Source organism: Micromonospora sp. NPDC005172, from assembly GCF_040608555.1.
In the GTDB taxonomy this organism is placed as follows: Bacteria; Actinomycetota; Actinomycetes; order Mycobacteriales; family Micromonosporaceae; genus Micromonospora.
In genome coordinates this window covers 114,446-168,483 of the sequence record NZ_JBEXIL010000012.1, presented here as the reverse complement: position 1 = coordinate 168,483, position 54,038 = coordinate 114,446, and the positions used below count along the sequence as shown (strand labels likewise).

58 protein-coding genes and 1 tRNA gene (1 of these 59 cut by a window edge) are annotated in these 54,038 nt (G+C 70.2%); 32 read left to right on the top strand and 27 right to left on the bottom strand.

All coding sequences use genetic code 11. The features are described 5' to 3' along the window. Positions 1–132 precede the first annotated feature (132 nt). The 3 genes from ABZV06_RS11455 to ABZV06_RS11445 form a co-directional block, all read right to left on the bottom strand. On the bottom strand, positions 133–1,308 hold the full coding sequence (locus tag ABZV06_RS11455; RefSeq protein WP_355232926.1) for a cysteine desulfurase family protein: 1,176 nt from the start codon (positions 1,306–1,308) through the stop codon (positions 133–135). A 107-nt stretch (positions 1,309–1,415) separates the two neighbouring features. Further along, the gene (locus ABZV06_RS11450) at positions 1,416–2,081 is read right to left on the bottom strand and encodes a class F sortase (RefSeq protein ID WP_355232925.1); all 666 of its coding nucleotides are present in this window, start codon (positions 2,079–2,081) and stop codon (positions 1,416–1,418) included. Continuing rightward, on the bottom strand, positions 2,078–2,908 hold the full coding sequence (locus tag ABZV06_RS11445) for a DUF4397 domain-containing protein (RefSeq protein WP_355620566.1): 831 nt from the start codon (positions 2,906–2,908) through the stop codon (positions 2,078–2,080). The genes ABZV06_RS11450 and ABZV06_RS11445 overlap by 4 nt, the downstream gene beginning before the upstream one ends. A 230-nt stretch (positions 2,909–3,138) precedes the next feature. Here ABZV06_RS11445 and ABZV06_RS11440 point away from each other — a divergent pair, with 230 nt between their 5' ends. After that, positions 3,139–3,741, top strand: a complete 603-nt coding sequence (locus ABZV06_RS11440; protein ID WP_355232923.1) for a sigma-70 family RNA polymerase sigma factor — start codon at positions 3,139–3,141, stop codon at positions 3,739–3,741. Then, complete coding sequence (locus ABZV06_RS11435; RefSeq protein ID WP_355233088.1) at positions 3,695–4,495, top strand: anti-sigma factor; 801 nt, start codon at positions 3,695–3,697, stop codon at positions 4,493–4,495. The genes ABZV06_RS11440 and ABZV06_RS11435 overlap by 47 nt, the downstream gene beginning before the upstream one ends. 94 nt (positions 4,496–4,589) lie before the next feature. On the opposite strand, the gene ABZV06_RS11430 is transcribed toward ABZV06_RS11435, so the two are convergent. The 4 genes from ABZV06_RS11430 to ABZV06_RS11415 form a co-directional block, all read right to left on the bottom strand. Beyond that, positions 4,590–5,549 carry an electron transfer flavoprotein subunit alpha/FixB family protein gene (locus ABZV06_RS11430; RefSeq protein ID WP_355232922.1) on the bottom strand — a complete coding sequence of 320 codons (960 nt, stop codon included), beginning with the start codon at positions 5,547–5,549 and terminating at the stop codon, positions 4,590–4,592. Between the two features lie 14 nt (positions 5,550–5,563). Beyond that, entirely contained in the window at positions 5,564–6,343 is a 780-nt protein-coding gene (locus ABZV06_RS11425) for an electron transfer flavoprotein subunit beta/FixA family protein (RefSeq protein WP_344357351.1), read from the bottom strand. A 187-nt stretch (positions 6,344–6,530) separates the two neighbouring features. Beyond that, positions 6,531–6,944: a hypothetical protein gene (locus ABZV06_RS11420; protein WP_355620563.1), complete on the bottom strand. Its 414-nt coding sequence runs from the start codon at positions 6,942–6,944 to the stop codon at positions 6,531–6,533. Next, complete coding sequence (locus ABZV06_RS11415) at positions 6,941–7,738, bottom strand: GNAT family N-acetyltransferase (RefSeq protein WP_355620560.1); 798 nt, start codon at positions 7,736–7,738, stop codon at positions 6,941–6,943. The genes ABZV06_RS11420 and ABZV06_RS11415 overlap by 4 nt, the downstream gene beginning before the upstream one ends. A gap of 42 nt (positions 7,739–7,780) precedes the next feature. Here ABZV06_RS11415 and ABZV06_RS11410 point away from each other — a divergent pair, with 42 nt between their 5' ends. The 3 genes from ABZV06_RS11410 to ABZV06_RS11400 are packed head-to-tail and all read left to right on the top strand — an operon-like array spanning position 7,781 to position 8,919. Beyond that, positions 7,781–8,173, top strand: a complete 393-nt coding sequence (locus tag ABZV06_RS11410; RefSeq protein WP_355232919.1) for a DUF202 domain-containing protein — start codon at positions 7,781–7,783, stop codon at positions 8,171–8,173. Next, on the top strand, positions 8,170–8,475 hold the full coding sequence (locus ABZV06_RS11405; RefSeq protein ID WP_355620557.1) for a DUF202 domain-containing protein: 306 nt from the start codon (positions 8,170–8,172) through the stop codon (positions 8,473–8,475). The genes ABZV06_RS11410 and ABZV06_RS11405 overlap by 4 nt, the downstream gene beginning before the upstream one ends. A 27-nt stretch (positions 8,476–8,502) precedes the next feature. After that, positions 8,503–8,919, top strand: a complete 417-nt coding sequence (locus ABZV06_RS11400; RefSeq protein WP_355620554.1) for a PLD nuclease N-terminal domain-containing protein — start codon at positions 8,503–8,505, stop codon at positions 8,917–8,919. Between the two features lie 48 nt (positions 8,920–8,967). On the opposite strand, the gene ABZV06_RS11395 is transcribed toward ABZV06_RS11400, so the two are convergent. Together ABZV06_RS11395 and ABZV06_RS11390 are read right to left on the bottom strand one after the other, a co-directional pair. Beyond that, a complete protein-coding gene (locus tag ABZV06_RS11395) occupies positions 8,968–10,590 on the bottom strand; it encodes an acetolactate synthase (protein WP_355232916.1) in 1,623 nt (540 codons plus the stop codon). A 93-nt stretch (positions 10,591–10,683) separates the two neighbouring features. Continuing rightward, on the bottom strand, positions 10,684–11,457 hold the full coding sequence (locus tag ABZV06_RS11390) for an enoyl-CoA hydratase-related protein (protein WP_355232915.1): 774 nt from the start codon (positions 11,455–11,457) through the stop codon (positions 10,684–10,686). Between the two features lie 98 nt (positions 11,458–11,555). Here ABZV06_RS11390 and ABZV06_RS11385 point away from each other — a divergent pair, with 98 nt between their 5' ends. The 3 genes from ABZV06_RS11385 (at position 11,556) to ABZV06_RS11375 (ending at position 13,106) form a co-directional block, all read left to right on the top strand. Further along, positions 11,556–12,035, top strand: coding sequence for a DUF6232 family protein (locus ABZV06_RS11385; protein WP_355620551.1), 480 nt, complete (start codon positions 11,556–11,558; stop codon positions 12,033–12,035). Between the two features lie 220 nt (positions 12,036–12,255). Beyond that, on the top strand, positions 12,256–12,738 hold the full coding sequence (locus ABZV06_RS11380; protein WP_355620548.1) for a DUF6232 family protein: 483 nt from the start codon (positions 12,256–12,258) through the stop codon (positions 12,736–12,738). Continuing rightward, complete coding sequence (locus tag ABZV06_RS11375) at positions 12,735–13,106, top strand: hypothetical protein (RefSeq protein WP_355232912.1); 372 nt, start codon at positions 12,735–12,737, stop codon at positions 13,104–13,106. The genes ABZV06_RS11380 and ABZV06_RS11375 overlap by 4 nt, the downstream gene beginning before the upstream one ends. A gap of 14 nt (positions 13,107–13,120) precedes the next feature. Here ABZV06_RS11375 and ABZV06_RS11370 read toward each other — a convergent pair whose 3' ends face one another. Then, positions 13,121–14,683 carry an alpha/beta fold hydrolase gene (locus tag ABZV06_RS11370; RefSeq protein ID WP_355620545.1) on the bottom strand — a complete coding sequence of 521 codons (1,563 nt, stop codon included), beginning with the start codon at positions 14,681–14,683 and terminating at the stop codon, positions 13,121–13,123. A gap of 91 nt (positions 14,684–14,774) precedes the next feature. Between ABZV06_RS11370 and ABZV06_RS11365 the strand changes: the two genes are divergently transcribed. After that, positions 14,775–15,503 carry a hypothetical protein gene (locus tag ABZV06_RS11365; RefSeq protein ID WP_355232910.1) on the top strand — a complete coding sequence of 243 codons (729 nt, stop codon included), beginning with the start codon at positions 14,775–14,777 and terminating at the stop codon, positions 15,501–15,503. Between the two features lie 320 nt (positions 15,504–15,823). Here the strand turns inward: ABZV06_RS11365 and ABZV06_RS11360 are convergent, their stop codons facing one another. Both ABZV06_RS11360 and ABZV06_RS11355 read right to left on the bottom strand, forming a co-directional pair. Next, positions 15,824–16,015: a DUF397 domain-containing protein gene (locus tag ABZV06_RS11360; protein ID WP_355232909.1), complete on the bottom strand. Its 192-nt coding sequence runs from the start codon at positions 16,013–16,015 to the stop codon at positions 15,824–15,826. Positions 16,016–16,017: 2 nt separating this feature from the next. Beyond that, on the bottom strand, positions 16,018–16,878 hold the full coding sequence (locus ABZV06_RS11355; protein WP_355232908.1) for a helix-turn-helix transcriptional regulator: 861 nt from the start codon (positions 16,876–16,878) through the stop codon (positions 16,018–16,020). Between the two features lie 591 nt (positions 16,879–17,469). Here ABZV06_RS11355 and ABZV06_RS11350 point away from each other — a divergent pair. From ABZV06_RS11350 to ABZV06_RS11335, 4 genes are all read left to right on the top strand, one after another. Further along, positions 17,470–17,805, top strand: a complete 336-nt coding sequence (locus tag ABZV06_RS11350) for a hypothetical protein (RefSeq protein WP_355233087.1) — start codon at positions 17,470–17,472, stop codon at positions 17,803–17,805. Between the two features lie 131 nt (positions 17,806–17,936). After that, positions 17,937–18,182 (top strand): DUF397 domain-containing protein, encoded by a 246-nt coding sequence (locus tag ABZV06_RS11345; RefSeq protein ID WP_355232907.1) that lies wholly within the window; start codon positions 17,937–17,939, stop codon positions 18,180–18,182. A gap of 63 nt (positions 18,183–18,245) precedes the next feature. Further along, positions 18,246–18,686 (top strand): hypothetical protein, encoded by a 441-nt coding sequence (locus tag ABZV06_RS11340; protein ID WP_355620542.1) that lies wholly within the window; start codon positions 18,246–18,248, stop codon positions 18,684–18,686. Between the two features lie 22 nt (positions 18,687–18,708). Next, positions 18,709–19,614: a cupin domain-containing protein gene (locus tag ABZV06_RS11335; RefSeq protein WP_355232905.1), complete on the top strand. Its 906-nt coding sequence runs from the start codon at positions 18,709–18,711 to the stop codon at positions 19,612–19,614. Between the two features lie 92 nt (positions 19,615–19,706). On the opposite strand, the gene ABZV06_RS11330 is transcribed toward ABZV06_RS11335, so the two are convergent. Then, entirely contained in the window at positions 19,707–20,603 is an 897-nt protein-coding gene (locus tag ABZV06_RS11330; protein WP_355620584.1) for a ribokinase, read from the bottom strand. Between the two features lie 10 nt (positions 20,604–20,613). Further along, positions 20,614–21,456, bottom strand: coding sequence for an ABC transporter ATP-binding protein (locus ABZV06_RS11325; RefSeq protein ID WP_355232904.1), 843 nt, complete (start codon positions 21,454–21,456; stop codon positions 20,614–20,616). A gap of 131 nt (positions 21,457–21,587) precedes the next feature. Here ABZV06_RS11325 and ABZV06_RS11320 point away from each other — a divergent pair, with 131 nt between their 5' ends. Further along, complete coding sequence (locus tag ABZV06_RS11320) at positions 21,588–22,598, top strand: ABC transporter ATP-binding protein (protein WP_355232903.1); 1,011 nt, start codon at positions 21,588–21,590, stop codon at positions 22,596–22,598. Continuing rightward, the gene (locus ABZV06_RS11315; protein ID WP_355620539.1) at positions 22,595–23,608 is read left to right on the top strand and encodes an ABC transporter permease subunit; all 1,014 of its coding nucleotides are present in this window, start codon (positions 22,595–22,597) and stop codon (positions 23,606–23,608) included. Before ABZV06_RS11320 ends, ABZV06_RS11315 begins: the two co-directional genes overlap by 4 nt. Before the next feature lie 84 nt (positions 23,609–23,692). On the opposite strand, the gene ABZV06_RS11310 is transcribed toward ABZV06_RS11315, so the two are convergent. Beyond that, positions 23,693–24,868, bottom strand: a complete 1,176-nt coding sequence (locus tag ABZV06_RS11310; RefSeq protein WP_355232901.1) for an ROK family transcriptional regulator — start codon at positions 24,866–24,868, stop codon at positions 23,693–23,695. A gap of 165 nt (positions 24,869–25,033) precedes the next feature. Between ABZV06_RS11310 and ABZV06_RS11305 the strand changes: the two genes are divergently transcribed. From ABZV06_RS11305 to ABZV06_RS11290, 4 genes are all read left to right on the top strand, one after another. After that, positions 25,034–26,488, top strand: coding sequence for a glycoside hydrolase family 3 N-terminal domain-containing protein (locus ABZV06_RS11305; RefSeq protein ID WP_355232900.1), 1,455 nt, complete (start codon positions 25,034–25,036; stop codon positions 26,486–26,488). A 109-nt stretch (positions 26,489–26,597) separates the two neighbouring features. Then, a complete protein-coding gene (locus ABZV06_RS11300; protein WP_355233085.1) occupies positions 26,598–27,215 on the top strand; it encodes a hypothetical protein in 618 nt (205 codons plus the stop codon). Continuing rightward, entirely contained in the window at positions 27,212–27,706 is a 495-nt protein-coding gene (locus ABZV06_RS11295; RefSeq protein WP_355232899.1) for a DCC1-like thiol-disulfide oxidoreductase family protein, read from the top strand. The genes ABZV06_RS11300 and ABZV06_RS11295 overlap by 4 nt, the downstream gene beginning before the upstream one ends. Next, a complete protein-coding gene (locus tag ABZV06_RS11290) occupies positions 27,669–28,367 on the top strand; it encodes a TetR family transcriptional regulator (RefSeq protein WP_355232898.1) in 699 nt (232 codons plus the stop codon). The genes ABZV06_RS11295 and ABZV06_RS11290 overlap by 38 nt, the downstream gene beginning before the upstream one ends. Before the next feature lie 234 nt (positions 28,368–28,601). Here the strand turns inward: ABZV06_RS11290 and ABZV06_RS11285 are convergent, their stop codons facing one another. After that, positions 28,602–29,264: a GNAT family N-acetyltransferase gene (locus ABZV06_RS11285; protein ID WP_355620536.1), complete on the bottom strand. Its 663-nt coding sequence runs from the start codon at positions 29,262–29,264 to the stop codon at positions 28,602–28,604. A gap of 174 nt (positions 29,265–29,438) precedes the next feature. Here ABZV06_RS11285 and ABZV06_RS11280 point away from each other — a divergent pair, with 174 nt between their 5' ends. Both ABZV06_RS11280 and ABZV06_RS11275 read left to right on the top strand, forming a co-directional pair. Beyond that, a complete protein-coding gene (locus ABZV06_RS11280; protein ID WP_355232897.1) occupies positions 29,439–29,627 on the top strand; it encodes a DNA repair protein in 189 nt (62 codons plus the stop codon). Between the two features lie 121 nt (positions 29,628–29,748). After that, positions 29,749–30,267, top strand: coding sequence for a hypothetical protein (locus ABZV06_RS11275; RefSeq protein WP_355232896.1), 519 nt, complete (start codon positions 29,749–29,751; stop codon positions 30,265–30,267). Positions 30,268–30,276: 9 nt separating this feature from the next. Here the strand turns inward: ABZV06_RS11275 and ABZV06_RS11270 are convergent, their stop codons facing one another. Continuing rightward, positions 30,277–30,792 (bottom strand): hypothetical protein, encoded by a 516-nt coding sequence (locus ABZV06_RS11270; RefSeq protein ID WP_355620533.1) that lies wholly within the window; start codon positions 30,790–30,792, stop codon positions 30,277–30,279. A 90-nt stretch (positions 30,793–30,882) separates the two neighbouring features. After that, positions 30,883–31,635 carry a Clp protease N-terminal domain-containing protein gene (locus ABZV06_RS11265; RefSeq protein ID WP_355620530.1) on the bottom strand — a complete coding sequence of 251 codons (753 nt, stop codon included), beginning with the start codon at positions 31,633–31,635 and terminating at the stop codon, positions 30,883–30,885. 134 nt (positions 31,636–31,769) lie between these two features. On the opposite strand from ABZV06_RS11265, the gene ABZV06_RS11260 reads away from it, so the two are divergent. Next, positions 31,770–32,585 (top strand): DUF72 domain-containing protein, encoded by an 816-nt coding sequence (locus ABZV06_RS11260; RefSeq protein ID WP_355620581.1) that lies wholly within the window; start codon positions 31,770–31,772, stop codon positions 32,583–32,585. A gap of 57 nt (positions 32,586–32,642) precedes the next feature. Here the strand turns inward: ABZV06_RS11260 and ABZV06_RS11255 are convergent, their stop codons facing one another. Beyond that, complete coding sequence (locus tag ABZV06_RS11255) at positions 32,643–33,293, bottom strand: glycoside hydrolase family 15 protein (protein WP_355620578.1); 651 nt, start codon at positions 33,291–33,293, stop codon at positions 32,643–32,645. Between the two features lie 197 nt (positions 33,294–33,490). Here ABZV06_RS11255 and ABZV06_RS11250 point away from each other — a divergent pair, with 197 nt between their 5' ends. After that, positions 33,491–33,916 carry a VOC family protein gene (locus tag ABZV06_RS11250; protein ID WP_355232893.1) on the top strand — a complete coding sequence of 142 codons (426 nt, stop codon included), beginning with the start codon at positions 33,491–33,493 and terminating at the stop codon, positions 33,914–33,916. Here the strand turns inward: ABZV06_RS11250 and ABZV06_RS11245 are convergent. Beyond that, positions 33,899–35,140, bottom strand: a complete 1,242-nt coding sequence (locus tag ABZV06_RS11245) for an FUSC family protein (protein WP_355232892.1) — start codon at positions 35,138–35,140, stop codon at positions 33,899–33,901. The two genes, ABZV06_RS11250 and ABZV06_RS11245, sit on opposite strands and share 18 nt — an antisense overlap. Positions 35,141–35,260: 120 nt before the next feature. Between ABZV06_RS11245 and ABZV06_RS11240 the strand changes: the two genes are divergently transcribed. Beyond that, positions 35,261–35,710, top strand: coding sequence for a hypothetical protein (locus ABZV06_RS11240; protein ID WP_355620527.1), 450 nt, complete (start codon positions 35,261–35,263; stop codon positions 35,708–35,710). Positions 35,711–35,802: 92 nt separating this feature from the next. Here ABZV06_RS11240 and ABZV06_RS11235 read toward each other — a convergent pair whose 3' ends face one another. Both ABZV06_RS11235 and ABZV06_RS11230 read right to left on the bottom strand, forming a co-directional pair. Then, positions 35,803–36,372 carry a kinase gene (locus ABZV06_RS11235; RefSeq protein ID WP_355233081.1) on the bottom strand — a complete coding sequence of 190 codons (570 nt, stop codon included), beginning with the start codon at positions 36,370–36,372 and terminating at the stop codon, positions 35,803–35,805. A gap of 108 nt (positions 36,373–36,480) precedes the next feature. Further along, on the bottom strand, positions 36,481–38,136 hold the full coding sequence (locus ABZV06_RS11230; protein ID WP_355620524.1) for a glycoside hydrolase family 44 protein: 1,656 nt from the start codon (positions 38,134–38,136) through the stop codon (positions 36,481–36,483). 236 nt (positions 38,137–38,372) lie between these two features. On the opposite strand from ABZV06_RS11230, the gene ABZV06_RS11225 reads away from it, so the two are divergent. Continuing rightward, on the top strand, positions 38,373–40,652 hold the full coding sequence (locus ABZV06_RS11225; RefSeq protein WP_355620521.1) for a DEAD/DEAH box helicase: 2,280 nt from the start codon (positions 38,373–38,375) through the stop codon (positions 40,650–40,652). A 90-nt stretch (positions 40,653–40,742) separates the two neighbouring features. Here ABZV06_RS11225 and ABZV06_RS11220 read toward each other — a convergent pair. Together ABZV06_RS11220 and ABZV06_RS11215 are read right to left on the bottom strand one after the other, a co-directional pair. Further along, positions 40,743–40,818 (bottom strand) — tRNA-Lys (locus ABZV06_RS11220). A gap of 67 nt (positions 40,819–40,885) precedes the next feature. Continuing rightward, positions 40,886–41,182, bottom strand: coding sequence for a DUF6582 domain-containing protein (locus ABZV06_RS11215; protein WP_355620518.1), 297 nt, complete (start codon positions 41,180–41,182; stop codon positions 40,886–40,888). A 237-nt stretch (positions 41,183–41,419) separates the two neighbouring features. Between ABZV06_RS11215 and ABZV06_RS11210 the strand changes: the two genes are divergently transcribed. Then, the gene (locus tag ABZV06_RS11210; protein WP_355620515.1) at positions 41,420–42,529 is read left to right on the top strand and encodes a DUF1996 domain-containing protein; all 1,110 of its coding nucleotides are present in this window, start codon (positions 41,420–41,422) and stop codon (positions 42,527–42,529) included. A 45-nt stretch (positions 42,530–42,574) separates the two neighbouring features. Here the strand turns inward: ABZV06_RS11210 and ABZV06_RS11205 are convergent, their stop codons facing one another. The 3 genes from ABZV06_RS11205 to ABZV06_RS11195 all read right to left on the bottom strand — a co-directional run bounded on the left by ABZV06_RS11205 (position 42,575) and on the right by ABZV06_RS11195 (position 49,322). After that, a complete protein-coding gene (locus ABZV06_RS11205) occupies positions 42,575–45,265 on the bottom strand; it encodes an RICIN domain-containing protein (RefSeq protein ID WP_355232881.1) in 2,691 nt (896 codons plus the stop codon). A gap of 403 nt (positions 45,266–45,668) precedes the next feature. Then, positions 45,669–48,653 carry a glycoside hydrolase family 3 C-terminal domain-containing protein gene (locus tag ABZV06_RS11200; protein ID WP_355620512.1) on the bottom strand — a complete coding sequence of 995 codons (2,985 nt, stop codon included), beginning with the start codon at positions 48,651–48,653 and terminating at the stop codon, positions 45,669–45,671. Between the two features lie 198 nt (positions 48,654–48,851). Beyond that, positions 48,852–49,322, bottom strand: coding sequence for a S26 family signal peptidase (locus ABZV06_RS11195; RefSeq protein WP_355620509.1), 471 nt, complete (start codon positions 49,320–49,322; stop codon positions 48,852–48,854). A 161-nt stretch (positions 49,323–49,483) separates the two neighbouring features. Between ABZV06_RS11195 and ABZV06_RS11190 the strand changes: the two genes are divergently transcribed. From ABZV06_RS11190 to ABZV06_RS11165, 6 genes are all read left to right on the top strand, one after another. Then, positions 49,484–50,029, top strand: a complete 546-nt coding sequence (locus ABZV06_RS11190; RefSeq protein ID WP_355620506.1) for a MauE/DoxX family redox-associated membrane protein — start codon at positions 49,484–49,486, stop codon at positions 50,027–50,029. A 66-nt stretch (positions 50,030–50,095) separates the two neighbouring features. Beyond that, complete coding sequence (locus ABZV06_RS11185; RefSeq protein WP_355620503.1) at positions 50,096–50,620, top strand: TlpA disulfide reductase family protein; 525 nt, start codon at positions 50,096–50,098, stop codon at positions 50,618–50,620. Next, positions 50,617–52,431, top strand: a complete 1,815-nt coding sequence (locus ABZV06_RS11180) for an ABC transporter ATP-binding protein (protein WP_355620500.1) — start codon at positions 50,617–50,619, stop codon at positions 52,429–52,431. The genes ABZV06_RS11185 and ABZV06_RS11180 overlap by 4 nt, the downstream gene beginning before the upstream one ends. Then, positions 52,428–53,198, top strand: a complete 771-nt coding sequence (locus tag ABZV06_RS11175) for a BTAD domain-containing putative transcriptional regulator (protein ID WP_355620497.1) — start codon at positions 52,428–52,430, stop codon at positions 53,196–53,198. The genes ABZV06_RS11180 and ABZV06_RS11175 overlap by 4 nt, the downstream gene beginning before the upstream one ends. Before the next feature lie 198 nt (positions 53,199–53,396). Then, positions 53,397–53,615 (top strand): hypothetical protein, encoded by a 219-nt coding sequence (locus ABZV06_RS11170; RefSeq protein WP_355620494.1) that lies wholly within the window; start codon positions 53,397–53,399, stop codon positions 53,613–53,615. An 88-nt stretch (positions 53,616–53,703) separates the two neighbouring features. After that, positions 53,704–54,038 carry the start of an ABC transporter permease gene (locus ABZV06_RS11165; RefSeq protein ID WP_355620491.1) on the top strand. Its footprint extends 2,518 nt past the window's final position, so 335 of the gene's 2,853 nt are visible here — the first part of the coding sequence; it begins with the start codon at positions 53,704–53,706; its stop codon lies off the right edge, out of view.

Sequence of the window (54,038 nt, the reverse complement as noted above, 5' to 3'; positions counted from 1 at the left end):
ATCATGAAGTTATTGCCCCGACACGCCGATCAGCAGGGCAATAACTTCATGATCGACGGGGACAGACCCCCGGGACCACGCCGGGGACGGGAGGGACGGGAGGGACGGGAGGGGACGGGAGGGGGCGGGGGGTTAGCGGGGGGTTCGGTGGGCGGCGGCTCGGCGGGCTCTTTCCACGGCTGCTGGGAGAGCTGCGACGAGGGCGTCGATGTCGGCCTGGGTGCTGGTGTGGCCGAGGGTGAACCGCAGCGAGGAACGGGCGCGGTCGTCGTCGGCGCCCATCGCCAACAGCACGTGCGACGGCTGGGCGACTCCGGCCGAGCAGGCCGAACCCGTCGAGCAGGCGATGCCGTGGGCGTCGAGCAGCAGCAGCAGGGCGTCGCCCTCACAGCCCGGGAAGGAGAAGTGCGCGTTGCCGGGGAGCCGGTCGGTCGGGTCACCGTTGTAGATCACCTCGGGCACTGCCCTGCGGACGCGCTCGATCAGGTCGTCGCGCAGGGCGGCCACCCGGGCCGCGTACTCCTGCTGGCCCTTGACCGCCGTCTCGACGGCGACCGCGAAGGCGACGATGCCGGCGGTGTCCAGCGTGCCGGAGCGGACGTCGCGCTCCTGGCCGCCGCCGTGCAGCAGCGGTACGGCGGCCACGTCCCGGCCGAGCAGCAGGGCGCCCACCCCGATCGGACCGCCCAGCTTGTGCCCGGTGACGGTGAGCGCGGCGGCCCCGCTGGCGGCGAAGTCGACCGGCACCTGGCCGACGGCCTGGATGGCGTCGGTGTGGAACGGCACTCCGTGCTCGGCGGCGACGGCGGCCAGTTCGGCGACCGGCTGCAGGGTGCCGACCTCGTTGTTGGCCCACATCGCGGTGACCAGGGCCACCTGGTCGGCGTGCGCGTCGAGTTCGGCGCGCAGGTCGTCCGGGTCGAGCCGGCCGGTGGAGTCCACCGGTAGCCAGCCGACCTCGGCGCTCTCGTGCTCGACCAGCCAGTCGACCGAGTCGAGCACGGCGTGGTGCTCGACGGCGCTGGAGATGACCCGTCGACGGTCGGGGCCGGCGGACCGACGGGCCCAGAAGATGCCCTTGACCGCCAGGTTGTCGCTCTCCGTGCCACCACCGGTGAAGATCACTTCGGAGGGCCGGGCGCCCAGCACCGCAGCCACCCGCTCGCGCGACTCCTCGACCCGGCGGCGGGCACGACGACCGGCCGCGTGCAGGGAGGACGCGTTGCCGACCTCGCGGGCGGTAGCGACGTACGCCTCCAGTGCCTCGTCGAGCATGGGAGTGGTAGCCGCGTGATCCAGGTAAGCCATCACCCTTCAGCGTACGGCCGATGCCTGGGGAGGCGAATGCCGGAGGGGACTCCACGCTATGTGCCGGGGTGGGACGGCCACCCCGGCACGAAGCGGACGCTGCCCCCTCAGGCGGGCACCGCAGTGACGACGATGTTGTCGCGGTACTTGCGGGCCTTGGCGTCGAACGGACCACCGCAGGTGATCAGGGTCAGCCGGGGCTTGCCGTCCCGGGCGAAGTACCGGTCCAACGGGATCCTGGTCTTGGCGTACTCCTCCCGGGCGACGACCTGGTAGCGCCGGGCCTTGCCGTCGCTGCCGGTAGCGGTCAGGGTGTCGCCCCGGTCCAGTTCGCGCAGCCGGAAGAACGCCCCCTTGCCCTGCGTGGCGCTGTCCACGTGCCCGGCGATGACCACCGATCCGGCATCGGCATCCAGGCCGGGGCCGTAGCGGTACCAGCCGACCTGGTCGACGCTGGGGGGCACCTCGAACTCGTTGGTGCGCGCGTTGATGCCGACCGCGTTGACCGTGGCGGTGACACCGATCTCCGAGATGACCAGCCGCACCGGCGGGACGATCTCCGCCCCGGCGGGCAGGTCACCGGCGATCACCGGAACCGGAGGGACCGCAGCGGTCGGCGCTGCGATGGACGGCGAGGCGCTGGCCAGCGCGGTCGCCTCCTGGGCGCCGACGTTTCCGGCCGGCTGGGAGTTGCACGCCACCAGGGTGGCGACGGTGAGCGCGGCAACGCCGGCGGCCAGGGCCGCCAGCGCGCCGCGGTCGCGCACCGTCACCTGCGGCCGGTCCGCGCGGTCGCCATCCGCGCCCCACCGGCAACGAGCAGGAGTACGCCGGCACCGGTGAGCACGTACCACCAGGTGCCCACGCCGGTACCCGCCTGGCCACCGTCACCGCTCGGCACGCCGCCCGGCGCGGAGTGCAGGCCGGTGATCGTCTGGGTCACCACGTCGAGGCTCTTGCCCTCGGCGGAGCCGATCGCGTAGACGATCGTGGCGGTGCCCTCGGCGAGGTTGAGGTCCGCCGGGCCGATGGCCACGGTGTCGGTGCCGGCCAGCACCACGTCCGCCTTCACCTTGCCCGCGTCGACGTCGCCCTTGGCCTCCTTCGGGTTGGTCAGGCCCTTGAAGACCGGGGTGCCGCCGGCCCGTACGTCGACCGCCGGGGCGGCCGCGGTGTGCCGGACGATCAGCCGCGCCTTGCCGGCGTCGACTGTGGAGACATCGTTCACGAACGGCGTGATCTTCGGCTTGCCGGCGGCGTCGAGGTGCGCGGCGAGGCTGATGTTCGCCCCGCCCGGCACCTTGGCGTCGTCGACCTTGAGGATCGCGCTGCCGACCGGCTCGCCGGGCTTGGTGAGGGCGATGTCGTACTCGCCCTCCTTCAGGCTCAGCGGGCCGGCCACGTCGCCGGGCTTGAAGTTGTCCAGCGTCTTCTTGCCGTTGACGTAGACGTCGACAGGGGTGTCCGGGATGCCGTGGACGACGGAGACCTTCGACGTGGCGGCGTACGCGGGGGTGGCGGTGAACGCGCCGACACCGGCGAAGGCCAGCGCGGCGACGGCTCCGCCCGCGGCGACCCGACGGAAGTACGAGAGCTGCATGACTGCCTCCTGGTGATTGATGCTGATTCGTCAGGCCTGGCTTGCAGAACGGGTTACGCCGGCTCCGCGACGGGTGGATGCGCTCTCGACGCGATTTCTTTTCTTCGCCCCGACCGCATCCGGAGCACCGGAGGCGGACGAAGAGCAGGTGAGATGACTTTGACCGGGAAAGTGGGGCGAGGGCTGTGGCAGCTACAGTCGGGCATGCCCCATCGAAGGTGGGCCGCCCCGTGACGGCGCTGCCCCCGCAACCCGACCCACCGACGGACGACCTCGCGGTCCGCTTCGGTGCCGGTGACGAGACGGCGCTGCGTGAGGCGTACGACCGCTACGGCCGGGCCGTCCATCACCTGGCGACCTCGATGCTGGCCAACCGGGCCGACGCCGAGGACGTGACCCAGGCGACATTCGTGGGCGCATGGCTGGGCCGGGACACCTTCGACCCGGCCAAGGGCTCGTTGGTCGGCTGGCTGCTCGGCATCGGCCGGCGCAAGGTGATCGACCGGATGCGGGCCTCGGCGCGGGAGACACGGGTGGTGGAGACGATCCAGCAGCTGCCCGAACCGGCGCAGACCGGTCCGGACCCGGATCGGGTGGTCGATCGGCTGGTGATCGCGGACGAGCTGGCGCGCCTACCGGACGATCAGCGACGCATGTTGGAGTTGGCCTTCTACGACGACCTGACCCACCAGCAGATCGCCGCGGTGACCGGGGTGCCGCTGGGCACCGTGAAAAGTCACATCCGACGCGGCATGGCGAGCTTGAAACGCAGATGGGAGGTGGATGGTGCAGCACCTGGAGCACGAGCGGCTGGTCTTTCTGGCGCTCGGTGAGAGCGATGCGGACAACGGGGAGAGCACCCACCTCGACACCTGCGCGCACTGCCGCGCGGAACTGACGGCCCTGCGGCAGGTGGCCGGGCTCGGCACCGAGACGCAGGGTCTCGGTGACCTGCCCGACCCGCCGGAGCACATCTGGCAGGGCATCGAAGCCGAGATCCGGGCGGCCGAGGGCACCGGGGTCCACGCACCCGTAGCGGTCCTGACCGGCGTCGACCGGCAGCAGGTGCCCGGGCAGACCCGCGCGACGGCGGCCGAGGGGGTCACCCGACTGGACCCGACGCGCCGGCCCCGCCGGGGTCGGGGCTGGTCCCGCTGGGCAGCCACGGCGGTGACCGCCGTCGCGGCGGCGGCGATCGGTGTCGTGGGCACGATTTCGGTGCTGCGGCCGAGGGAACCGGAGCCGGCCAAAACGCCGTCGGTGCTGGCCAGCGCGCCGCTGGCGGCGTTCGGCTCGACGCCGAAGTCGGCCCAGGGCGACGCGCGGGTCCTGCAGGGCGGCCAACTACATCTGCATGTGGCGAATCTCCCGCGCGTGCCGGGGTACTACGAGGTCTGGCTCATCAACCCGACGACCATGGAGATGTTCTCGATCGGCACCCTGGGTGGCGATGCGGACGCGTCGCTGCCCCTACCCCCGAACGTCGACCTCAAGAGCTACTCGGTGGTCGACGTGTCCGCCGAGCAGTACGACAACAACACCCGCCACTCCGGCGACAGCCTGTTGAGGGGCACCCTGACGGGCTGATCGGCGGGCCGGCTCAGCTCCCCGGCCCGCCGATCAGCTCCCCACGAAAAAGTGGCCGCCCGGTTCCGGGCGGCCACTTCTTTTCGTCACCTGCTCACTTGCGCTTGCGGATCTCCTCGGCGGCCTGCGGGACGATCTTGAACAGGTCGCCCACCACGCCGAAGTCGGCCAGCTCGAAGATCGGCGCCTCGCCGTCCTTGTTGACGGCGACGATCGTCTTCGAGGTCTGCATGCCGGCCCGGTGCTGGATGGCCCCGGAGATGCCGAGCGCCACATAGAGCTGCGGGGAGACGGTCTTGCCGGTCTGACCCACCTGGAACTGGTGCGGGTAGAAGCCGGAGTCGACGGCCGCCCGGGACGCGCCGACGGCACCGCCGAGCAGGTCGGCCAGCTCCTCGACCAGCTTGAAGTTGTCGGCGTTGCCGACGCCACGGCCGCCGGAGACGACGATGCCGGCCTCGGTCAGCTCGGGCCGGGAGCCCTTCTGCTCGGCGACCCGCTCGACGACCCTGGCCAGCTTGTCGGTGTCGGTGACCGACACGGTGAGCTGCTCGATCGTCGGGGTGGCCGCCGCCGGGGCGGGGGTGACCGAGTTGGGGCGGACGGTGACCAGCGGCAGTCCCTTGGTGACCTTGGACTTGACGATGGTGGAGCCGGCGAAGGCGACCTGGGTGGCGGTGCCGTCGGCGTCCAGGCCCACCACGTCGGTCAGGATGCCGTTGTCGAGCTTGACGGCGAGCCGGGCGGCGATCTCCTTGCCCTCCTGGGCGGAGGCCAGCAGCACGGCGGCCGGCTGCACCCGCTGGACCAGCTCGGCCAGCACGGTCGCCTTGGGAGCCACCAGGTGGCCGTCGATGTCGTCACTCTCGGCGGCGTAGATCTTCTCCGCGCCGTACTCGCCCAGCTTGGCGCTCAGCGCCTCGGCAGCGCCGGGGCCACCGAGCACCACCGCGCTCGGGGTGCCCAGCTCACGCGCGAGGGTGAGCATTTCGAGAGTGACCTTCTTGACGCCGAATTCCCTGGTGGCTTCGACGACGACGAGAACCTCGGACATGTCTTCAGCCCCTCTCACACGAACTTCTCGGTGGCGAGGAACTCGACCAGCTTGACGCCGCCCTCGCCCTCGTCGGTGATCTTGGCGCCGCCGGAGCGCGGCGGGCGCTTGGTGTGTTCGACGACGGCACTGGTCGCGCCGTCGAAGCCCACCTCGGTCGGGGCGACGCCGAGGTCGGCCAGGGAGAATGTCTGCACCGGCTTCTTCTTGGCGGCCATGATGCCCTTGAAGGAGGGGTAGCGCGGCTCGTTGATGGTGTCCCACACGGAGACCACGGCCGGCGTGGAGGCCGTGACGACCTCGTAGCCCTCCTCGGTCTGCCGCTCGACGGTCAGCGTCGCGCCGTCGACGGTGAGCTTGCGGGCGCCGGTGAGCGCCGCGACGCCGAGCCGCTCGGCGATCATGTGCGGCATGACCTGGACGCGGCCGTCGGTGGACTCGGCGCCGCAGATCACCAGGTCGGCGTTGAGCTGACCGAGGGCGGCGGCGAGCACCTTCGAGGTGGCCACCGCGCAGGAGCCGTGCAGAGCGTCGTCCACCACGTGGACGGCCTTGTCCGGGCCCATGGAGAGCGCCTTGCGGATCGACTCGGTCGCCCGGTCCGGACCCATGGTCAGGATGGTGACCTCACCGCCGTGCGCCTCCTTGATCTTCAGCGCCTCCTCGATGGCGTACTCGTCCATCTCGTTGATCACGTTGTTCGCCGAACCGCGGTCGACGGTGTTGTCGTCATTGCGCAGGTTGCGGTCCGCGCCCGAATCGGGCACCTGCTTGACGAGTACGACGATGTTCATCGCGCTTCGACGACCCTCCTGTGTGGTGTTGCGATTGGCTCGCCCGGTCTGGGCCGCAGCCTCGCGTGTCGGTCGACGCCCGGTCAACCGTGGGCTGCTGTGCAGTTGCCCACGCCCGCAATGTTACCTGCCAGTAGGTTACTGCCGCCGGGCACGCAGAGTGACACAGGTCACCGGTACGGCGTGGTCAGGCCGGATCGGCCAGCGCGCCCCGGATCTGGTCGATGACCGCGGCCTCGGCCGGGGCCACCCCGTCGTGCGCGTGGGCCACCCGGTCCGCGGCGTTCAACACCACCGACCGGTACGCCTCGACGTCGGCCGGGGACTTCTCCCGCAGGATCCGTACCGCCCGACCGAGCGCCGGCAGCACCACCGACTCGATCTCCAACTGGGAGTCCCGGGGCAGGCGGGGCAGCGGGCCGGTGGTCAGCGCGTCCTTGACCACGCCGCTCGCGTCGGCCAGCGCGCCGGAGGCGGCCACACTCTCCCGGATCACGCCCAGCATCCCCGGGTCGGCGTTCGAGACCAGGAAGACAGCGCCGAACGCGCCCGTCTTGAGAGTCAGGCGCTCCTCGTCGGTCAACCGCTGCTCCATGATCACGGAGTGTAGACGTACGGGGTGGTGGTGGTGACTGCTACGAGGCCGAGTCGCTGGAGGATCGGCCGGCTGTCCTCGGAACAGTCGACCTGCACGAGCGTCCGACCCCGCTGCTCGGCCAGCCGCGCCCGGTAGTTGACCAACGCCCGGTAGATGCCCTTGCGCCGCCACTGCGGCAGGGTCGAACCGCCCCAGAGGGTGGCGAAGCCGGTGTTCGCCGGGAACCGCACCCAACCGGCGCTCACCACCGTCCCGTCCGCCTCGGCCACCACCACGGTGATCGAGTTCGGGTCGGCGTCGATCTCCTTGGCCAGACCCGTCACCAGGTGCGAGCGGTCCTGGCGCCAGACCTCCTCCTCCATGGCGGCGATCCGCTCCAGATCCTCGCGGGCGGTCACCTCACGCAGGCGTACTCCCTCGGGGGTCACCGGCAGTGCGGCGGCCAGCGGCGCGACCGGCCCGACCACGACGGTCTCCCGGTCCTCCGGCACGAAGCCGGCGGCGCGCAGCCGGTCCGCCAGGTCGGCCGGCTCGTCGTGCTCGTTGAGCTTCCACTCCACCGACTGGCCGCGCTCGCGGAACAGCGCCACCTGCCGGGCGATCAGCTCGTCCAGCGCATCGCCGGTCAGCCCACCCAGGTCGCGGTAGGTGAGGAAACCGCCGGCGTCGAGCCCGGTGATCCGCACGAGCGGACCGTCCCGCTCGACGGTCACGCCGGCCGGTACCGGGTCCGGGATCTCCGGACGGAGCTGGTTGTCGTAGGCGGCGCGCAGGGTGTTCACATCAAGATCGGTCACCAGACCAGGCTAAGGCGTGGGGGAAGCGGATAATCTCCCAGCGTGTGGGAAGCGATCAGGCGCTGGTTCGACCCGGCGGAGGCGCGCGCCGTCGGTGAGACACCGGACTACCGGTTCTCCCTCGCCAACGAGCGGACCTTCCTCGCCTGGCTGCGCACCAGCCTCGCGCTGGTCGGCGGGGGGCTGGCCGCCGCACAGTTCCTGCCGCCGCTGCCGATGAGCCACCTGCGGGAGGTCATCGCGGTCGCGCTGCTGCTACTCGGCGGCACCGTCGCGATCCGGGCGGTCGACCACTGGGCGCGTACCGAACGGGCCATCCGGCTCGGCCGGGAGCTGCCCGCCTCCCGCTTCCCCGCCGTCCTCGCCCTCGCCGTGGGCGCGGGCGCCGTCCTGCTGGTGCTCGCGGTCCTGGCCCGGGCGGTCGGGGGACGGTGAGCGCCGGACGCGACCCGGGGCTGCAACCGGAGCGGACCCGGCTGGCCTGGCGGCGCACCCTGCTGACGCTGACCGTGGTGACCGCGCTCGCTGTCCGGCTGGCGGCGAACGGCGGGCCGTTCGGCGCGCTGGTCGTCGGCGCTGCCGTGCTGGTCTGGGGTGCCCTGCTCGCGCTCTGCTGGCCCCGTGCCACAGGCGTCGGCGAGGCCGGCACCGGCGGCCGGACATTACCGCTGGTCGCGCTGGGCACCGTCGGGCTCGCGCTGCTCGGCGTGCTGCTGATGATTCGCGGACTACGCTGACGGGACAGCGTGCGCCATGATGGGTGCATGGCCCGGCTGTACGTTCTCCTCTTCCTGGCGCAGATCGTCCTCGCCGTCTGCGCGCTGATCAGTTGCCTGTCCGCCGAGGAGGGTCAGATCCGCGCCCTGCCCCGGATCGCCTGGGTGCTGATCATCCTGTTCTTCCCCCTGGTCGGGTCGATCGCCTGGTTCGTCGCCGGTCGGGAGCCCGGCACCCCGGCCCGTCGGCCATGGCCGGGCGGCACCGGCGCCACCGAGCGGCAGTCCCGCCGCCCGCTCGCTCCGGACGACGACCCGGAGTTCCTCCGGTCCGTGCAGGACCGCGCCAAGCAGCAGGACGAGGAACTCTTCCGCCGGTGGGAGGAAGATCTACGGCGGCGTGAGGACGACCTGCGCCGCCGCGACGGTGAGCCACCCCGTGAGGGCGACCGACCGGAGGTCTAGGGCCCGGCCGCCGTCGCCCCCTCGGGGAGCGACGGCGGCGGGTGCGACTCAGGCCAGGTTCGACGAGCGGGGGTACGCGTCGGTCGGGTCGGTGAGCACGTTGACCAGGTACGGCACTCCGGAGTCGAACGCCCGTTGCAGCGCCGGCGCGAGGTCGGTGGCCTTCGCGACGGTCTCCCCCGCACCGCCGAGCGCGCTGACCACCGTGTCGTAGCGCAGCTCCGGCTGGAGGTCGGCGGCGACGTCGTAGCCGTACATGGCCCGCATCGGGTGCTTCTCCAGCCCCCAGATGCCGTTGTTGCCGACGACGATCACCACCGGCAGCTTCTGGCGGACCAGCGACTCGACGTCCATCAGCGAGAATCCGGCCGCGCCGTCGCCCATCAGCACACAGATCTGCCGGTCCGGGTGGCTGACCCGGGCGCCCATCGCGTAGCCCATGCCGGTGCCCAGGCAGCCGTACGGGCCCGGGTCCAGCCAGGTGCCGGGCTGCGACGGCTCCAGGTAGCGCCCGGCGTACGAGACGAAGTCACCGCCGTCACCGATGGTGATCGCGTCCGGGGCGAGTGCCCGGCGCAGCTCGCCGTAGATGCGGGCCGGCCGGATCGGGTCGGTCTCGGCGGCCATCTCGGCGGCGTCCCGCGCCTTCGCCGCGTCCTCGGCCACCCGCAGGTCGGCGATCCAGTCGGTGTGGTCGGCCCGGTCACCGGCGTGGTCGGCCAGCGCGGAGAGAATCAGCCGCAGGTCGCCGGCGGGGGCCACGGCGGGCTGCACGTGCGTGGCGCGCTGGCTGGGCGCGTCGACGATGTGTACCACCTTGGCGTCACCGAAGTCGCCGAAGCTGAGCCGGAAGTCCAGCGGAGTACCGACCACCACGACGACGTCGGCGCCGGACAGCGCGGCGCGGCGGGCCTTGGCGAAGGCGAGCGGGTGCTCCGGTGGCAGCGAGCCACGGCCCATGCCGTTGGTGAAGACCGGTACCTGCAACGCCTCGGCGGCCTCGCGAAGCGCGGCCACCGCGTCGCCGGCGTAGACGTCCGAGCCGGCGATGATGACCGGTCGCTGCGCGCCGGCGATCAGTGTGGCGGCCCGGCTGACCTCGTCCGGGTCCGGCTCGACGACGTCGACGCCGGTCGGCGCGGGCAGGTCCGCGTCGGCAACCGAGAAGACCGTCTCCAACGGGAAGTCGAGGAAGACCGGGCCGCGGTGCGGGGTGAGCGCGGCGGTGAGGGCGGCGTCCACCGCACGCGGGATGTCGTCGGTGCTGAAGACCGTCTCGGCGTGCTTGGTGACCGGGGCGACCAGCGGCAGGTGGTCCATCTCCTGGAGGCTGCCCGAGCCCCAGCGGAACGCGGGCGCGCGACCACCGAGCACCAGCACCGGGGACGCGTTGAAGAAGGCGCTGGTCATGCCCGAGATGCCATTGGTGACACCCGGGCCGGCCGTGAGGACGGCGAGACCGGGGCGACGCTGGAGCTTCGCCACCGCCTCGGCAGCGAAGACCGCCGACTGCTCGTGCCGCACGTCGTAGATCGGGAAGTCGGTCTTGTGCGCGGCGTCGTAGAGCGGAAAGACGTGGCCACCGGAGAGGGTGAACATCTCACGCACCCCGTGCGCCCGCAATGCCGCGAGTGCGAGTTCCCCGCCGTGACCTTCGATCCGCTCCGTCATCGCCGCTCCTTCTCGTCGAACCTGGCCGACGTCACACGCTACTGGCCGGTAGGCACAATGTGAACCGTTCTCGGTTCGCCGTCGGCCCGGTCGTCAGCGACCGGTGAAGTCCGGCTTGCGCTTCTCGACGAACGCAGTCATGCCCTCGCGCCGGTCGTCGGTCGCGAACAGCGCCGCGAAGAGCTGACTCTCCCAGGCCAGGCCCGAGTTCAGGTCCATGTCCAGGCCGCCGTCGACCGCCAGCTTCGCCGCGCGCAGCGCCTGCACAGGCCCGCTGAGGTACGGCGTGACGAGCGCGACCGCCGCGTCGTACACCTCGCCGGCCGGTACGACCCGGTCGGCCAGACCGATCCGCAGCGCCTCCTGGGCGTCCACCATCCGCCCCGACATGATCAGATCCTTCGCCCGCGCCGGACCCACCAGACGGGCCAGCCGCTGCGTACCGCCCGCGCCGGGGATGATGCCCAGCTTGATCTCCGGCTGGCCGAGCTTCGCGTCCTCGGCGACCACCCGCCAGTCACAGGCCAGCGCCAGCTCGCAGCCGCCGCCGAGGGCGTACCCGGTGATCGCGGCCACCACGGGCTTCGGAATCCGGGCGATCGCGCCGAGCGCGCTGGACAGGGCCGCCGCACGATCGGCCATGTCCACGTAGGACATGTCGGCCATCTGCTTGATGTCCGCCCCGGCGGCGAAGACCTTCTCCCCGCCGTACACGATGACGGCACGGACCTCGGGATCGGCGGTGGCCGCCGTGGCGGCGGCGCGCAACTCCTCCTGCACCTGGGTGTTGAGCGCGTTCATCGGCGGCCGCTCCAGCCGGATCGTGCCGATGCCGTCAGTGGTCTCCAGCCGAACGAACTCGCCCACGCTGCCCTCACTTCCTCGTCGAAGTCGCGTGCCAACCTTACGACCCGGCTCGTTGGGGTAAGTACTGTGGTGTCAGCCCCTCGGGCGGGAGTCCAGCCATGATCACTTTTTACGACGACAGGTCGGTACGGGTCACCTCCACCGCTGTCCAGGTCGACGGCCGCAGCTACTCGCTGACCGAGATCACCATGGTCTGGCACCGGCGCGGCAGCCGCTCCTGGCGCGTGCTCGCCGGGCGGGGCGCGATCGGCGCCGCGCTGGCCGGTCCGCTGATCGCGGCGGTACTCGGGATCGGCGTGGCCGTCTGGCTGCACCGATCACCCACCGTGACGATCGCGATCGTGGGCGCCTCGGTGCTGGTCGGGCTGGCCGTCGGCCCGGTCGCCGACTTCCTCTTCGAACACCTGGACCGTTCGTACGCCAAGGGCAGCCGCCAACTGGAGATCTGGGCCCGCTGGCGGGGGCAGCCGGTACGGCTGCTGCGCACCGGCGACGCGCTGCGCTTCGGGCAGATCTACCGGGCGATGCAGCGCGCCATGGAGGCGACGCAACCCGCCCGCCCCGCCGCCCGACGCTAGCCGCCCTCCCCCGCCCTCTCCCCCGCACCCCGCCCTCTCCCTCTCCCCCTCCCCCGCCCTCTCCCCCGCCGATCTTGCAGTTTCTGCTGTCAAAAGCAACTGCTATGCCCCTTTATGTCGCAGCAGAAAGTGCAAGATCGACGAGGCAGGGGCGAGGCAGGGGCGCGGCGGGCGTGCGGGGCGGGGGCGCGGGGTTGCCTGGCGGTGGTTAGGCTTAGTGATGACCCTCTATTACCGGGACGACGCGGTGCAGGTGACATCCGAGTCGATCCGGGCGGGCGGTCAGGTGATCGCCCTGCGCGACGTGACGTTCGTCTGGCATCAACGAGGGCCGAAGACCCTCGCCGTACGCGGACGGGTGCTGGGACGCGGCGTACTGGTCCTGCTGCTGTCGCTGCCACCCCTCGTGGCACTGGTCTGCGTGGTCTCGCTGGCGTGGTCCGCGCAGGACCGGGGCAACTGGCAGTTGGCGCTGATCATCCTCGCCGCCTGCGCGGTGGGGGCTCTGGCGCTGGCGCCCTTCCTGGAGATCCCCCTCGGTTGGCTGGACCGCTCCTACGAGCGCGGCAGCCACGTGCACGAGCTGTGGGTGCAGCACCACGGTCAGGAGCACATGCTCCTGCGCACGCCGGACGCGCTACGGTTCGGGCAGATCTACCGGGCCGTGCAGCGTGCCGTCGAACAGCAGGGGGACCATCGATGACCACCCGACGCGGTGAAGCCGTCGCCCTCGCCGGGCTGCTCGCCACGGCCGGCGTCACCCACCTGCTGCGCCCCGGCTACTACGACCCGATCGTGCCGCGTACGCTGCCCGGTCCGGCCCGCCTCTGGACGTACGCCAGCGGGTTCGCGGAACTGGCGGTGGCCGCGGCGGTGGCGTACCCGGCCACCCGGCGGACAGGTGGCCGAGCCGCCGCCGCGCTGTTCGTCGCCGTCCTGCCGGCCAACGTCAAGATGGCGGTGGACTGGCGGCACCGGCGGCCGGCGAGACGGGCGATCGCCTACGGGCGGGTGCCGATGCAGGTACCGCTGATCTGGTGGGCGTTGCGCGTCGCCAGCGCCGCGCGGTAGAGCCGCCCCGCCGGTCAGGTCAACGGCAGCGTGGTGGCGATCGGCCAGCCCAGCAGCGCCGCGCCGACGACTGCCGGCAGCCAGCGCCCGGGCGCGTACCGACCGAGCACGGCGGCCCACAGCACGTACCAGCCGAGCAGCACGGCGAACAGCGGCACCACCAGCAGCACGAACCCGGGCGCCAGGCCGACCACCGCCGACGTGCTCAGCACGACCACGGTGACCGCGACGACCAGCAGGCGACGCCACGTCCGGCCCGCCGCTATCCGCTCGACGCCGAGCAGGAACACCAGGCACGCGCCCAGCACCAGCGGAAGCAACCACCAGCGGGCACCGACCGGCCGCGCCGAGGTCAGCCCGAGGTGGATCGGCAGCGCCACGGCGAGAATCGCGTACGCCGCCAGCGCCAGCGCCGCGCGGATGGCCCGTGCCGGTGTCTGGCTGGCGACCGGCTCGTCGGCGATCTCCGGCGCGCGTGTCGCGGCGGGCAGCCAGCGGTGACCGCCGATCGTCAGGATGCCCGTGACCAGCAGGAAGCCGCTGACGTGTCCGCCAACCGCGAGTGGCAGGCGGTTGGTCGGCAGGATCGCCGCGACGGCCGCCCCGAACCCTCCGGCGAGGACGGCCAGCCCGAGAAGGACGAAACCCCGCAGCGCCGTCGCACTCGAAACCGGCCGACCCGACGGCAGCGCCACGGCAGACCGCCGTGCCGGCGAGAGCGTCACGGCGGTCCGCCGGCCCAGGAACAGAGCCGCCACCGGGACGACGCCGACGGCGAACGCGAACACGAGCAGCGCCGCTCCGGCGAGGCGGTCGAACGGTCGGGGTGGTGCGTTCCCGTCCATGCTGGGCAGCCAGTCGGCGATCTCCTCGTGGGTACGCGGAGCGAAGAGCACCGAGATGTGCTCCACCCCGGGCACCACCGCGGCCGGGCGGCGGCCCACCGTCACGCCCCGTTTCGCGGCGTCGTCGGCTGCTCGCCGGAACGCGGGGAACTCCGCGCCGCCCACGATCAACAGGAGCTCGGTCGGTCGTCCCGGGGGCAGTTCGCCAGCCTCGGGCAGCGAGATCGCCACGGTGCGGGCGATCTCCGGGTGCTCGGCCGCGTACCGGGTGACCGCGCCCGCGCCCATCGAGTGGCCGACCAGCATGATCTGGGCCGGGTCCACGTCCGGCTGGGATCGCAGGTGTCCGACGGCGACGTCCAGGTTGGCGGCGAGCGTCGCGGGTGACGTCCCGGCACCGAGTCCGGCCGGATTGGCGCCGTGCCCGGCGAAATCGATCAGCAGGGCGACCGCTCCTCGACGAGCGACCGTGTCGGCGATCGGACGCATCAGCCGCGCCGAGCCGGCGAAGCCGTGCGCGATCACCACGCCGGGTCGCCGGGCGTCCGGGTTCGGCGGGCCGCCGCGTACCTCGGTCATCGGTACGGCGTCGACAGTGACCTGCCGCACGGTGAGGCCGGCGTCGGCGCGTACCAGCACCGCCGTGCCGAGCGCGGCGGCGACCGCCGCGAGCACGGCAAGCAGGACGACGGTCCGGGTTCTCGGCGGGTGGCGCGGCGGGGCGGCCGACATGCCGGCACCCTACCGCCGCGCGCCCCGCCCCGGACCGCACCCGGCAGCCGCGAACGAGCGGTTGTGGCAGGACCGACGCACACTTGGCCTCATGGCACTTCCCCTCCCCACACCCACCGCGGTGGTCGGCCTGACCCGCTTCGCTCTCGACCAGGCGCTCGGCTCGGCGGCCTCGTTCGCCGCCGTGCCCGCCCGCGCGTTCGCCGTGCTGGACGGCGTTGAGGCCCTGCTGACCAGGATCAACGGCGTGGTGGATCGGATCGAGACGACCCTGGACCGGACCGACGAGGTACTCACCGACGCCGAGGCGGCGGTCCGTGAGGTGGCGGTGATCAGCGCCGCCGCGACCACCGCCATCGACACGGCCACCGAGGTGGCCACGGCCGCCGCAGTGGTGGTCGACGAGGCCGAGAAGGTCGCCCGTGTCGCGGGAACGGTGGTCGCCGAGGCCGACGTGGTGGCCGGCACCGCCGCGGTCACCGTGGACACGGCCGCGCGGGCCGCGACCACGGCGGCGGAACTGCTGGCGGCGTACGAGCCGGCGCTGCGGCGGGCCGCACCGATGGCCGGCAAGTTCGTCGAGGAGTTGAGCCACGAGGAGATCACGGCGGCGATCCACCTGATCGACGAGTTGCCCAAGCTCAAGGAGCACCTGACGGCCGACATCCTGCCGATCCTCGCGACCCTGGACCGGGTGGGGCCCGACCTGCACGACCTGCTCGACGTCACCCGTGACCTCAAGCTCGCCGTGGCCGGCATCCCCGGCCTCGGCATGCTGCGCCGGCGGGGCGAGAAGCTGAGCGACGAACCCCTCGGCTGAACCCGCGCCCGGTCCGGGCGGGCCGGGTGGCCGGATCAGCAGTCGCAGGTGATCGCCGCCGTCGGTGCGGTCAGGTCGTCGACGGGACGGCGGGTCAGTCCGCTCTCCGTCTCCACCGGCAGTGGTCAGCTTCACGGCCAACGTGCCCGAGGGCCAGTACCGCATCGCCAAGGTGAGCCGGGCGGCGGACGGCATCAAGGCGAACTGTGCAACCGGGGCCTGCCCGCTACCAAAGCGCCGGCCGGCAGGCGAAGACAACCCGCAACGACGACGGCCCCCCAGCATCCGCCATCACGCTGAGGGGCCTTCTCTGCGTTCCGTCAGGACTGCTTGGCGAAGCTGACGAACGCCTTCCAGGCTTGCGGGTCGAACGTGAGTGCCGGGCCGGACTGGTCCTTGCTATCCCGCACACCGACGATGCCGGAGAGGTTGTCGGCCACCTCCACGCACTGCCCGCCGTTGCCCCCACTGCGGCTGCTCTTGCGCCACACGGCTCCGGTTAGGTTACTCATTGCTACATCTCCTTGGCGATCGTGGCTAATAGGTCGGCCGATCGGTCCGCATCGAGCGACAGACCTTCGAGCGCTCTCCACCTCACAGAGTAAGCCGCAACCTCTGCTGGCTTGTCGAGATATAAAGCGCCAGTCAGTGACTCGCTGTATACCGTCGTGGGCTCCGGTGTTCGGATTCCGATAGATGGAAATTCCAACATGACGAAACCACCGCCGGTCAAGGCGTAGTTGGGCGGCGCGACCCGGGGCACGATGCGGATCGTCGCGATCTCCGCGGCTACCTGGTTGTGAAGGTGGCTGAGCTGGTCCGCCATGGCAGGGAACGGCCGGCGCAACACGCTCTCGTCCACAATGACCTCCAGGCGTGGAGGCTCCGGGTGCCTTCGCTTGAGGATCTTCTGGCGCTCCATGCGGAGCTCGACCAGGCGTCCGACTTCCTGCTCCTTCAGCTCCGGGTGCGACCGAAGCAGGTGTTCGGCGTAGGCCCGCGTCTGAAGTAGCCCAGGAAGCGAGTCCGGCTCCCAGTGCCGCAGGCGCGACGCTGCCGATTCCATCCCGACGTACAGCTCAAACCAGGTCGGCAAGGTGTCGCCGTAGGCGTGCCACCAGCCGTTCGCCTTGGTCTCAGCGGCCAGCGCGATCAGCGCCGATGTCATCTCGGCGGACATGCCATACAGCACGCACATGGCCATCACGTCGCGTGCCTTGACCGCTGAGCCGCCGCCTTCGATCCGGTACATGGTGGACCGAGACCACTCCAGCGCCTCGCCGGCAGCTTCCAGGGAAAGTCCGGCCTCTTCGCGGCCCTGCTTCAGATACCGCCCGAGTTGTCTGCGCGGTATGGAAGACCCCGCATGGGTCATGCGGCCCCCTTGTCTCAGATTGGAGCAAGCCATCCATCGATTCTGCGACTGATTCTCGCTGGTTCGCGGGAATGGGACAACCAGAATGACATGTGTCATCGTAAATCATTGCCCGATCACGCTCGGCGACGGAGAGTGTCCTCAAGCGAACTCGCTCCACAGTGAATGGGCTACTGCGGGTTCGCCGGGGCCGCCCCACCTCCCCCGTGGTGGAGCGGCCCGCACACAGGATTCGGGGTTCAGGTCGTGGAGGGGATGAGTAGGTCGCGGCCTGGGCTCCCTCAGCAGGCAGGAGGGGCGCGATGCTCAGCGATGACGACGCCGACCTGGTCCTTCCACGGCACAGACCGCATCGATCGAGACGCTTCCCCGGTGGTCGGAAGTGTGCGTGCCCCTCCTGCCGCACCGGCCGCAAGCAGGCAGCGAGCGCACCTGAGCAGCCAGTAGGTGGCCAGGGCACGCCACCTACTGCCGGTCCCATACCGCCCTTCAACCCCTTATGGAACGAGCCGACGCAGATCAATTGGACGCTGGCCGCCGAACTGGTGACCCGCAGGCAGGAGATGACGCATGAGCACCCTCACCACGCAGATGCATCCGCCGCTCGCTGGCCCGAAGGCAGACCGCCCCCGGGCGCATGGCGAGGAGAAGCCGCACACCCCACTGCGCCCGATGTGGTTCTGCCGGGCTGATGGCCAGCAGTGGCCCTGCCCGGAGGCCAGGCTCAGGCTGAGGCGTGAATTCGAGTACAACGTCCCCGGCCTCACGATCTACCTGGCCGGCTTGTACTACGAGGCCACGAGAGATCTCTACCGCCTGAATCCACACGACGGCCCTAGCCCGAGCGAGCTGTTCGCGCGCTTCGTGTCCTGGAGACCGTTCCGCGAGGACGCCGCCGAGCACCCCAACCTGGCCAGCGGCGCATAGGTTCCCACCACCCCGAGACGCCCGGCCTGGCCGCCTCCCGTGGAAAGCAGACGACCAGACCGGGGTGAAGGTGCGCCACCGGCGCGGGGACCGAATCCCCGCATGGCAGTACACCGAAAGGAGATCGTCTCATGGCGATCGAACAGCCGCTCGACCTGTACGAGGTCGACGCCTCCGGCGTGAACCTGCGCAAGCTCTGCGGAGGCGGCATCACGAACACGATGGAGAGCTGCGTCGCAGCCGCCATCCTGCCGGGCAGCGAGGACGCCATCATCCTGGGTGACTCGAAGCTCGGTGCCGACACGCCGACCCTGCGGTTCACCCACGACGAGCTGGACAGCTTCTTCGCCGCGTACCAGGCCGGCGAGATCGTCTGATCGACCAGGGCTGGCCGCGTGCGCTACGCGGCCAGCCCGTACTCAGGGGGAACAATGACGCTGGTGACGCACCATTGGCACGGTTACGGGCCGTGGACCGGTCCACACCAGTTCTTCAGCCGGGAGCACGATCATGAACGACGACCCGGCATCGCCGGCACCACGGCGGGCGACACGTTCCTCCGGGCCACGGTGCCACCGCTGGAGACCGGCTATTACCTTCTGCGCCGCCTTCAGACGGCGCAGGAGCGGACCTGGACCGACGTGCAGGGAGCGCTGGGCTGGCTGACGAGACTTTATGCCCAGCAGCCACCCGACTCGGCGCTCAGCTATCTGGACGAGGCCGCCCGCATCGAGCACACCCATTCAGGTCTGGCGGGTGGAGCCGATGCCATCTGGCAGTACACGCTCAGCTTGAGCGGCAACAGGACCATCGAGTACGCGGTCATCTGCTGCCCGCACCGCCACCACACCAGGACGCCTTGCCCCCTCCCACCGAACTGACTTTCGCTCATGGGAGAAGCACATGTCCCTCGAAATGATCCTCGGCCACGAGGCCGCCAATATCGTTCTCAGCGAGTGGCCCGAGCACCCGTACACGCTGAAGCTGCCGAGCGGCAGCCCGATCCGACCGGAAGTCAACGCGCAGACGATCCGAGGCTTCCTCGACGCCGGCTGCGCGCCGAGCAGCTACGTGAACGTGTTCCATCGGGGCGAAGGGCTGCACCCGGCCCGCTTTACCGCCGATGACCGGGTTGCCCCAGCCTCCGTCCAACTCCTGCTCGACCAGGGTTGCACCATCCAGCTCCGCGAGTTGAATCGGTGGTTCCCGCCCCTGAGCGCAGTCTGTACGGGCATCCAGGCAGAGACCGGCTGCCCGGGATACGTCACGGCCTTCATCACACCGCCGAGCAAGCAGGGCCTCGACTACCACTGGGACCAGTACCTCGGGATCGTGGTGCAACTCCAGGGGACGAAGACCTGGGAGCTGTTCAAGCCCAAGGTCGACGCGCCCTACCGCGACCACTTGATGTCGACGAACCTGTGGCAGGACGGCTGGGTCAAGCAGTGGCAGAAGGATGGCCCGTACCAAACGGTCGAGTTGATCCCCGGTGACATCCTCGTGCTGCCGCGAGGCTGGGTGCACAACCCGCACTCGCGGAATGCCGTCGAGACCAGCGTGCACCTGACCTTCGTGCTGAAGGAGCGCGTGCCGCTGTGGGTCGCCGAACGGTTGGTTGGCAGTGCGATCAACGACCCCCGCTTCCGCGCCGTCATCCCGCCTTCAGGGCTCGGCCCTGCGACCATGCCCACGACAGTCGAGCAGACGCGGTCACTTCTAATCGACTACCTCTCTGGGCTGAACGTTGAGGAGATGTCGAGGGCGCTGCGGCGCGCTGCTCAGCAGGAAACCAGCCACGCCATGCTGTGAGCCGAAGTGAAGCGGGCCAGCCTCATCGAGGCTGGCCCGCTTGCCTGCACACCCCGTACGGCCTGGCGGAGCTCGCGGCGCTCGACGACGGCTCAGCCCGGCGAGTACAACGCGTCGATCTCGCTCCGCTGCGGCAGCGCCACCGAGGCGCCGAGCTTGCGTACGCAGGCCGCGCCGGCCGCCGCCGCCCAGCGTACGGCGTCGACGACGTCCCGCCCCTCGCCCCAGCCGACCGCCAACGCGGCCGTGAACGCGTCGCCGGCCGCCGTGGAGTCGACGACGTCGACCTGGACGGCGGGTACGTGCACCTCGACGCCCTCCCGGTCCACGTACCAGGCGCCCGCGTCACCGAGGGTGAGCACCGCGCGGGGCACCAGGTCGAGCAGGGCCCTCGGCTCCTCGCGGCCGCGACCGGTGAACGCGTGCGCCTCGCCCTCGTTGACGATCAGCAGGTCAACCGCATCGAGCAGTTCCGGCGGGAGATCCCGGGCGGGTGCGGCGTTGAGGACCACCCGGGTGCCGGCGGCGCGGGCGGCCAACGCGGCGGCGGTCACCGTCTGCACGGGGATCTCCAGCTGGGCGACCAGGACGTCGGCACCGCGTACCGTGGCCAGCTCCTCGTCGGTGAGGCCGACCAGCGTGTCGTTCGCCCCCGGGGTGACCACGATGGCGTTCTCCCCTTGGGCGTTGACCAGCACGAGCGCCACGCCGGACGTGCCGTACACCACCCGCAGGTGACCGGTGTCCACGCCGGCCGCCGTGATGCGGGCGCGGAGCGTCACGCCGAACGCGTCGGAGCCGATCGCGCCGAGGAACGCGCACGAGGCCCCGGCACGGACGGCGGCGATGGCCTGGTTGGCGCCCTTGCCGCCGGGCACCATCACGAAGTCGGTGCCGAGCATGGTCTCGCCCGGCCGGGGCAGCGACGGGGCCATCGCGACCAGGTCCATGTTGGCGCTGCCCACCACCGCCACCCGGGTCTGCGACACGGTCACCCGCTCAGGCGGCGCGCGCGGTGTAGCGGTCGCCGGAGCGCTCGACCACCAGCGGCAGACCGAAGGTCTTGGAGAGGTTGTCGCCGGTCAACGTGTCGGCGAGCAGGCCCTGGGCGACGACCGCGCCCTCGCGCAGCAGCAGCGCGTGGGTGAACCCGGGCGGGATCTCCTCCACGTGGTGGGTGACGAGCACCATGGCGGGGGCGTCCGGGTCGTACGCCAGCTCGGCCAACCGGGAGACCAGGTCCTCGCGGCCACCCAGGTCGAGCCCGGCGGTGGGCTCGTCGAGCAGCAGCAGCTCCGGGTCGGTCATCAGTGCCCGCGCGATCTGGACGCGCTTACGTTCGCCGTCGGAGAGGGTGCCGTAGCGACGCTCGGCGAGATTGCCGACACCGAGCTGGCTGAGCAGTGCCCGCGCCCGGGCCACGTCGCCGTGCTCGTAACTCTCCCGCCAGCGCCCGACCACCGACCAGGCGGCGGTGACGACCACGTCACTGACCTGCTCGTCGGCCGGCACGGACGCGGCGAGCGCGGCGGTGGCGAGGCCGATGCGGGTGCGCAGCTCGTTGACGTCGGTGCGGCCGATGCGCTCACCGAGGACGTACGCGACGCCGGTGGTGGGGTGCAGCCGGCCGGCCGCCAGGTTGAGCAGGGTGGTCTTGCCCGCGCCGTTGGGGCCGAGCACCACCCAGCGCTCGTCCAGCTCGACGCGCCAGGTCAGGTCCTGCAAGAGGGGGTTGTCGGAGCGGCGTACGCCCACGCTGTCGAGGCTGACCACCAGATCCGGGTCCACGGGTGCGGCGGCAGGCGCGGCGCCGGCAGCGCCGGGGATCAGGTCACCAGTCACCGGACCATCCAACCACGCAGCGCCCGCGCGCCCCCCATGGGCGGGGCTCTGGCCATAGGGTGAGGCACCGTGTCGTTGATCACCACACCCGAGGGACGGCCCATGCCCGGTCGAGGTTGGGAGCCGCGCGGATGAGCGCGGTCATCGAGATCGAGGGTCTGCGCAAGACCTTCCGCAGCGTGCGCAATGGCAACAGGGTGGCGGTCGACGGCTTCGACCTGCTGGTCGAGGCCGGACAGATCCACGGGTTCCTGGGGCCCAACGGCTCCGGTAAGACCACCACGCTGCGCGCCCTACTCGGGCTGGTCCGTGCCGACGGCGGGCGGATGAGCGTGCTCGGCGAGCCGTCGCCGGAGCTGCTGCCCCGGGTGGCGGGTCAGGTCGGCGCCATCGTGGAGAGCCCGCAGTTCTTCGGCAACTTCACCGGCCGTCGTACGCTCCGGCTGCTGGCCCGCGCCGGTGGGGTGTCGATCTCCCGCGTGGACGAGGCGTTGGACCTGGTGGGTCTGCGCGACCGGGGCGACGACCGGGTGAAGAGCTACTCGCTGGGCATGAAGCAGCGCCTCGCGGTGGCGTCCGCGCTGCTGAAGGACCCGCGGCTGCTCATCCTCGACGAGCCGGCCAACGGCCTCGATCCGGCGGGCATCCGCGAGATGCGCGACCTGATGCGGTCGCTCTCGGCGGCCGGGGTGACCGTGCTGGTGTCCAGCCACATCCTGGGCGAGATCCAACTGATCTGCGACCACGTCACGATCATCTCGCGGGGGCGGCGGGTGGCGGCCGGCCGGGTGGACGAGGTGCTGGCGGGTCATGACCGGCACGAGTTCCTGGTCCGGGTGGACGAGCCGGAGCGGGCGGCCGACCTGCTGCGCACGGCGGACCTGACGGCTGTCGCCGACGGTACGGCGCTGGTGGTGAGCGGGACGACCGACCCGACGGCCATCAGCCGCGTCCTCGGTGAGCAGGGCCTGTGGGTGGCCGAGCTGACGCCGCTTCGGCCCGACCTGGAGAGTGTCTTCCTGGAGCTGACCGGGGCCGGCGAACACCCCTCGGTGCCCCGCCAGGTCGACGAGGCGGCGGGGCCCAGGGGTGCCGACGGCACCCCGGTGATCGATCTCGACGTACGGGGAGTGGACGCGTGAACCTGGTCCGGGCCGAGTTGGAGCGGCTCTCCGCACGCCGCTTCGTGCAGCTCATGATCGTCCTGTTGGTGCTGGCGTTCGGCATCACGGCCGCGACCACGCTGGCCGGGTCGCATCGGCCGAGCGCCGACGAACTCTCCTCGGCGCGGCAGCAGGCCATCGAGGCGCGGCAGAACATGGAGGTCAGCTACCAGCAGTGCCTGGCCCAGCGGGACGGGATCTCGACCCCCGACACTCAGGAATACCTGCCCGCCGACTGTTCGGACATGGACCCGGCCCTGCAGGACCGGTTGCCGATCGCGTCCGACTACCTGTCGGGGGTGTTCAACTTCGCCGAGCAGGCCAAGCCGCTGCTGTTCTTCCTCATCGCGTTCCTGGTGCTGTTCGGTTTCCTGGTCGGCGCCTCGTACATCGGGGCAGACCTGAACTCCGGTGGGGTGGTGAACCTGCTGCTGTGGCGGCCACGCCGGTTGACGGTGCTGGGCACGAAGCTGGGCACCCTGCTGGCTGCCATGTTGGCGCTGGCGGTGGTGGCCTCGGTGGCCTACCTGGCCACCTTCTGGGTGATCGGGCAGACCGCCGGGCTTGCCGGGCAGCTCGGCGGTGACTTCTGGAGTTCGCTGGGCGCCATCCACGGCCGTGGTCTGGTGCTGGTGCTGCTGGCCACCGCGTCGGGTTTCGCCATCGCGACGCTGGGCCGGCACACGTCGGCGGCGCTCGGAGTGGTCGCCGCGTACGCGGTGGTGTGGGAGCTCGGCGCGCGGCTGGTGCTGGCGATCGTCGACGCCCGGCGGCCGGAACAGCTGATGCTCTCGACGTACATCGGGGCGTGGCTCGACGGCGAGGTGCGGATCTGGGATGCCCAACTCTGCCGGCGCAACGTCAGTGGGGTGTCCTGCGACGGCTTCTACACCCTGACCTGGAGACCGTCGCTGGCGGTGCTGCTCGTGATCGCCGGTGGGTTGACCGTGCTGGCCTTCGCCGCCTTCCGCCGCCGTGATCTGAACTGAGGGGGCAGCGGCCGCCCGGCGGCAAGAGCTTGCAGCCGGGCGGTTAGCGGTGAAATATTCCTTCACATGACCGCCCCAGCGGGCTCAGCCGACGGTGGAGCCGAACACCTCGTCGCGGACGGCGTTCAGCGCCGTCCGCAGCGCGCCGCGCAGGATCGGCTCCTCGGTGAGGCCGGTGGGCAACACCCGGGGCCGGACCAGGGTGATCGCCGCGACCTCCCGCTGCACCCGGTCGGCGAGCGCCGCGCCGCCGGCCTGGCCGACCTCGCCGGCCAGCACGACCAGCGGTGGGTCGAGCACCACGCAGGTGCTGGCCACACCGAGCGCGAGCCGGCGGGCCAACTCGTCGAGCATCGGGCCACCGTCCGCGCCGGCCGCGACCGCCGCACGCACCGCTCCGGCGGCGTCCGGTGCGGAGAAGCCGTGTTCGCGGGCGACCGCGCGTACCGAGTCGCCGCCGATGACCTGCTGGAAGGCGGGCTTGGCGCGCCGCGAGACGTCGCGCGGGATGGGCGCGCCGGGCACCGGCAGGTAGCCGATCTCTCCGGCCGCGCCACTACTGCCGTGGTGCAGTCGTCCACCCAGCATGATCGCCAGGCCGACGCCGGCGCCCACCCAGACCAGGACGAAGTCGGCCACGCCCTGTGCGGCGCCGGACTGCGCCTCGGCCACCGCCGCCAGGTTGACGTCGTTCTCGAAGACCACCGGCGTGTGCAGGTCGTCCCGCAGCGCGGCGAGCAGACCGCTGTGCCAGCGCGGCAGGTTGAAGGCGAAGGTGATGTCGCCGGTCTGCGGGTCGACCAGGCCCGGCGTGCCGAGCACGATTCGTCGGACGCTGCTGAGCTGCGCCTGCGCGCTGCTGGCGGCCTGCACCACCGCGTTGTGCACCACGCCCACGGGATCGTCGGTGTCGCGCGTCGACTGCTCCACCCGGCCGATGACGGCGCCGGTGATGTCGGCGCAGGCGGCCACCACCCGGTCCGGCCCGACGTCCACCCCGACGACGTGGGCGCTGCTCGGGCGCACGGCATAGAGCTGGGCGTTCGGCCCCCGACCGCCGGCCTGCTCGCCGACCCGACTGACCAGGCCGCGCTCCTCGAGACGCTCGACGAGTTGCGAAGCGGTGACCTTGGACAGGCCGGTCAGTTCGCCGAGGCGCGCCCGGGTGAGTGGTCCACGCTCGAGGAGCAGTTCCAGCGCCGCACGATCGTTGAGCGCCCGCAACAGGCGGGGTGTGCCGGGCAGCCTGGTCGCACTCATGCCACGTCCTCTAGTTTTAGTAAACTTTGCTAACTGTAAACCGACCTGCGAACGGGTAGCCGTAGCGTAACGGCCGCCCGGAGGCAGAGCGCTCGGCCGACCCGGCAGGGTGCCGACCACCGCGGGTACACGTTCGTATCCACGGGGAGCGAAGGGGGAGATCTCGTGGGGCTCGATCCAGGACTGCGCCGGCTCGCGCTGGGCACGTTGCTCGCCGCGTACCCGGGAGCGGTCCCGCCGGAGTGGGCGGTCGACCTGGTGGCCGACGGGCTTGCCGGGCACACCCTGTTCGGCACGAACGTGCACGACCCCGCACAGGTGGCGGCGAGCACCGCGGCACTGCGCGCCGGCCGGTCGGACGTGCTGCTCGCCATCGACGAGGAGGGTGGCGACGTGACCCGGCTGGCCCACGCCACCGGCAGCCCGTACCCCGGCAACGCCGCCCTCGGCGCGGTCGGCGACGTGGCGCTCACCCGCCGGGTCTACCGGTCGATCGGGGCGGAACTGGCCGCGCTCGGCATCACCGTCAACCTGGCCCCCACCGTCGACGTGAACACCGCCGACGACAACCCGGTGATCGGCACCCGCTCGTTCGGCGCCGATCCGCTCCTGGTGGCCGCGCACTCGGCCGCCGCCGTCAGCGGCCTCCAGGCCGCCGGTGTCGCCGCCTGCGCCAAGCATTTCCCCGGCCACGGCGCGACAGTCACCGACTCCCACCACGAGCTGCCCACGGTGGACGTTCCGCTGGAGCTGCTCCGCCAACGCGACCTGCCGCCGTTCGCCGCGGTCGTCGCCGCCGGCGCCCAGGCCGTGATGACCGCGCACATCCGGGTGCCGGCGCTGACCGGCGACGGTCCGGCCACCTTCAGCCGGGCCGTCCTGGTCGACCTGCTGCGCGACGAGTACGGCTTCACCGGCACGGTGATCACCGACGCCCTGGAGATGAAGGGCGCGGCGGTGGCCGCCGGAGGCGTCGGGCCGGCTGCCGTGCGGGCGCTGTCGGCCGGCGCCGACCTGCTCTGCATCGGCGCGCAGGTGGACGCCGCGCTGGTCGAGCGCGTGGCCGCCGAGATCGCCGAGGCGACCAGCGACGGCCGGCTGCCGATCGCCAGGGTCGAGGAGGCGGCCGGCCGCGCCGCCGCGCTCGCCGCCTGGACCCGGGCCGCGGGCGGGTCGCCGGCAGACCCCGAGCCCGATCTGGGGTACGCGGTGGCACGCCGGGCGGTACGCGTAGAGGGGCTGCTCACCGGCCTGGAACAGCCGCTGGTGGTGCAGGTGCACACCGAGTCCACGATGGCCGAGGGGCGGGTGCCGTGGGGACTCGGCCCACACCTCGACGGCGCACGCGAGATCCGCGTGGTCGCCAGCGAGACCGATCAGGCGGCCGTACGCGAACTGGCCGGGGATCGGCCGATCGTGCTGGTCGGTCGCCATCTGCACCGGCTGCCCGGCGGTCCGGAGCTGATCGACGCCCTGGCCGCCGTGCACCCGGTGACCGTCGTGGAGATGGGCTGGCCGGCGGCGTGGCGACCCACCGGCGTACGCGCGTTCGTCACCACGTACGGCGCGAGCCACGCCAACGGTCGGGCGGCTGCGGAGGCGCTCGGCCTGGCGGGCTGAGTCGGAGCGACCACAATCGTGGGTGCCCCTCTCTTGAACGCGTTCAATTACTCATCTACGCTGATGCCGTCAGCGGTTGAACATGTTCAAAGGAGGCTTCCACGTGGACATGAAGGTCTGGATGTACCTGGTCTACCTCGCGGTCAGCATCGGCCTGACGATCTGGGTGGCGCGGGCGCTGTCCCGCAACGGGCTGGTCTTCCTCGAAGAGGTCTTCGCCGACGAACGGCTGGCCGCAGCGGTCAACAGCCTGCTCGTGGTCGGTTTCTACCTGCTCAACCTCGGCTACGTGACGGTCGCCATGAAGCACCGCGACTCGGTCTCGTCGACGAGCCAGGCGATGGAGGAGCTGTCGCTCAAGATCGGCCTGGTGCTGCTGGTCCTCGGCGCGCTGCACTTCTTCAACGTCTTCGCGCTGGGCCGCTACCGCCGCAACCGGCTCCGTCAGCTCGCCACGCACCCGCCCATCGCGCCGATCGGTCGACTCCCCGTGCCACCCGCGCCGTACGGCGCCCACCCGGCCGGCCCCTACCCGACCGGCCCCTACCCGGCCGGCCCCTACCCGGCCGGCCCCTACCCGGTCGGACCGCAGCCCGGCACCCCAGCACCACACGGCACCGCACAGGCCAGCACCGCACCACACGGCACCGCACAGCCCGGCACCGCACAGCCCGGCACCGCACCGCCCGGTGCCGACGGGCCGGGCACCGGGTCTCCGGCCCGATGACCGCCTCGCCTGTCAGCGGGTCCTCCCAGACTCCGGATCCCACCGCGTTCGGGGGTGGTGGGATCCGGGCCTTCACCGTCCTCTTCGACGCGAACTGCCCGCTCTGCCGCGCCGCGCGCCGGTGGCTCGCGTCCCGCGCCCAACTCGTACCCCTGGAGTTCGTGCCGGCCGGCTCGACCGAGGCCCGGCGGCGCTTCCCCGGCCTGGACCACGACGCGACGCTGCGTGACCTGACCGTCGTGGCCGACACCGGCGAGGTGTACGCGGGCGACGGCGCGTGGTTCGCCTGCCTCTGGGCGCTGGCCGACCACCGGTCGGCGGCCGAGCGGCTGTCCCAGCCACACCTGTTGCCGCTGGCCCGGCAGGTGGTGGCGGCCGCCTCGGCGATCCGGGAGCGGGTTCGCGATCCGTGGGCCGAGCCGATCGACGAGCCGGCGGGATACCGTGACCTCGATGACCGAGCAACCTGCGCCGACGACCACTGCGGGTGAGCCTGCGACCGCCCGGGGCGAGCAGACCCGGCAGCTCATCCGGGACACCGCGATGCGGTTGTTCCGCGAGCGTGGCTACGCCCAGACCACGATGCGGGCGATCGCGCAGGAAGCCGGCGTGGCGGTGGGCAACGCGTACTACTACTTCGGTTCGAAGGACCACCTGATCCAGGAGTTTTACGCACAGTCCCAGGCCGAGCTCCGGGCCAGAGCCCAACCGGTGCTCGACCGGGAGGAGGCGTTCGCCGCCCGGCTGGCGGGGGTGCTGCACGCCGCCGTCGACGTGCTCACCCCGTCGCACGAGTTCGCGGCGACCTTCTTCAAGACGGCGGCGGAACCGACCTCACCGCTCAGTCCGTTCTCCGCGGAGTCGTCCGGTCCACGGCTGGCGGCGATCGACCTGTTCGCCGAGGTGCTGACCGGCTCGACCGCCAAGGTCGACGCGGAGTTGCGTACTCAACTCCCCGAACTGCTCTGGCTGGGGTACATGGGGGTCATCCTCTACTGGGTGCACGACCGCTCGCCCGGTCAGGTGAAGACCCGGCAGCTGATCGACGGCGTGGTGCCGTTGATCGACCGGCTCGTGGCGCTGTCGCGACTGCGGGTGCTCCGCCCGGTGACGCGACAGGTCGTCGACCTCATCCACACGCTGCGTCACTGACCGGATCATCCGCGTCGCCCGGCGTCGTAGCAGGTCAAGTCCACTATTCGACACTCCGACTCGACAGCTCGCATCTTGCAGCTTGCAGTTTCGATACGTAGCGTGATCGATATCGGATCGGCGCGTCGGTGGCGCGGCCGATCTCGGAGAGAGCCGGGGCCTGGGGGCAGGTTGCGGACCGTGGATCCGGCCCGGGATCCACGGTCCGCGCACTGAACCCAGCCGTGGGGCCGTTCAGCGCGGATACACCCCGTACGCCCGCCAACCCCGGTCCGGGAAGCCCGCCGCATCCGCGACCCGGGCCGAGGCGTGGTTGTCCCTCTCGTGCAGGTACGTCGGCACCGCGCCCTCGTCCAGGACCCGCCGTGCCGCCTGCGCCACCAGCCGACGCGCGAGGCCCCGACCCCGGGCCGCCGGCACGGTACCCACTGCCAGCTCGTGTCCGTACGCGTCGTGACGTTTGATCGCGGCGCCGGCCAGGTAGGCGCCGTCGGCGTCGCGGACCACGAGCACCGGCCTGTCGAACAGCCGCAGCCAGGGCGGTAGACCGGGTGCGGTCGACGGGGTCCACTCCCCCACGTCGGGCAGCGCAGCGGGGGAGAGAGTCCAGCGGAACGGGCCGTCGTGCAGGCAGAAGGCGGGGTGTCCGACGGTCTCCGGCAGTGCCGCGAGCATCCGCTGCGGCGCGCGCTCGATCAACGCCCGGATCGCGGCGACGCGGTCCGGCGCGACGGAGAGCACCGCGCTCTGACCGGTGTCCACGGCGAGGGCCGGACGCAGTCGGCCGTCCCAGGCCGGCACGGCCCGCCGATGCGAGGCGACCACGTGCAGCCCGGACCCGGCCGGCCACTGGCCGAGCCAGGAGGCGAGGTGCAGCTGCAACCGCCGGTCGAGCATGCCCACCTCCCCGTCACCACCCCCGAACGTCGTGATCACCGTACGCCTGGACGCCCGACCGGGCGGGCCATCGCGTCAGGGCGAAGTGCCGCCCGAGATCTGGGAATCGGCTCGTCATATCGACCGTCATAGGTATTTCCATACCTGGACACCTTTGTCTGCCACGGTATGGGCATGCCGATTCAGCCGAACGACCGCCTCCACCAGCACCCGACGCGCCTCTGGCGGGCGGCGGAGGCCGCCGCGGACGTCCCGGCCCAGGCGCGGTATCGGATGATCCGCACGGCGGGTGGATTGTCCTGGGCGGCATTGAACGAGCTGCCGGTCGGCAGCTTCAGCCGGCACGGTCTCAACACGCGCTGAGCCCTTCGTCCGGTGGTCGGGGACGACACACCGCAGGAGGACCAGCGACGGTATTCGCACACCTGTCGGGTAATTTCTTCCAGGTCCGGCACCCCGGCCTACGACAGGAGAAGCTCCGCGCATGGGCAAGAAGACGATCCACGTCTCCGACTTCACCGGAACCGTTCTGCAGCAGGACGGCGAGGTGGTTCGTGTCGTCGTCCTGGAGCACCCGGACCTGGTCGCCGGGCCCGTGCAGCTCGACGCCACCCCGGGCGAGGTGGAGAACATCGACGACGCCGCGCTCGACGTGGCGGTGGTCGAGATCCACGACCGGCACGGTGGTGGCGAACCACGACGGGTGGTCCTCACCGCAAGCGAGTTCGATGCGATGGCCACCGACGTCCCGATGGCCCAGTTGCTGAAGACGGCCGAGCGGGTCCGCCCGCCCAAGGCCCGCAAGAGCGTCGAAAAGATCGACTACGGCACGCTGGAACACGCCGGCAAGCCGCACCGGGGCAGGGTCACCGAGGAGGAGGCCCGACTGGTCCGCGAGCAGCTCGACGAGGTCAACAAGCGGCTCGCCGACGCGGGCGTACGCCAGATCGACCCGGCCGATCCGGAGCACGCCCTGCGCTACGGCTTCCCCGACGTCTCCTGAACGGGCACGTCAACAGGTCTTCTTCGCCCGCTTGCGGAAGGCGGTCTCGGTGACCGCCTTCCGCTTGCCGGCCGCTTCTGGGACCAGGACGTCTCCGGGCCCGAGCGCGGTCAGCTCGTCCAGCGTGAAGTGGACGGGGATGGCGTCGCGCTGCGTGCCGTAGGCAGCGGCCGAGTATTCGACGGCGGGATCGAAGGCGACAAGCGTCTGTTCGTCGACCGTCCAACCCGGCGGCAGTTCGAAGACGGTCACACTCGTCACCTCGGCGTCGCCCTCGCGGTCGACGGTCCAGCTCGCGGCCGGCGTGGGCTCGATGGTGAAGACGCTGATCCGCTCCATCTCGAACACGGCGCACTCGGCGAACAGCAGCACCGGCCGACCATCGACGGCCCGGACCGCCAGCACCGGCTTGTCCGCGGGGCTACAGGCCGACATCCCGGCCAGGGCGGCGACCATCACGAGGATGCCCACCACCCCCCGATTTCCAGCGCCCCGGCGGGACATCCGTTCGTCGGCACGTCGCATTCCACTGCCCCCGTCCCGCCGACATCGATACACCGGCATGTCTCCGTTCGGCAACCCGAGGCTAGGCGAGGGGGCGGCGACGTGCGGCCCCTACCGGGCCTCGTCGTCGGTCGCGGACGCCTTGACGACGGCCGCGAGGGCGGCGGACAGGTCGCCTTCGACGGCTTCCTTGGTCAGGCCCAGATCGGTGAGCACGCCGGTCCCGTCCTCCTGCTCCAGCAGGGCGAGCAGGAGGTGCTCGGTGCCGATGTAGTTGTGGCCGAGGCGCAGCGCCTCCCGGAAGGTCAACTCCAACGCCTTCTTGCCGGCGGCGTTGTAGGGGATCAGGTCGGGGACGTCGTCGGACCTCGGCGGGAGGGCGGCACCGACGGCCTCGCGCACGGCCTCGGGGGTGGCGCCCCGACCGGTCAGCACCCTTGCGGCCAGCCCGTCGGGCTCGGCGAGCAGGCCCAGCACCAGGTGCGCGGGTCCGATCTCGGGGTTTCCGGCGGCCCGGGCCTCCTCCTGCGAGGCCATCACCACGTTGCGGGCGCGCGGGGTGAACCTCCCGAAGCCGGCGTTCGGGTCGAGCGCCGCCGCATCGGTGGAGCCCTTCGCCACGAAGCGCTTTTGGGCGGCCTGCTTGCTGACCCCCATGCTGCGGCCGATGTCGGTCCAGGAGGCGCCCGAGCGCCGGGCCTGGTCGACGAAGTGACCGATCAGGTGGTCGGCGACCTCACCGAGGTGGTCGGCGGCGATCACCGCGTCGGTGAGCTGGTCGAGCGCGTCGGTGTGGGCCTTCTTGATGGCCTGGATCAGGTCGTCGAGCTTGACGGAGTTGCTCATCTGGAATGGTTCGGTCATGCCGTCAACCTTAGGTTGACGGCTGCCGTCTCGTCAACCCATGGTTGACGGTTTCGGTCGAACGGGTGCCGGTTATGGTGGGCGCGGCCGCACACCGGAGGAGGGCCGCCATGCGTCTGCACGTGGGGTGCGCGATGTGGAGTCACCGGTCGTGGCCGGGCCACTCGCTGCCCTCCGGAGAGCGCCTACGGCACTACGCCAGTTGGTGCGATGCCGTGGAGGGCAACACCACGTTCTACGCGACCCCGGCCCGGGACACCGTGGCGTCCTGGGCGGCGCAGACGGATGCCGACTTCCGGTTCGTCCTCAAGCTGCCCAAGGTGATCACGCACGAACGCCGGCTCACCGACGCCGGCGGGCCGCTGCGCGCCTTCCTGGACGCGATCGAGCCCCTCGGCCCGCGCGTGCACGCCCTCTGGGTCCAGCTGCCGGGGTCGTTCGCGCCCGCCGACGTACCCATGCTCGGTCGGTTCCTCGCGCAGCTCCCGGCTTCCCACCGGTATGCCGTGGAGGTCCGCCATCCCGCGTTCTTCACCGAGCCACGCGCGATCCGGCTGCTGGAGGAGACCCTCACCGCAGCGTCGGCCGAGTGGATTCCCTTCGACACCACCGCGTTCTTCAGCCGCCCGCCGACAAGTGACGCCGAGCGCGACGCCTGGACCAAGAAGCCCCGGGTGCCGCTGCGGGCCGTCGCGCTGACCGACCGTCCGATCGTGCGTTACCTGGGTCGCGACGACGACACCCGGACCGTCGAGGGGTGGCAGCGCTGGGTCGAGGTCGCCGCCGGCTGGCTGCGCGAGGGCCGCTCCCCCACCATGTTCGTCCACACGCCGGACAACGCCGACGCCCCGCAGCTCGCCCGCCGCTTCCACGACGAGGTACGCGCCCGAGTGCCAGGCCTCGCCGCGCTGCCCGACCCGACACCTGTCGAACCCCTGACCCTGTTCTGATCGCCGGCCATCACGGCTCGCGGTCGAGGAGCGCGTTGAGGTGGTGGGCCGTGCTGATCAGGGAGAGGTGACTGAACGCCTGCGGGAAGTTGCCGATCTGCTCACGGTGGGCGCGATCTCCTCCGAGTAGAGGCCCAGCGGCGTGCTGTACGTCAGCATCTTCTCGAACGTCAGTTCGGCGTCGTCGATCCGTCCGGCCTGGGCCAGCGCCTGGACGGACCAGAAGGTACACATGCTGAAGGTGCCCTCGGAGCCGGCGAGCCCGTCGGGCGACGCCTTCGGGTCGTATCGGTAGACCAGGCTGTCCGAGACCAGCTCGTTGTCCATCGCCCGCAACGTCGACAGCCACATCGGGTCGTTCGGCGCGATGAAGCCGACGCCGGGCATCGCGAGGAGCGAGGCGTCGGTGATGTCGGTGCGGTAGTGCTGCACGAAGACCTGCCGGCCCGGATGGAACCCACGGGCCATGACCTGCTCGTAGATGGCGCTGCGTTCGGCCGCCCAGCGGGTGGTGTCCGCCGGACGCCCCCGGGCCCGTGCGAGGCGGATGGCCCGGTCGAGCGCCAGCCAGCACATCATCCGCCCGTAGGTGAAAACCTGCCGGCCGGACCGGGTCTCCCAGATGCCGTCCTCGGGCTGGTCCCAGTGGTCGCAGAGCCAGTCCATCAGGCTCGCCGTCTTACGCCACCCGTCGTACGACGCCATCAACCCGCTCCGGTCGGCGAGGTGCAACGAGTTGAGCGCCTCGCCGTAAAGTCGTCCCCACGCTGAACCCCCTCGTCAGGCTGACGGCGACGACTACCCGGGAACCCGCGCGCTACACGAACGCCGTCCCGACGTCCGGGCGAGGTGTCGGTGGCCGCCGATAGCGTGGGCGCCTGACGACATCGACGGAAGGACATTGGATGAGCCTGCGCGGATTCGCCACCCTGAACATCTGGGCCGACGACGTGGCGGCGGCCACCGACTGGTACGCCCGATTCCTGGGCCAGGAGGCGTACTTCTCGCGGCCCGGCCCCGACGGGCGTCCCGCCTACACCGAGTTCCGCCTCGGCGACTACCAGGCGGAGCTGGGCATCATCGACCGCCGGTACGCGCCCCCAGGCGCGGCGAGCGGGCCCGGGGGCGCGGTCATGCACTGGCACGTCGACGACCTCGACGCCACCGTGGATCGGCTCCTGGCGCTGGGCGCCACGGAGTACCAGCCGATCACGCCCCACGGAGACGAGGGTTTCGTGACGGCGGCGGTGGTGGACCCCTTCGGCAACGTGCTGGGCGTCATGACCAACCCGCACTACCTCGACATCCTCGCCTCACTCCGGGCGGTCTGAGCTCGGCGTCCCCGTTCCCGCCGCTCGATCCTGGTGGTCCTGGTCCACCGCCTGCCGCACCAGCGCAGCCGCCCTCTGGGTCTCGATCCCGCTGGCGATCAGCAGATCGTGGGCGGCCGCCCGGAACTCCCCCACCGCGACCAACCCGGAATAGCCGAGACGATGGATGTGCGGGCGGGTGGAGTCCCGGACGGCTCCCTGCGCGCGTCCGACCAGCTCGATGCCCGCCAGGATCTGGTCGCGCGCCTCCCTGGGCTCCGCACCGGTCTGGATCGCCCGACGCAGGGTCGGCAGCGCGTCGGCCAGCAGGTCGATGGCCTGCGGAAACTCCTCGGGAATCGGTTCGTCGTCCTTCAGGGCTGTCGTCAGTCGCCGGCACAGAGAGCGGCAACCGTGCAGGCTCCGCTCCAGATGCCTGATGGCCGTGGTGTGCAAGTCCAGGGAATCGCGCTCGCGCCACCGCAGGGGTGCCAGCCGCGTCACCTCCTGCGCGGCCCCGAGCCCGTCGTTCAGAGCGCCCAGGCGGGGATCGAGCTCCCGCAGTCCGCGCAGGCTCCGCTCGGCGTCACCGAGATCGCGCGTCCGCAGCGCCGCGGCCAACTCATGGATGAGGTCGGCCGCCGGCCCGACCACCGGCTCGGCCAGCCGCAGCAACGTCCGCTGCGGATGGATGGGCACCAGGAGCAGACCGACCCCCAGCCCAACCAGCCCACCGACCGCCGCGTCGACGAAGCGGGGGATGGACAGGTCGCGTAGCGGCGGTTCCAGGGTGGCGATCAGCACCGCGGTGCCACCGGCCTGGGTGAGGAGCGATCCGCCGCCCTTGAGCAGGATGGCGACCCCGATCGCCAGCACGACGACCACACCCGTCTGCCAGGGCCCGATGCCGAAGAACGGCATCAGCGTGTCACCGACCGCCAGCCCCAGGGTCACACCGACCAGCAGCTCGATGGTGCGCCGCAGGCGCGACCCCATCGAGGCCGCCACGATGCCGACCGCGGTCGTCGGCGCCAGGACCGGGGAAGAATTGTCCAGGAATTGGTACGCCACGAACCAGGCGATCGCCGCGGCGATGCCGGCCTGCACCGCGAGCAGACCGAACAGGCGCAGCCGCCAGGCACGCGAGCGCAGCCCCTCGCGTGCCCGCGCCCGTACTCGGTCGATCCGGGACTCCCGATGGCGCACCGGCTCGCCGTCGGCCTCCGACCCCTGGTGGGCAGACATTCGCGCCGCATACCCGGCGCGAGGGGACCTATCCGGCGCGGTGTTGCCTGCACGGAATCCACAGTTGTCGACGTCTGCTGTACTCGAGAGCGAGCATTCCCGGCGAAGGAGGCCACTGCCATGTCCACCTCCGAGTTCAGCCCCGACTCTCTGCGTACGCTGATCCGCGCCGGCGCCTGGATCGGCGGTCCCGACACCAGGAAGGCCGCAGTACACCTGTTGACCTCCACCAAGCTGCCGGACCAACCCGGCTTCGCCGACCTGGTCGACGTCGTGCAGATCCCCGAGTACGACGACGGCCACGACATCCAGGTAGCGGTCATCCGCGACTGGCCGGCGCTCCTCGCGCTACCGGCGGTCGAGCACCTGTCCGACGACGACCGACGGCTGCTCGCCCTGGCCGGCAGCCTCGCCACCGGGCAACCCGTCGACCTGGCCACCAACGCCGCCGTCAAGGGCCACGAGCACGCCGCCAAGGTCGCCGAGGCGATGGTGATCGCCGCCGGCTACCACATGAAGTACGAGGTCAAAGCGACCGAGCGACTGACCACGAGGTTCGCCAAAGCCTGACGACCTGCGTGGGTTTGGGACTTCCCTCGGCCAGACGTCGCGGCATCACTGGCCGAAGCGCTTGATCGAATGCGGTAGCCGGCAGAACTGCTCTACGGAGTGGAAACATTCTGAGGACGGTCGTCGTCGCGACCGGTCTGGGGTAGCCCGGACGCAGCGGCGATGGCCTCAACGGCCTCGTCCAGTCCGGTCGTCTCGGGCAGAACGAGTTCGTCAGGCCAGCCCAGGACGTCGTGAGCGGCGTACCAGCCGCTCATCTGCTCGGCGGTGAACTCATTGACCTGCGGGCGGGTGAGGTGCCGGCGCAGGGTTTCGGCCAGCGACACGTCGAGATAGCAGAACAGTGACCGGCCGCGGTGGCCGTCCCGCAGTGCGGTCAGCATGCTTCGGTAGCGACTGGTGTGCATGATGCCTTCCACGACCACGTGGTAGCCGTGGTCGAGCGCGAACCGAACGGTTTGCCCGATCAACGCCGGCGCTGCCCCGCCGGGCTCGTCCCGCTCCCGCAGCAGGATGCGGCGCAGGTAGTCCTGCTCGACGAGGGCACAGCCCCGGCCGTGCCGGCGTCGTAGCTCGCGACCGATGCTGCTCTTGCCCGAGCCGGAGTTGCCCCGGATACAGACGAGGATCGTGTCCGGGGTACCGATGGGCTCAGCGACCACGAAGCCTGCCAGCATGGCCGGTGGACGAGACCTCACCACATCCTCTTCGCTGCCAGCAGAAGGGCGCGAGTGCCGGCCCCGGAGGGCCTCATGGCAGGAGCAGGTGGCTCAGTGTCGGCGCTGCGGCAGGACGAGCAGCGTCACGGAGTTCGCCGGGTACGTCGCGCTGATGCCACCCCGGGTCACCCGCAGATCCGCACCTCGGACGATCGAGGTGAGATCGGCCGGGCCGTAGGTGAACCGCTGCGCCTTGTCCCCGGCCTGGAATCCGGCGAGCGCGAGCCGCGAGGTCAGATCGCCGCCCGTCTTGTTGACCACCATCACCGTGAGCGCCTTGTCGGACGAGCGCTGCGCGGCGTAGACCGCCAGCTGGCCCTGGTCGCTGCTGACCGCTGACACGCTCACGTCGCCGAACCTGCTCTTGGCGCCGTCGTAGTTCCGGTACATCCGGAACGCGTACGCGCCGGGGTCGGTCGGCGCGGGTTCGCCCCAGATGGTCGCGAGGTCCAGACCCTCGCGCCCGAAGATGCCCAGGACATCGGCCTGCGCGAGCGCGCCGTTGATGTCGTCCAGGGCGCCCCAGTTGTATTCGGTGATGGCGACCTTGGTGCCGGGGTAGTACTGCGCGACCCACGCCTTCATCTGGCGGATGAACTGCAACGGCGGCGCGTTCACCCCACCGGGGCCGATCCACGACTCGTCGACGTACGTCGGATCCCACAGCGACCGGGTGGACCGCAGCCGCAGCGCGTTGGATTCCGCGTCCTTACCGCCGCTGATCTGCGGGTAGTAGTGCTGATCGAAGTAGTCGAGGAATCGCTTTCCGCCGTGGGCGTCGCCGAAGTCCTTCATGTTCTTCAGATACCACTGGGAGAGGTTGAGTCCGCCGTGCGCCGCCGCGTCGGCACCCGGCGCACATCCGTCCACGCCGGACGCCACCCATTCGCAGTAGCCCCAGCCGGACGGGCCGAGCACTGCCGCACGGGGGTCGGCAGCCTTGATCGCCGCAGCGGTCGCCGTGCCCTTGCCGCCCAGCTCGTCGTAGCTCACCGGCTCGGGATGCACGTCACGGTGGGTGGAGTTCCACAGCACCGGCTCGTTGTCGAGTTCGTAGATCGACACGCCGCCGCGGGACGCCGGACCGAACTGGTTCACGAGATGGGACACCATCTCGCCCGCGAACGACGCGTCGGCCGGGATCGAGGTGTCCGTGGGTACGGCACCGGTCAGGTTCGCGTCGGCGTGCCGGCCGTTTCCACAGTTGGGGTCCCACTGGTCGAACGAGTCCTGCTCGGGAAAGCGGGTGGCCGGGAAGCCGCAGGCGAACGGGTGCTGCGAGGGCGAATCCTTCGCCACCCATCCGATCAACGGCACGGCGACCACCTGCTTGGTCCCGCGGTCCCGGTTCCGCTGGACGAACGCCTCGACCGTGTTGTCAGGTCCGGCCACGATGTTCTCGAAGTACCAGTCACTACCCGTGTTGTAGGTGTGGTTCTTGAAGTTGTAACGGCTGGTCGCGTTACCACCCCACCGAGCCACCGGCGTGCCGAGTTCGGTGACGAGCGCGGGGTCGCCCCCGTTCATGCCGTAGATGTCGGGGCTGATCGCGTGCCGAGCGGCAGACACGTCCACGGTGAGGGCGAGCCCGGCGGCAGCCTCCGCCGGGCCGGCGACGGCCTGGGTGGTCAGCAGCCCCACCACGAGCGATCCGGCCACACCCATCACCGTGGCAGAGCGCGGCTTGCGCCGTCGTTGCACACCCATCAGAGACTCCCACCGCCGATCGACCCGGGACGGACCGAACCCGCAGACATATTACTGCCTGTCAATGTTGAGTCAATCGAGTTGGATCGATACAAGTGAGATGGGGCGGAACACCCCGCCGTCGCAGTCGTCGTGCCTGACAAGCTGGCCGGGCAACCTCGGGACCGAGATGATGCTTGTCTATCAGCGTTCTGACACCGTGCGGTCGTTGTCTTCACCTGCTGGCGTGACGGAGGGTGGATGCTGCGGGAAGGAGCAGAGGCTTGGGTCAACGGGAGGCGGCGCGACCAGAGCCCCGAGACGTAACAGAGGTGACCTTCAGTCGACAATCCGCACTCGAGGTGTGGCGTCGTGGGCACCTGCTGCAGGAGCAGCTCACCGCGTTCGGATCGGCTCGAACAGCCGCGGAGCTTGAGGCGGCAGAACTGTACCGCCAAGGACAGCATGACGCCGTGGTCGAGGGGTTACGGAGCACACCGATCCAGGAACTCCGATCCGTGCGGCCGGGTCTGCGAATCGCGCCGAGCCTGGAGCGCCGAGGTTATCGAACAGTCCTGGACGTGCTGCACGCATCGCACGGTGATCTCGTACGCCTTCCAGGAGTAGGAAGCCACAGCGCTGCGGCCGTAGCCGACGCGGCGCAGGCGATTCGACGCCTTTTCCAGCAGAGTGCCTCGGTGCGCTTGGATGCCAACCGCAAGAACCCGGCCTTGGAGCCGCTGTTGCGGGCTCTGTGGGTGCTTCGCATCGTCACCGAGTTGCACGCCGATGGGAGCGCCCGCCTGGGCTCCCTCGCCGACGACCTGGACGATGCCCTGCGCAGGGCGAGGCGCGCCACACACAGAGGCGGGCTGCTGTTCGCTCGGGCCGCCACCAAGGCGGCTGCCTGGACAGCGGTAGCGGAGGTGGAGCGACTGGTGAGTAGTCGCCAGGCAGACGCAGCGGCCACGCTCCTGGCCCGGCAGGACCAACTGAACACCCACGCTTCAACTGCCGGCCGGGATGCGCTGTGGGCCGACTTCACACGCCACGCCGCGGTCTACAACACGCTGCTTGAGCGGGTCAGCGGTAGCACGACAGACGGTGCCGCCGCTCATGGACACCTGCCGCAGGCTCTGCAGAACCAGGCCGCGCAGATCGGGCTGGACCTCGGGAGGTTACGCGTCACGTTGCGCGGCTATCAGGCTTTCGGAGTCCGGTACGCGCTCCTGCAACGGCGTTGCATCCTCGGTGACGAGATGGGGTTGGGCAAGACGATCGAAGCCATCGCGGTCTGCGCCCACCTCACTGCCGCCGGAGGGCGTCACTTCCTCGTCGTCTGCCCGGCCAGCGTCATCGTGAACTGGCTCAACGAGATCGCATCCCACAGCACGCTGCCCGCCCACCGGCTACACGGGCCGCAGCGCGACGAAGCGATCCGCCGATGGCACGCCGACGGCGGCGTGGCCGTCACCACCTTCGAGACATTGAGCCGGCTGTCGTTACCTCAAGACCTCCGCCCCGGCGTCGTCATCGTGGACGAGGCGCAACTGATCAAGAATCCCGCGGCCCAGCGGTCCCAGGCCGTCGCCGCGTATCTCGCCCAGGCGCCCCGAGCCCTCTTCCTGACCGGCACACCGATGCTGAACCGGGTCGACGAGTTCCGAAACTTGATCCGTTACCTGAACCCCGCGGTGGCAGGCACGATCACCGTCACGGACGGACTGGCCGGTGCTGCCAGCTTCCGCCGCAAGGTCGCCAACGTGTACCTGCGCCGCAACCAGAAAGACGTCCTCGACGAACTTCCGGACCTGATCGAGGTCGCAGACTGGGTCGAGATGGGTCAGGCGGAGACGCGCACCTACCAGCGGGCGGTCGAGGCCCGGCGGTTCGCCGACATGCGTCGCGCCGCCGTGGTCACGGACGGATCACGCATGCCGGCGAAGGTGGAGCGCCTGCGCGAGGTCGTCCAGGAGGCCGCGGACAACGGATGGAAGGTCGTGGTCTTCTCCTACTTCCTGGAGGTTCTGAACCGCGTACGCGTGAGCCTGCAGGAAGGCACTCCGACGTTCCTGCTCTCCGGGACCGTCCCCGTCGCCGCTCGGCAGCAGGTCGTGGACGACTTCAGCGGTACGGACGGGCACGCGGTCCTGGTCAGCCAGATCGGCGTTGGCGGGGTGGGCATGAATCTCCCAGCGGCGTCGGTGGTCGTGCTCACCGAGCCGCAACTGACCCCGGCACACGAGGAGCAGGCCATCCGGCGGTGCTACCGGATGGGACAGACCCGCGGTGTACGGGTTCACCGCCTGCTGGCCAGAAACACCGTGGATCAGCGGTTGGTGGAGATGCTCGAACGCAAGAGTGCCCTGATCCGCGCATATACCCATGACAGCATCGCGAAGATGGCTGACCCGTCGGCGACTGACGGCAGCTACGTCGACCACGACCTCCTCGCCGACGAGGCGATCCCGCTCGACCGGCGGATCATCATGGTCGAGCGTCAGCGGCTCGGCCTCGACGAACGGCGGGTGTCCTGACGGCGGGCCGAGCGACCACCCACCCGCGACATGACACGACACGAAAAGGCCCCGACCCGGGGTGAACCACCAGGTCAGGGCCTTGATCGTTGGTGCGCCGCCAGGGACTCGAACCCCGAACCCGCGGATTAAGAGTCCGCTGCTCTGCCAGTTGAGCTAGCGGCGCTCGCTGACAACGACGAGCACGCTAACACGCCCGCGAACCACCCTCGGAACCCATCCCCGGGCTGTGCTCAGTGGGCGGGGTTCGGCGTGTGCGGCAGTTTGCCGAGTTGCTTCCAGTTCGTCTCGGCGACCTCGACGCCGTAGTGCTCGGCGGCGGCGAGGATGTTCTGGAAGGCCAGGTCACGGTCCTTGTCGGTGACACCCTGCACCTGGTCGAAGCGGGCGATCGCGTTACGGACGTGGCCCGCGTCGGTCATCGGCTCCTTGCGCTTGCCGGGGAATGCGAAGACGCTCTCCGGAAGCTCGCGCTTGTCCTTGTCCGTCAGGCCGCCGTGCTCCTCGTGGGGTTTCCAGGTCGACTCCATCGCCCACCATTACCCATTTTTCGTCCAGAGGTACGCCCGGACCGGCTTGATTAAGAGTGTTTAAAGACCCTGTCCGGCATGCGCGGCGAATGCCTACCATACGGCGGCCCGTGACCGTTCGGGTCAGCCCTGTCGTCTGTTCGTTGGGAGTGACCCGTGTCGTACGAAGGCCCGCCGCCGTCGCGTCATCGTCCCCCGGGGTGGGCCACCCACAAGAGACTGAGCGTCGCCGCGGGCGTGGCAGTCGTGCTCGTCGTCGCGGCCGGGGCGGTGTACTTCAGCAACGGCGGGGCGCAGCCCGAGCCGTCGAACGCGGCCAACGCCCTCGGATACCCGTCGCCGTCGGCTGGGCAGGCGGAGTCGCCCGCAACGGGGGTCCCGGCCTCTGCGACACCGTCGGTCTCCGCGACCCCGTCGACCGGCGCGACGCCGTCGACCACTGCCGCACCGAAGGCCCCCGTCACCGGCTGGGTTCCCGTCGACCGTGCGGCCTGGAAGGCGCAGTCCGACGCGTACGAGGCGCTGAGAATCGACCCCGCCCCGGCCGGTGTCGGCGACCTCCCGGAGTTCCGGGCGGACTGCCAGTACAGCCACCGGCTGCCGGATGACCCGATCGTCGCCCCCGGTCTCCCGGGCGCCTCACACATGCACTCCTTCGTCGGCAACAAGGCGGTCAACGCGAACACCGTCGCCGGAGACCTGACGAAGTTCACTGCCACGTCCTGCAAGCCGATCCAGGATCACTCCGCGTACTGGGTGCCCACGCTCTTCGACAACGCGACCGGGAAGCCGGTCGAGACCACAGGCTTCCGGGTCTACTACCGCTCGCTCGCGAAGAACTCGACAGGCCAGATGCCGATGCCCAACGGCCTGCGCATGGTCTCCGGCGACGCCAAGAAGAGGACACCGACACCGCGCGGCGCGACCGGCCAGTTCTACTGCGCCTTCTACGGCCCCGGCGACCTCGACGGCGTCGCCCGCAGCACCAACGGCAACTGGCCGATCTGCGGCGGGACCGCCACGCTGCACTTCATGCTGCAGTTCCCCGACTGCTGGGACGGCAAGCACCTGGACAGCCCCAACCACAAGGACCATGTGGCGTACGGCAGCGGCAATACCTGCCCGCCCGGCCACCCGGTTCGGATTCCGGCGATCACCTTCGACATCCAGTACCCGGCCAAGGGCACCCCGGCGGGCTATTACCTCGCCTCCGACAAGGAGGGCAAGAGCGCCTCGTCGATGCACGGCGACGCGTTCGTGATGTGGGATGTCAACACCATGAACAAGCGCACCAAGAACTGTGTCCTGGGACGCAGGACCTGCGACAACTACGGCTACCAGAAGTAGCCGGGGCCAGGCCCGTGTCGGCCTGGCCCCGGACTCCGGTGGTGATCAGCTACGCAGCGTCCACTGCTGGTTGGCGCCGCCGTTGCACGACCAGAGGATGAGCTTCGTGCCGTTGGCGCTGCCCGCGCCGTTGGCGTCGAGGCAGAGCCCGGACTGGCCGTTGGTGATGGTGCCGTTGGCGTTGATGTTCCACTGCTGGTTCGCGGCGCCGTGGCAGTCCCAGATGATGACCTGGGTGCCGTTGGCGGTGCCCGCTCCCGAGGCGTCCAGGCACTTGTTGCCGTACACCATCAGTTGCTTGCCGGAGGTGGAGGTCCACCGCTGGTTGGTGCCGCTGCCGCAGTCCCAGAGCTGCACCTGGGTGCCGTTGGTCGTCGAGGAGTTGGGGACCTCGACACAGCGGCCGGACTGGCCGCCCACGAGCTGCCCGCCCTGCTGACTGCCACCGCCGCTCTGCTGCCGGACGATGGAGGTCGACTCGGCGGACCGGTTGCCCTGTGCGTCGACGACGTAGAGCCGGTACTCGCCCTGCGTGGCCGGCACGGCGATGGACGTGGCGTTACCGGCCGCCCTGGTCATCGTCGCTCCGGCCGTGAAGGTGGTCGTGCCGTACGGTGCCAGCCAGACCGACTTGGTGGCGTCGCCGGTGCTCCGGATCGGGATCGTCGCCGTGCCACTGGTGACGTACGTGCTGGCCGGCAGCACGTAGTTCGGCGCGGAGAACCTGCTGGCCGGGATGATGTCCCGGTACGCGTCCTCCAGGCCGGAGTTCGCCGCGATGCCGTACGCCGCCGCCGGCCAGACGTAGTCGGAGGAGACGAGGATGTCGGCGACCGTGCTGTTCGGCAGGTTCTTGTTCGAGACCTTGTTGATCGGTCCGTAGATCTGCGTGATGCTGAGGTCGTGCTTCCGACCGAAATCGTCGGAATTGATCATCCAGGTGACGTTCTTGTCGATGCTCAGGACGTTGTCGCGGAACGTGATGAACGCCGAGCCCTCGTCCGGGTGGAGTCCGTACTTGTGGCCCGAGGGCACACCCTGGAGGTAGTTGTTGGTGATCGTGGTCCCAGGCTGGCTGCCCAGCGTGTAGATGGGCGCCGTGTCACTGAGGCGCTGGACCGTGTCGATGATGTGGTTGTAGCTGATGGTGTTGTTCCGCGCCGTCGTGGTCGGCCGATTGGGCACGATCGACCCCGATGACCCGTCGAAGTTCCACCAGCCCCAGCCCATCGTGATGCCGGACCAGGGAGCCTTCTCGATCCGGTTGCGCTGGATCGTGAGGGTGTCGACGAAGTACGCCGAGATGGGGCTGTGCCCGTTGAACAGGACCGCGCTGTCGTAGATGTAGTTGTTCTTGATGTCGATGTTCTTCGGCAGCCCCTCGACCTGCGGGAGGTACTTCTCCCGGTTGCTCGACGTGCCGTCTCCGATGTAGACGTGCTGTGGATGGCCGACGTCGATGGCCGACCCGGCGATGTCGTTGGTGTAGTTGCCGATCAACTGCGTGTTCTGCACGTCGTTGACCATGCTGATGCCGTCGGCGCCGGTGTGCTGGACCCGGTTGCGTTGCAGGAGGATTCCGTCGGCGTTCTGCACCTGGACGATGCCGGGAGTGACGTCCACGTTGCGGTAGTAGTAGACGTGGAAGTTGCCCTTCGCGTACGCCTGCGCGCCGAGGTTGCCCTGCTGCGCCTGCTTGAAGGACGAGCCGGCGACGTTGAACAGGTTCCAGTCGGAGTGCTGCACGGTCAGGCCGGAGAAGGTGATGTTGCGCGCGTGGCTGCTCGTCGAGGTGCCGGCGACGCGCAGCACGGTGGTGACGTTGTTCGGCGCGTAGACCGACGCGGTCGACATGTCCTCGGAGCTGGCCTTGTAGTAGTAGACGGTCTTGCTGCTCTTGTCGAAGAAGAACTCGCCCGGCGCGTCCAGGAACTCGTACGCGTTCATGAGCTTGTGGGAGCCGCCGACCTGGGCGTTGCCGTTGAACGCGCCCTGCGCGATGGCCGCACCCGGCTGCTGGAACAGGGCGACGCGGTTCGTGCCGTCGGTGGTCACCTGACGGACTCCCACGATGGCGGTGGTCCAGGTCGTGCCCGTCTCGATCTCGATGTCGTCCTGGTTGCGGGGGATGGCGGGGAAGTCGTTCTGGCTGTACTTCGCGCCGTCGCACTGGGAGCCCGACTCCCACGCCCAGGACGCCTGGCCGGCGGTGACGTTGTACGTCCCGTAGCACCCCGCCGAACTGATGGTCTTGGTCGCCATCTGCGCGCGCTTGTCGTTGACGTAGAGCGTGCGCAGTTTGGTGCTGCGATCCAGCGGCGCCTTCCAGATGTTGCCGCTGTGCTGGGTCCACCCGGTCACCGGGACGCCGCCGTCAAGGACCGGGGTCTCGCCGGCGTAGGCGGCGTAGCTGATCCGGTACCCGTTGGTGCCGGAGTCGCTGGCGCCGAACTCGACGGTGCTGGTGACCGGATATCTGCCGCCGCGCAGGTACACGTTGATGTCGCCGGTCATGTTCACGTTCACAGTGCGGACGACGTCCCGGGCGCGTTGCACCGTCTTGAACGGCGACGCGAGGGTTCCCGGGTTGCTGTCGTTGCCGTCCGGGGCGACGTAGTAGGTCTCCTGGACCGCGGCCGAGGCCGGCGATTGACTGATCACCACGGCCGGCAGCGTGGCGGCGACGAGCGCCGCCGCGAGCAGTGCCGTGCGGGTGGTGGATACGGCTGATGTCACGTGCTGTCCTTTCTCACTTGTCGTCGACGTGGTGCCTGGTACGTGCATCGAGCGACAAGCAGGGAACAGCGACGCCACCAAGGATCGGCGGGGGGCGTGTGCCGCCCGACCGCACTCTTTTGCCAATCGCTACGAAGTCTCTCGCGGAGCGTATGTCAGACGTGTGACGAATGCAATACGAGATTGGGTCTCATCTATGTCTAAAAGCCTATGAAGAAGGCAAAAGACGCGACTGTTACCAGGTGCGGATGGGCATCATCCGATGAATCGGGCCGGGGCGCACGAGGCACCCCGGCCCGACCCGATCGGTGGCTGCTTCAGCAGCGCCCCGCTCGGCGTGTCGTACCGCCCAGCCGCCAACGGTCACCGAGCGCCCGAGCGCCCCGCAGCCGCCGAGCACGCATCACCGCAGCGAGAAGTCCGCCAGCCGCAGCGGAGTGTCATACACCAGGTAGACGTCCTGGGTGCCGGCGGCCCGGGCCACCTCGGCGCTGACGCTGACGTACCGGTAGTCGTCGCCGGTGCTGGGCACGGTGGCCGTACCCAGCAGTCGTCCGGTGGGCGAGCCCAGTCGAACCTGGATCGTGCCGGTACCCGCCGTGGCCTTGGCGACCCTGGCCGTGAAGGTATGGCTGCCCGGACGCACTGCGGACTTCGCGAAGGAGATCCACTGGCCGGAGGCGGTGGCACCCACGGCCGTACCGCGTACCTTCGTCTCGTCGACGAGCCGGACCCCCGCGTACCCGTCGAAGTTCTCGGCCCTGGTCGTCCGGGACAGGTCCCGGGCCGGGATCGCCTCACCGCGCACCGCGACCGCCGTCCGGGCCCGGAGGTCCGCGGCGCTCGCGCCGACCATCAGGTCGTACGTGGACGACTCGACCACCCACCGACGGCGGGTGACGTCCCAGTTCGCGAGGTCGGCGGCCCGCACCCGCAGCGTGACGGTGCGGGTCTGCCCGGGGGCGAGGTCCACCCGCTGGAACGACTTGAGCGCCCGGATCGGGGTCTTCACCCGCGACGTGCGCTGGTGGGCGTAGAGCTGGACGACCTCGGAACCCGCCCGGCTCCCGCTGTTGGTCACCTCGACGCGGGCCGTGATCGTGCCGTCCGCCGCGACCGACCGGGCGTCCGTGCGGAGCTGGCCGTACCGGAACCCGGTGTACGACAGCCCGTGGCCGAACGGGTAGAGCGGCTTCGCGGTGCTGTAGAGGTAGGTCTGACCGGACGAGATGATGTCGTACTCCAGCAGGTCCGGCGGCAGTTGCCGGTCCGATTGGTACCAGGTCTGAGTGAGCTTGCCGGACGGATTGCGGTCACCGAACAGGACGTCGGCAATGGCATGACCCGTCTCCGCGCCCGCATGGGTGGTCCAGACGATCGCCGGCACGTGCTCCTGCTCCCACCCGATCGTGACCGGATAGCTGGTCTGCACCACCAGCACCGTACGTGGGTTGGCCTTCGTCACGGCCTTGACCAGCGCTTCCTGGCCGGCACTCAGCGCCATCGAGGTGCGGTCGTGCGCCTCGCGCCCGTTGATGAACGGGTTGCTGCCGACGACCAGGACCGCTGTGTCGGCAGCCTTGGCCGCCGCGACGGCACGGTCGACACCGCTGCTGATCACCTCGCGGGAGAAGTGGGTCGCGTCCGCCGCGGTGGACGCGCCGAGCTTGAGGGCGCCGTCGTCGCCGACAGTGACGTACGTGTTGACGCCGAACCAGCTCTCGGTCGTCTCGTAGCCGGCATAACGCAACGCGACAGTCCCGTCGGCCTGCGGCTCCAGCGTGAACTGCTGCTGCACGTACCAGCCGTTCGGCTGCACGTCGCGGGTGACGAACGGCCCCCAGTTGTAGCCGAGGTAGCGACCGTTGGCCGCGTTGCGCAACGTCACCACGCCCTGCCCCCAGTCGACGCTGTCGAACTGGGCCGCGAGCGAGGCGTCGGTGCCGGTGGTGGCGACCGGGTCCGCGTCGGTGGTGCCGGTGGCGGTCACGTACCGGCCGGTGGACGGGTCCTTCAGCGCGATCCGGTCGGCCCCGTCGAGCCCGTCGACGCTGGCCGAGCTGCCCAACCGCTCACGGATGCCGTCGAGTGCGGTCACCTCGTAGGGCATGTCGGCGCCGTACCAGTCGGTGTAGAGGGTGTCGGCAAGCGGGCCGAGCACGGCCACCTTGCGGGTCCGGGACGGGTTCAGCGGAAGGGCCTGCCGGGAGTTCTTCAGCAGCACCATCGCCTCGCCGGCGGCCTGACGTGCCAGCCGCTGGTGTTCCGGGCTGTTGATGACGTCCGGGGTGATCGCCCCGTACCGGCCGCCGCCCGGGTCGAACTCGCCGAGGCGGAAGCGGATGTTCAGGGTCTCGGAGATCCGGGCGTCGATGTCCGCCTCGGTGAGCAGGCCGGCGGCGAGGGCCTGCTTGATGGCGGTGACGGTCGGCTGGGCGTTGGTGTCGTCGGTGATGAAGCTGTTGAGGCCGGCCTTGACGATGGCCGCGTTCCCCTCCGCCTGGGTGGGGTAGTAACCCTGCGAGGCGACGAGGTTGTTCGGCGCCCAGGCGTCGGTGACGTTCATCAACGGCTGGTCGGTCCAGCCTCGTACCACCGTCGCCAGGTCCGGGTCCACGGTGGCGGGACGGCCGTTGACCAGGTTGTACGACGCCATCACGCCGGTCGCCGCGTCGGCCGCGATGGCCGGCTTGAAGGCCGCCCGGTCGTACTCGTTGAGCACCCGTGGGGGGACGTTCGACGAGGTGACGTCGCGCCGGACCTCGTTGTTGTACGCCAGGTAGTGCTTGAGGGTCGGTGCGCTCTTCAGGTGGTCCGGGTCTCCGCCGGTCATCCCCGAGCCGTACGCGGTGGAGATCCTGGCGGTGAGCAGCGGGTCCTCGGAGTAGCCCTCCTCGTTGCGACCCCAGCGCGGGTCGCGCAGCAGGTTGACCACCGGCGCCCAGAGGTTGAGACCCCAGACCCGGGGGTTCTGCGCGTGGTAGCCACGCGCCTCGTCACCCACGGCCGAGCCGACCCGCTGGATCAGGTCGGGGTTCCAGGTGCTCGCCATGCCCACCGGCTGCGGGAAGGACGTGCCGCGGGCCTTGACCACCGCCCCGTTGTTGTCGATGTCGGTCGACCAGGCGACGCCGTGCAGCGCCTCGGTGCCGGTCTTGAACAGGCCGATGCCCAGTCGGGGAACGGCCGGCTGGTACTGGTGCAGCCACGAGATCTTCTCGTCCAGGGTGAGTCGGCCGAGCAGATCGTCGACCCGGGCCTGGACGGGGAGGTGGGGATCCCGGAACGGGTAGGCGGGGTCGGCGTGTGCCGTGCCGGGGACGGTCGGTAGGGCGAGCAGGGCGAGCGCGAGCGCGGTGATTCCGCGCCGAAGGCGCCACTTCCGCATGCGGTTCTCCTCATGTCGTACGACAGGCGCGATTCAGCGCCAAGACCGGCGTGGCCAGGCTCGACACCCGGCTGACGGGCCTGAGACGACGAGTCGTCGAAGCGCTTCGACGACCCGGCCGCATTACCACGGCCATGAATGTGTGATCCGCCAGACTATAGAGCTGCGCCTATGTGGTCGCAATACCGACCGCCCGCCCTACGAGCCGCCGGACGCCAGCCGCCGGACCATCACGCCCTCGATGTCACGGACTGGGACGAAGCCCCACCGGCGCGAATCGACGCTCCCCGAATTGTCACCGAGCAGCACGGTCATGCCGGCCGGCACCCGTCGCACCTGATCGCCGACCACCGGCACGACCGCTTGCGGAACCTGGTCACCGGGCAGCGCCACGACCCGCTTGACGAGCCAGTCGGACGCCCCGGAGCCGGGCGCGGCCGCGCGAGGCCCACCCTCCTGATGGTGTGCGACGACGATGTCGCCGGCCCGGAACCGGTGCGTTCGACGTACCAGGAGGCGGTCGCCGTGGACAAGGCTGGGGACCATGCTGTCCCCCGCGACGCTCACGACGAGGAAGCGCCGGCGCGCCGAAACGGCCCCGCCAACCAGCGCGACAAGCGCCACGAGGACGCCCAGGATGACGAGCAGAAATTGCGATTCGTCGGTCATACGTACCTCCCGGTGTATTGCTCTCATCTTTACGTGGTCAAAACAAGTCGTTGACAACATCGTCACACGCCTATATCCTCGGGATTCCCGGCGAAGGTTCTTGGGGCCTACGTGAGTCACGCCCCTCGACACACGAACACCACGGGGAACGGGGGGAAGTCGTGAGTGTCGCCGTTATCGCGGCAATTCTGATGCTGGCCGGCGTTCTTGCCATATCCATCATCGGCAAGGTACGCAGGCGTTCGAGCTTCGAGGCGTTCGCCGATGCGACCGCGGAACTGCGGGTCACGTCCACACGGTGGTCCCGCCCGGTCGCGGCCGCCTCGATCACGGCCGAGGTCGGCGTCCTCGCTCTCCTGATCTGGCCGGGGACCGCAGCCGTCGGTCTGGCAGCAGCGGTGCTGCTCTTCGGCGCGTTCGTGATCGCGCTCGCGCACGCGGTCCGGCAGGGGTCCACGGCAGGCTGCCACTGTTTCGGTCCGACGAGCACTCCCGTCGCATGGCGACACGTGGCGCGCAGCGGCCTGCTCGCCGCAGCGGCGGCAGGCGCCCTCGTCGGCGCCACGACCCTGCCCACCGTGTCGCTCGGCATGCTGACACCGGCACAATTTCTGGTGGCCTCAACCATTGCGGCCTTCATTACCACGGCACTGGTCAGACTCGATGATCTGACCTGGCTCGTCCGCGGAGTCCCACAAGCGCGCTGACAGTCTCAGAATCGAATGCGCACCCGCACTGACGCGCTTGTGGTGCGCCGATTAAAGGAGCCCTCTGTGGCATTTCTGTCCACTGCTGTCGCCATTCTCGCAGCACTCGTCCTCGCCGATCTCGCGCTGAGCGCCGCAGTTATCAGGCGGCTGCGCGAGACGGAGGCGAAGCTCATCGAAATGACATCACCGCCTGCCTCGGGGCTACCGCTCGGCACCGCCATGCCGGACTTCGTGGCACCGGACGGCCAGCTGTCCCGGGCCGACATCGTGGGCAGCCCGACGTTGATCGGCTTCTTCTCCGCCGGCTGCCGACACTGCCCCGGCCAGGCCGAGAAGCTGGCCGACCGTGCGGAGGAGATCACCGGCAGCGGCGTACGGGTGGTCAGCTTCCTCACCGCGCCCGAGGAGACGACCGAGAACCTTGGTCCGACGCTGCAGAAGGCCGGTCTCCTGGTCATGGACGACACCCCGAGCGCGGTGATGGCCGCGTTCCAGGTGCAGGGCACCCCGACGTTCGTGATGTTCGGCGCGGACGGCCGACTGGTGGCTCGCAGTCACGACCTGGGCGAGGTATTGGGCAGCCGATGAGGCGATCGTCGACGTTGTTGCGGCGCGCCTTCGGAATCTACTTCGGCGCGGCGCCCTGGGCGGCAGCGGTCAGCATAGTGATCATGGTGGTGGGCGGCCTCACGGCGGTCGCCACCGCATGGTTCACCCGAGCGATCATCGACGGCCTCTCGGGCAGCGCCGGGCAGACGATCTGGCTCGGTGTCGTCGGGTTCGGCGTGCTGGCCATCGTGTCACCCGTCATCCTGCACGTTTCCCAGTACGCGCAGCGGGACGCGGAACGTCGGGTGACGATCCGGACCCAGCAGGAACTGTTCAGCGCGGTCTCGGCGCATCCGCGCCTGACCGAGTTGGAGGACAGCAGGTTCCACGACCAGCTCCGGCTGGCCCATGAGGCGAGCCGCTTCGCGCCGACGCAGCTCAACAGCATGATCCTGGGCATCGGACAGGAGTTGATCACCATTGTGGCCTTCGGTGTGACGCTCGTCCGGTGGTCTCCCCTGGTGAGCGCGCTGGTCGTGCTGGCCGTGCTACCCACGCTGGTGGCCCAGATCCGCCTGGCCCGGATGCGGGGCGCGATGCTGGAACGTACCGTGCCGATGTTCCGCCGGCAGGCGTTCTACGCGGCGCTCCTGCTGGACATGCGCGCCGCGAAGGAGATCCGGCTGTTCGGGCTCGGCGCGTTCTTCCAGGGCCGTCTCCTGCGCGAGCTGCGGGCGGCCCAGGCGCAGGAGCGCCATCAGGACCGCGTGGCCCTGTGGGTCGACAGCACCCTCGCGGCGCTGACCGGCATCGTGTCCCTGGTCGCGCTGGCCGTCTTCGTCGCACGGGTCGCCGACGGAAACGGCACCGTCGGCGACCTCGTGGTCGTGATCGCGGCACTGGCCGCGTTGCAGACATCGGCGTCGAGCCTGGTCCGGCAGATCGCCATGCTCGGCGAGACGATGATCGTCTTCGGCCACTACGTGGACATCACCGCGGTGATCGGCGAGACCCGGCGGGCCGTTGCGCTGCCCCCGGCGCCGCCGCTGCAGCGAGGCGTGGAATTCGACGGCGTCTGGTTCCGGTACGCGCCCGACCACGACTGGGTGCTGCGCGACCTCACCATGCGGATCCCCCGCGGCTCGTCCCTCGCGCTGGTCGGCGACAACGGAGCCGGCAAGTCCACGGTGGTCAAACTGCTCTGCGGCTTCCACGTACCCGATCGCGGTGTCATCCGCTGGGACGGCGTCGACATCACCACCCTCGACCCGGCCTCGCTGCGCGCCCGCCTCGGCGCCACCTTCCAGGACTTCATGACGTACGAGTTCTCGGCCCACGACAACATCGCGGTCGGCGACATCAGCGCGCTCGACGACCGCGCACGAGTACGGGCGGCAGCCGCCACCGCCGACCTCGACTCCACGCTGCACGCACTGCCCAACGGGTACGACACCATGCTGACGCGCGCCTTCAGCGACGGGGATGCGCCCGGAGTGGGCGTCGTGCTCTCGGGGGGACAGTGGCAGAGACTGGCTCTCGCCCGAGCCGCGCTCAGGGAGGGCGCCGACATGCTGATCCTCGACGAACCGTCGTCAGGTCTGGACGTGGAGACCGAACACGAGATCAACCGGCGGCTGGTCGCGCTGCGCCACAGCCACACCAGTCTGCTCATCTCGCACCGCCTCAACACCGTCCGGGAGGCGGACAACATCGCGGTGCTCTCCGACGGACGCATTCTCGAACAGGGCCGTCACGACGAGCTGCTGGCATCGGGCGGTCGCTATGCCGACCTGTTCCACCTCCAGGCGTCCGGCTACCACGACGCGGTCACCACCCGGACCTCGATGTGAACGCTCACACCCTGCTCCGCGTCTCGTTGCTGGGCCCCATCGAGGCGACTGTCGGAGGCCAGCCGATGCCCATCGGCAGCCTGGGACGGCGGGCGTTGCTGGCGACCCTCGCCTTCAACCTGGGCGCCGTCGTCGGCGTCAACCGGCTCGTCGAGGTCATCTGGGACGAGCACCCCCCGATGACGGCGACGACGAAGCTCCAGGGTCACGTCTCCGCTCTCCGGCGGAGCCTCGTCCGGCTCGGCGGGGCGGAGGCGGTGCACGTCCTGCAGACACGCCCACCGGGTTACCTCCTGTGCACCGGTCTCACCTCGACCGACCTCGCCCGCTTCGACGAGCTGACGCACAGGGCGGCCGCCGCGCGGCTCCCCGCAGATGCCACCGACCGGGTCACGGCCCTCTCCTCGGCACTGCGACTGTGGCGGGGAGACGCCTGCGTCGATGCCAGGACCGCCGGGGTCGCGGGTCTGGCCGCGCCGCTGGACGAGCGCCGCTGGCGGGCCATGGAGGATCTGGCCGAGGCGCAGCTCGTCCTCGGCGACCACAACTCCGTCATCGACGCGATGGAACCCCTCGTACGGGAGTGGCCGTACCGGGAACGGGCCTGGGAGCACCTCATCGAGGCGCACATGAGGCGCGGCGACGTCGCGTCCGCCCTGGCCACCCATGACCACCTGTGCCAGATCCTGGCCACGGACCTCGGCGTCCAGCCCGGTCGACGAATCGGCCGGTTGATCGACATCATTCGGACACCGAGCCAGCATTGACAGCGCCGGTTTCTCCGCTGCCGACGGCGACCTCTCCGGCCGTCGCCAATGCCGTGCAGCACCGCCATGAACAGCTCGTACGCGATGCCGCAGGAGACCGGAACAGCATTAGCGCACCGTTAGCTGATCGTAAGTCGTCGATGAAAGTCTGGGCACTGTCGACGAACCGCCGTACCGGCGGAGAAGGAGAGAGGTCGTATGATTATCAATCGACTGAGCGACAAGCTACTGGCGGCGTTGCTGCCGAAGGCGACAGCGTCGGCCTGCAACGTCTGCGCTCTCGCCTACACGGGGTGTGGCGGCCCCTTCTGTTACTACTACTACAACAAGGTGGTCGCGGGGCAGGTGCGCTGCTACGCCAACACGGCAAGGGACTGCTACGCGTCCTACGTCAGCTACACCGTGGGCTGCTGCTGACCGTCGAAAGCGCCGCCGCCGGCCGGACATCGCCATCCGGCCGGCGGCAGCACACCGGAGGACCACTGATGCGCGACACGGAGCGTCGATGCTGGCGATAGCCGTGTCGCAATGGCGGGTACGACTGCGTCGATCACTGGCGCTGCTGTCGATGATCGCCGTCGCCGTAGCGGGATTCACCCTGCTGACCGGGGCCGCGGTGACCGCACGCCTGGACGCGGTGGGCACGGTGAACGCCAACTACCGTCCCGTCTACGACCTCCTGGTACGACCGAAGGACGCGGTGCTGCCCCTGGAGCGGGATCGCAACATGGTCCAGTCGGGCCAGTTGGCGGGCATGCGTGGCGGAATCACCGTCGACCAGTGGCACCAGATCCAGGGGGTACGCGGGGTGTCCGTCGCCGCGCCGGTGGCGATGATCGG

Coding starts and splice junctions, on each gene's coding strand:
- ABZV06_RS11270 (WP_355620533.1), bottom strand. CDS start 30,792: ATGCGACGTGCCGACGAACGGATGTCCCGCCGGGGCGCTGGAAATCGG.
- ABZV06_RS11385 (WP_355620551.1), top strand. CDS start 11,556: ATGATCACTTTTTACGACGACAGGTCGGTACGGGTCACCTCCACCGCT.
- ABZV06_RS11295 (WP_355232899.1), top strand. CDS start 27,212: ATGACCGCCTCGCCTGTCAGCGGGTCCTCCCAGACTCCGGATCCCACC.
- ABZV06_RS11400 (WP_355620554.1), top strand. CDS start 8,503: ATGGCCCGGCTGTACGTTCTCCTCTTCCTGGCGCAGATCGTCCTCGCC.
- ABZV06_RS11380 (WP_355620548.1), top strand. CDS start 12,256: ATGACCCTCTATTACCGGGACGACGCGGTGCAGGTGACATCCGAGTCG.
- ABZV06_RS11425 (WP_344357351.1), bottom strand. CDS start 6,343: ATGAACATCGTCGTACTCGTCAAGCAGGTGCCCGATTCGGGCGCGGAC.
- ABZV06_RS11345 (WP_355232907.1), top strand. CDS start 17,937: ATGGCGATCGAACAGCCGCTCGACCTGTACGAGGTCGACGCCTCCGGC.
- ABZV06_RS11370 (WP_355620545.1), bottom strand. CDS start 14,683: ATGTCGGCCGCCCCGCCGCGCCACCCGCCGAGAACCCGGACCGTCGTC.
- ABZV06_RS11215 (WP_355620518.1), bottom strand. CDS start 41,182: ATGGAGTCGACCTGGAAACCCCACGAGGAGCACGGCGGCCTGACGGAC.
- ABZV06_RS11260 (WP_355620581.1), top strand. CDS start 31,770: ATGTGGAGTCACCGGTCGTGGCCGGGCCACTCGCTGCCCTCCGGAGAG.
- ABZV06_RS11275 (WP_355232896.1), top strand. CDS start 29,749: ATGGGCAAGAAGACGATCCACGTCTCCGACTTCACCGGAACCGTTCTG.
- ABZV06_RS11375 (WP_355232912.1), top strand. CDS start 12,735: ATGACCACCCGACGCGGTGAAGCCGTCGCCCTCGCCGGGCTGCTCGCC.
- ABZV06_RS11200 (WP_355620512.1), bottom strand. CDS start 48,653: ATGCGGAAGTGGCGCCTTCGGCGCGGAATCACCGCGCTCGCGCTCGCC.
- ABZV06_RS11365 (WP_355232910.1), top strand. CDS start 14,775: ATGGCACTTCCCCTCCCCACACCCACCGCGGTGGTCGGCCTGACCCGC.
- ABZV06_RS11280 (WP_355232897.1), top strand. CDS start 29,439: ATGCCGATTCAGCCGAACGACCGCCTCCACCAGCACCCGACGCGCCTC.
- ABZV06_RS11430 (WP_355232922.1), bottom strand. CDS start 5,549: ATGTCCGAGGTTCTCGTCGTCGTCGAAGCCACCAGGGAATTCGGCGTC.
- ABZV06_RS11395 (WP_355232916.1), bottom strand. CDS start 10,590: ATGACGGAGCGGATCGAAGGTCACGGCGGGGAACTCGCACTCGCGGCA.
- ABZV06_RS11240 (WP_355620527.1), top strand. CDS start 35,261: ATGTCCACCTCCGAGTTCAGCCCCGACTCTCTGCGTACGCTGATCCGC.
- ABZV06_RS11350 (WP_355233087.1), top strand. CDS start 17,470: ATGCATCCGCCGCTCGCTGGCCCGAAGGCAGACCGCCCCCGGGCGCAT.
- ABZV06_RS11355 (WP_355232908.1), bottom strand. CDS start 16,878: ATGACCCATGCGGGGTCTTCCATACCGCGCAGACAACTCGGGCGGTAT.
- ABZV06_RS11285 (WP_355620536.1), bottom strand. CDS start 29,264: ATGCTCGACCGGCGGTTGCAGCTGCACCTCGCCTCCTGGCTCGGCCAG.
- ABZV06_RS11180 (WP_355620500.1), top strand. CDS start 50,617: ATGAGGCGATCGTCGACGTTGTTGCGGCGCGCCTTCGGAATCTACTTC.
- ABZV06_RS11310 (WP_355232901.1), bottom strand. CDS start 24,868: ATGAGTGCGACCAGGCTGCCCGGCACACCCCGCCTGTTGCGGGCGCTC.
- ABZV06_RS11455 (WP_355232926.1), bottom strand. CDS start 1,308: ATGGCTTACCTGGATCACGCGGCTACCACTCCCATGCTCGACGAGGCA.
- ABZV06_RS11245 (WP_355232892.1), bottom strand. CDS start 35,140: ATGTCTGCCCACCAGGGGTCGGAGGCCGACGGCGAGCCGGTGCGCCAT.
- ABZV06_RS11445 (WP_355620566.1), bottom strand. CDS start 2,908: ATGCAGCTCTCGTACTTCCGTCGGGTCGCCGCGGGCGGAGCCGTCGCC.
- ABZV06_RS11320 (WP_355232903.1), top strand. CDS start 21,588: ATGAGCGCGGTCATCGAGATCGAGGGTCTGCGCAAGACCTTCCGCAGC.
- ABZV06_RS11265 (WP_355620530.1), bottom strand. CDS start 31,635: ATGACCGAACCATTCCAGATGAGCAACTCCGTCAAGCTCGACGACCTG.
- ABZV06_RS11335 (WP_355232905.1), top strand. CDS start 18,709: ATGTCCCTCGAAATGATCCTCGGCCACGAGGCCGCCAATATCGTTCTC.
- ABZV06_RS11300 (WP_355233085.1), top strand. CDS start 26,598: ATGAAGGTCTGGATGTACCTGGTCTACCTCGCGGTCAGCATCGGCCTG.
- ABZV06_RS11195 (WP_355620509.1), bottom strand. CDS start 49,322: ATGACCGACGAATCGCAATTTCTGCTCGTCATCCTGGGCGTCCTCGTG.
- ABZV06_RS11250 (WP_355232893.1), top strand. CDS start 33,491: ATGAGCCTGCGCGGATTCGCCACCCTGAACATCTGGGCCGACGACGTG.
- ABZV06_RS11290 (WP_355232898.1), top strand. CDS start 27,669: ATGACCGAGCAACCTGCGCCGACGACCACTGCGGGTGAGCCTGCGACC.
- ABZV06_RS11170 (WP_355620494.1), top strand. CDS start 53,397: ATGATTATCAATCGACTGAGCGACAAGCTACTGGCGGCGTTGCTGCCG.
- ABZV06_RS11230 (WP_355620524.1), bottom strand. CDS start 38,136: ATGGGTGTGCAACGACGGCGCAAGCCGCGCTCTGCCACGGTGATGGGT.
- ABZV06_RS11360 (WP_355232909.1), bottom strand. CDS start 16,015: ATGAGTAACCTAACCGGAGCCGTGTGGCGCAAGAGCAGCCGCAGTGGG.